The sequence below is a fragment of the Gorillibacterium terrae genome, from assembly GCF_051594785.1.
GTDB lineage: Bacteria > Bacillota > Bacilli > Paenibacillales > NBRC-103111 > Gorillibacterium.
On the sequence record NZ_JBPPGI010000005.1, the window covers coordinates 57,672 to 115,342 of the forward strand.

A 57,671-nucleotide genomic window follows, 5' to 3' on the forward strand; every position below is an offset into this window, starting at 1 on the left:
CTGCGGCTGTTCCTCTTATGGAAGGGCTGACGCTTGTCTCGCAGGTAGTTGCTAATGAAGCAATTGGTAAAGTCCTCCATAAGCTTAGGGAGGATATTATGAGAGGGGAGTCGATGAGCGGACCACTTCGGAGGAACAAACTATTCCCGCCAATGGTGGTAGAGATGATTGCTGTAGGAGAACAGACTGGCGCGCTGGACATCATGTTAGAGAAAATTGCTGATTTCTACGAAGCAGACGTAGATGCAATGGCAGATCGACTAAAGTCTTTGTTAGAGCCTCTAATGATTTTACTCCTTGCGAGTGTCGTAGGAGTCATCGTATTGGCGGTCATGACACCAACGTTTAAATTAATGCAAGAGATGAACTATTAAGTTCGTAAAAAAATAGAATAGAGGAGAATGAACATGAAAGTATTTAAGAAAGCCCAGAACAAAAAGGGACTTACATTGATCGAACTGTTGGCTGTATTGGTTATCATCGGAATTATAGCTGCCATTGCAGTTCCTGCTATCAATCAGACGATTGAACGTTCCAGAATAAAAGCGGATAAGGCTAACCAACAACTAATAAGAGATGCAGCTATTCGTTATGCAACAGAAAACAATCTTGGTGGTGGAACTGGCGCTACTGCTGCCTCTACTGCAACAATTGGAGTAAGCACAGATGTATCCGGTAGAGCTACGGAAAATTTCGTGGAATTGGGATATTTAAATAATGTAATTTCATGGAACAAAACGGCGAATACTATAGATAATGTTGTTATAACTACTGATGCTAATGGCGCCATAACAGTAACTTTTTATAATGGGTCAACTGTAGTTGCACCATTGAACTAATCATCATATAGAAAGGGCAGGCTGCCGTGGAATTCTTCCTCTTCATCCTTTTGTTTCTACTGGGTTTGCTTCTCGGCAGCCTGCTTACGCTTATCTCGGATCGGCTCCTCGATGAGGCGCCGCCCGCTTTTCACCGGTATGTCATCCGGTGTTTGCGGCAGACTGAACGCACCAACGGACGGCAGGGGACTCATCGCGAGCTCCTGCCTCTCCGTTATCCGCTCGGGATCATCGGCTTCGCGGCCATATTTGCTTTAACTTGCTTACAGCTAGGCTGGCAGAGTGAGCTGCCCGCAGGGCTTTTGCTGCTGGGCATTCTCTATGTCATCCTGCAAACGGACCTCGCCGAGATGACCATTCCCAATGAAGCGGTCGTTTGCGGTCTTATTGCGGCTATCGTGTTGCGGCTCCTCCATCATCCGCTGCCCTTTTGGAATTATGCGGCTGCGGCGATTGGGGCAAGCGGCTTTCTTCTGGCGATCGGCCTGCTGTTCGAGAAGGTCCTTGGCAAAGAAGCAATGGGCGGAGGGGACATCAAGTTATACTTGTTCCTCGGTCTCGTTCTCGGCATCAAGCTCACTGCCTTAAGCGTATTCCTGGCGAGCTTCCTTGGATTGCTTGTCCTTTTACCTCTGCAAGTCCTGAACAAAAAAGGCACCGGAGAACCGGTACCTTTCGGGCCTTTTATCGCAGGGGGCGCCTGGATGGCTTTCCTGTGGGGAGATTTCCTGGTTGATGCCTATCTCAATCTCTTGATGTGAGATTTATAAATCGGGGAGATAAGCGACAGTGGTCGCATCGTAAACTTTACTGCCCTTCACCTGAACCGACAGATTGATTGTGATCTTCGATCCTTGAATGGTCACGGAAATGCTGTTCACCTTGTCCGAGAGCATTTGATTGCGGGTCGTGCCCGCGTTTACTTCCGTGTAGCTTAGCTGTTTGGTCGCCGCGTCGTAAGAATAGGTTAGGCTGTGGCCATCCGCTGCGGCTCCGTAAGTGAGAATGAGCGGTTTGCCGGCAGGGACATCTTGAGAGGCTCCGGCCGGTTCCTTGCGGATCGAGTTGACCATATGGTTCAGAATCGTCCGCGAACTCCTAGCAGCGCTCTCCCGAGCCGTGAGCTGCGCGGTTCCGCTATGGGTCTGATTGATCATCAGGAGGATGGTTCCGCCGATCAGAGTCGCAATGACAAGAGTAGCCAACGCCTCGACCAGCGTGATTCCTTTTTTGCTTTGCACCCGATTTTTCATCCGATATTCCCTCACTTGCATTCGACATAGGCTTTCAGAGTATAGATTTTTCCGGTTTGGACCTGCGTGCAGGTGACCTGGATGAGGCGGAAGTAATCTCCTATGGGATATTCGGTTCCTTTAACGGTGACGGACTGTGCGGGCTTGGTTCCATTGACCTCTATTTTGACCGTTTGATCGGTTGTGTAAAAGACGGGCAGCGAGACGGCGGACGTTCCTTTCAGACTCGTGAGCGCGATGGTTTGGCCAAACAGCTGAACTTGAACCGGGTCGGTCTTTTTCAAATTGGCTTTGATCTCTTCCATGACGGTTCTGGCGACTTGAATGTTGGTTTCCTTGGCATGATTCACCTTGGAAAATACAGAGGTTTGCTGCAAAGCAAAGACGGCTGCGAGGACAACGATCGCGAGAATGGTGACGGAAGCGAGGACCTCGATCAAAGTGAAGCCTTTTCGATTGGTCATAGAGTCAGCCTGCCTCTTAAATAGTCTTATGGAACTACTATAGTGGAATTGGGTGAACATGGATAGGGGGATTTTGATGAAATCCGTCAAATCACAGAAAGGCTATACTCTGCTCCTGGTGCTGGGATTTGTCATGCTTCTCGTTCTGCTGATCACCCCTCTTGCCATGAGTCTGAACAATGGACTCCTGCAAGCCCAAACGGACGGCCATTCGGAAGAAGCCTTCTCGGAGGCGGAGTCCGGTGCTTCGGTCTACAAGAGGATTTTTGAGGAAGCAGCCAGAGTAGAAGGGAGCCGGAACAGCAGCTTGACGGATGCGGATGCCCGGGCGCTTGCGGTAAATATGAACAGCCTCGGACTCTTTCCTAGCATGACAGTTGCCCCTGTCGATCAGGCAGGAGTCCTGAAGAGCGTCGAGTTCGCATCGACGAGCGGCGAGGGTCCGCAAAAGCGCGGACGGGTGATGGCGCTTGGCTTCGAGCAGGTGACGACGACAACGACGGAGACGGTGACAATCCCGGGTGGCGATACTTTTTACAATAAGCATGGGGTCGTGATCAATCAGCCGAGGTACAACTACGTGTTTACGCCGCCGGCAGAGACCCTCAGCTATGATTCTCCTTCCAGGTGCACGGTGGACATCTGCAATAACTACACGGGGAACTATGCTCAGGAGTTTAACGATTATTTAAAGAAGTATACCGGGGATAGCTATCCGCTCAATCAAAATGCCATGATGAGGAACTGGCAGAACGCGCCTTTGCTCACTCCACTCGCTCCGCTCGCCGTGCCGGATCAGGTATTAAACTTGCCAAATACGATCATCGATCCAGTAAACATCTATAACCGGGTGAGTGGGCTAAAATGGGGTGGGAATGTAAACCTCGTCACGCAAAATGCCTCTATCGGCGTGCTCCCGAGCGGAAATTCCATGGAGGTGGCGGGGAGTCTGACGTTGCCTCAAAACACAGCGACGACATTTCAAGGCGGTCTGCAGATTGGTGGAGATTTCATCGTTAGTGGCAATGGCAATTTAACCATTAATGGCTCGGTGTTAGTTAAAGGAAATGTGAAATGGACAAGCCAATACAAGACCATCTGGATTAAGGGTAACTTATGGGTGCAAGGCGATATTAATTTTGCAGAAGCGGACTCTCTTATTGTCGATGGTTCGATTATAGCTGGGGGGAAAATAACTTACTCCAAAAAAATTCCCGCAATCAGTATTGGAGGAAGTCTTACTTCGAAAGGGGCCATCACTTTTGATGACCAGGTATCCATCAAGATTGCCGGGGATCTGATTGCGGCTGGAGACCTCTCTTTTCCTAAAACTGTAGAGGATGGGCTTGATGTAAACGGGGCAATCAGTGCCGGTGGGGATATTTTATTTGCCACCATTGAGCGACTGTCGGTTGGTGCTTGGACCACGGAATGGAACGGCGACGTAAACAGTTATGTTCTAGGGAGACCCCGAGATAACAACAGGCAGCCGTTTATAGCCGGAGGTACCGTTTCATTTACCAATCGTATTAATTACTTTCGCGTTTCAGGTGATTTTAGCAGCAAAAAATATAATGCATCTAATCAGCTGGATTATGTAAGAATCGGTGGGTCATGGCTGACAGGAGGCAATGCGACTTTTAATAATACAGTCGTGGACTGGTGGACCGGCGGAAATATTTATGTGGATAACGTCCTTACTATTATGACTACTACCAAACTTGTTGTAGGCGGTAATATTTATGCCAAAATGGGGTTTTCAGTCGGCAATGCAGTTGATGGTCAACTGTCAGTGGGTGGCTCGATCCTGTCTACGGGAAAAGTAGAATTCACCAATACGATTACGAATGCAACCATTATGGGCGACGTTATAGCGAAAGCGAGTATTTATACAAATGGCATTGTAAATATGGTAGTTAAGGGTTCGATGGTAACCGATGGCTCCATTCTGATGAATAACACAATAGTAAATCTCGCTATTGACGGCAGCATGCTCTCTAAGAGCAGTGTTACATTCAATCAGAACGTCGACCGCATGAAGGTCGGTGGCTCTCTTGTGGCCGGTGGGGGTGACCTTTATTTTAAAAATCATATTGGCACTTCGGAAGTATCCATCAGCGGTGATTTGATCACTGCGGGGGATATGAGTTTTACGGAAATCAAGGGGTTGACCGTAACCGGCATGGTAACCGCAAAGCGCAATATGACGATTAGCCTAAACATTGCGAATCCAACGAAGTTAGGCGGATTTTATGCCGGTGGCACTACCACCATGGCCAACTGGTATGGCACAAACAGCAACGAGGCCCGAAAATATATCAAAATCGTCCATGTGCCCACGCCGACGACAACCACCCGCACCGTCACGATCACCAGCACCAAAGCAAGCACCAAATGGACCTCCCGCCTAACGAGCGGCACCCCATGATGACACCCAGGAGGAAGACCCCCATGATCCAGATGCTTTGGAGCCGAATCAAGTCCGGCAAGTCGAGCCTCGGTATGGAGATCACCGAGGAGGAAGTCAAGCTCTGCGAGATCGAGGCGGCCGGCGGCGGGCAGATGCGGATGATCCAGCACGCCTCCGCACCGTTGCCGAAGGGAACGATGAACGACGGGCGTGTGGAAGACGAAGCCGCGCTGGAAAACACCATCCGCTGGCTGCTCGACGATAAACGCTGGGGAACCCGGCGGGTGCATCTGGCGATCCCCAGCCAGACGGTGCTGGTGAAGACGATCCGGCTGCCGGATGTGCCGGACAAGCAGTTGGACAGGCTCGTCCGCTACGAGCTGGCGCACCACTTGACCCTGCCGTTCGAACGGCCGTATTACGCGTACACCCGGCTGGAGCGGGAGCGGCCGAAGAGAGAGGCGGCGGCCCGGAGAAGACCTGCGAAGCCGCGCCAAGAACCGGGAACGGGCAAGCAGCCGGACGCGGTATCCTGGATGAAGAAGGACATCCGTCTGTCCGATCTATTTGGAAGCAAAAGCGCCCGCGAGTCGGCGGCCGCTGCCGAGAACGTCGCCGATGCGTTGGGCGAGGTATTGGTGGTCGCCGCGCCGCTCGATATGCTGGAGGGATACGTTCGCTTGTTGGGCCGTCTGCGCTTGCAGCCGGAGAGCTTCGAGATCAAGGCGTTCTCGTTGATGAGACTGCAGGAGTGGTGCCTGCCGCTCCAAGAGGAGGACTCCTGGATTCTGATCGACGTCAACGCCTCCAATACCGACCTGACCATCGTCGACCACGGCCTGTTCCGGTTGACGCGCAATATGGAGATCCGCTTTCCTGCGGGTCCGGGAGGAGAAGAGGAGGTCGAGACCTTCGGCTATCCGGCTTACGCGGAAGCGAAACCCTCCTTCGAGCATGCTTGCCAGGACCTGCTGTCCGAGTTGGAGAGGCTCTTGAACTTCTATCGGTATTCGCTGGATAACCGCAACCTGGAGTTTCCGGCGATCGTGCTGACGGGAAGTCTGGCGAGGATGGATGCTCTGGAGGATTACCTGTTTACCCGCACCAATCAGCGGATTTACCGGTATGAGTCGGAAGCGGGCCCGAACGGGCCGTTCGGGAAGCCGGTCGACCTTTCGGCGTTCGCGGTGCCCGTCGGCCTCGCGTTAAGGGGGAACCGCGCATGAAGCCGATCAACCTGCTGCCGAAGGCCCCTTACCTGGTTAAACGGCGAGACTTCTTCATCCTGCTGGCGCTGATCGCCGCAGGCACCTTCTTGATCGCCCAGCTCTCTCTGGCGTATGTGTGGAAGGCCAACCGCAGCTCCGACGAAGTTTCGCTGCAGCAGATCACGTCCCGCGTGCAGGAGCTCCAGCGGCGAACGACCCTCGATCCCCAGAGCCAGTTGTACCGGCAGGGCGAGGAGATGTTGAAGCAGTTGACCGACGCCCGCCCCGATTGGATTCCCGTGCTGGATTCGCTGTTTGCGGCATTGCCGTATCAAGGGCAGATGGACCAGTTGTCCGTCACCGACGGCCGGGTGCTGAGCCTGACGGCGATCGTGCTGGGCGAGGCGCAGCTAAACGACACGATCCGGCAATTGGAAGCCGTCCCGTATTTCGACCGGATGAGCCTGACCGTCACCGAGCACAAGCAGTTCCGCTCGGGGGACAAGGCGAGGCTCCTCTTCAAGGATGGTCAGACCCTGGATTTGACCAACCGGGAGTATTACACGCTCAGCATCGACATTCCACTTCCGTCGGTAGTCGACATCCGCAAGGGGGAGGAACCATGAACGAGACGACGGGCGGGCTTTACCGGTCCGCTTACAAGAAAGCCGTCGGCAGCCTGACGGCAGTGATCGCCTTCGCCGTGCTGGTGAACCTGGCGGTCGGCCTGCTGGTGGTCTGGCCCGCCTGGAAGGAGCACCGGTCGACGGCGGAGCAGGTGCGGGCGAAGGAAGCCGAACAGCAGGCATTGGCCGCTAAGCCGGTGGTCGAACAGGCCACCGACCAACAGATTGGTCACCTGCTGACGGCGCTTCCGCTTAAGCTGCAGCTCTCGGCCATCACGGGCGAGCTGATGCAGCTGTCCGATCGGGCCGAGGTGATCTTCGTCAAGCTGTCGCAGGACGCGGGACAGACCCAAGCCGCAGCGACCGGCACAGCCGCGGGTTCCGCCAACTCTGCCGCTTCCGCCGGTTCTGCCGATACCGGCAGTGGCACCGCGGGCGCGGGAACCGATTCCCCGGCGGCGCAAGCGGCCCCGGGAACTCTAGTGCCGCACCGGTTTCAAGCCACGGTTTACGGCGATTTGGCCTCTTTGGAAGGCTTTCTGCAAAGCCTGGCCGATTCCGCCACCCTGTACTCCGTAAGCCAGTTCGCCTTAGCGAAGCTGGAGGTCCAAGAGGGGGAGGGCGATCTCTCTTCCCTGCTAGTCAAGCTTCCCCATTGGCGGGAGGGGCTGCCGGCTTATTCGCTGAATCTCACCCTGGGCGTATTTACGCTGCCGGATTCCTATCAGCAAGCCTTCAAGGATTGGAAGCCGGGGAGAACGACCGCTATGCGGTAACCCCTTGCCCAACCCATAAGCCAGAACAGGCTGCCCCCGACGGTCAATCGACCTGACCGGGGACAGCCTGTTCTCGTTATGCTGACGATAGCATCACTTCGCATACTTGACGATCGTCTGCATCAGGGTCTTGCCGCTGATGCTTTTGTAGCCGGCGTTGATCCGGTAGACCGTCCGGCCATCCGAACCATTCAGTCCCGGCGAGATCGTGACATCCAGCTTGTGCCCGAGGGCGATGGAGGTAGCACGGAGGTCGTGGTTGTTCGCTCCGTACGGATAGCAGAATACGTCGGTCGGAGTAGCCAGCTCATCGTGAATTCGCTTATCCGCGAGAGCCAGGTCGTCCTTGATCCGCTTGCGATAGTGTTCGGCCGTTTCGGCCGGCTTGCCTTTCTCGGCGGGATAGCGGCTCGTGAGCGCCGGCCCGGAACCGGGAATATAGAAATGCTGGTTATACGTATGGCTGTAGAAGCTCATGCCGTTCTTCGCCATTTCCCGCATTTGGTCCCAGGTCAGATGCGGATTGCCGCCGGGGTTTCCCGTGTCCGTGGACCGGACGATGATGAAGTTGGTGGCGGGAATCTTATTCTTCAGCAGATACGGATAAGCCACGGTATAGAAGTCCTCGTAGCCGTCGTCGAAGGTGACGAGCACGGCGTTGGCCGGAACCTGGCCGCGGTTCAGCTTGAACGCCTTGAACTGCTCCATCGAGATGAACTGAAAGCCGTTCGCCTTCAAGGTGCCGAGCTGCTCGGCGAACACCTTGGCCGAAACGGATTTGGCCTTCGGGTCTTCCTTGAAATCGTGGTACATGAGCACGGCGACCTTGTTCGTGTAATGGATGGGGGTTGCGCTTTTGACGGGGCCCGGCTTGCCCGTCCCGGAGGCGAATACGGCGGACGCTGCGGGCGCTGCCGTCATCTGCGGCATGGACACAACGACTTGGGCTTCCTGTTCCCGCGGAGACGCAGCTTGGACCGGCCGGGGCGCGGAGGTCGGGGCAGCCGGACCGGGCTCGGCGTCCCGGGAGGCGGCAGCCGATTTGAGGAGAAAGGCGCCGGCGAAGAGCAGCAGCAGGGCGCACAGACCGGCGACGGCTTTTTTGGTGAATGGACTCATGAGGAACTCCTTCCCGCAAGGCGGTTGCAGTGGGCGGGCCGATTCGCTAGGTGGTAAACCCTTCCTGATCGGCCGCTTCCTTATAGACGCCAAAGCCAAGTCAAAAGTTTCGGGGGCAGGAAGCGGCCGGAGAAAAAAACGAAGAAGAAAATACTCGAAATTTGTCGATTAATTGACACATTCAGGCAGGAATCCATCAAGGAACGGAGAATATTTCGTATTTGAACCTTCGAAAGGGTACGGCCCGGCGCTAACGCGGAACGCGATGGGAACGCGTAACTTGGATAGGGGAATATCGGTTCACGATGGAGGAATGAGCAAATGGGCAAACCGATCAAGCAGATGGCACAAGAGCTTCTGCGCAAATTGTCGCCCGGACGGACCGGAACGGCAACCTCCCTTTTCGACGGCGGCGGGCGCGCCGAGGGAAGCATCGATCCCGGACTCGACGGAGACGTGAAGGAACGGCTCGAGATGATCAAGCTGACGGAGCAGGACATGGCGGTGCTGAGAACCATCAAGCCGCTGATGGAGCCCCACCTGCAAGCGGTGGTCGACGACTATTACGATTCGCTCGTCAAGGTGTCGAAGCTGAAGGCGATCATCTACCTCCACAGCTCCGTCGAACGGCTGAAGGGCACGATGAGGCGGCATCTCATGGAGATCCTGGACGGCCGGATCGACCCTACGTTCATGGAGAAGCGGATTCGCATTGCGGTCATGCACAACAAGATCGGATTGGAACCGAAATGGTACATGGCTGCGTTCGAAAAGCTGCAAGCGTCATTCCTCGAGCATCTGGCACAGGAACTGAGGACCTCGGCGGATCGGGATGTGGCGATGGCGACGATCGCCAAGATGTTCAATTTCGAGCAGCAGGTCGTGCTGGATGCCTATGAGAAGGAGCATATCCAGGAACGCGAATCGCAATACGAGAAGGTCAAGGAAGAATTGAAGCGCAATCTCGCCCTCATCAGCTCCGAGCTCGCCGCTCTCACGGAACAAACCAGCGCCTCCGTCGAAGAGCTCGTCTCCACCAGCAGCGAGGTCAACCGCTCCCTGTCGGCGAGCGTCGACCAATCCCAGGACAGCCGCGGGCTGGCGGCAACCGGCCAAGAGGATTTACAGGCGCTCGGTGCGCGCATCGCCTCCATTCGCAAGAGCGCGGACCATATGGAAGAGACGGTTCAGCAGCTCAACCGGTCCTCCGCCCAGATTCACAACATCGTCCTGATCGTCCGGGACATTGCCGAACAGACCAAGCTGCTGTCGCTGAACGCCTCCATTGAGGCGGCCCGGGCCGGCGAGCACGGCCGCGGCTTTGCCGTGGTGGCCGGCGAGGTGCAGAAGCTGTCCGACGACACGCGGCAGGCGGTTCGGCAGATCGCCGAGCTGGTGGGTCAAGCTTCGACGTTCACCGCAAGCGTGGTGCAGGCGATCGAGGATACCCGCGAGCTCGTGTCCGCCGGGGAAGCCGAAGCCCTTCGCACGGAGCAGGCGTTTGCCGATATCGTCCGCTCGATGGACTCCAGCCTCGTCTCCGCTGCCAGCGTCAAGAAGGACATGAACACGCTTGTCGGCATCATCGAGGAGATCGGCCAAGCCTCCTACCGCGTGGCGACGACGGCCGAGACGCTGAACGCCACGACGCAGGACCTGTGAGCCGGAGGCCGGGAAGCGGCTTTCCGCACCGTTGTCCGGCTTGCTCCTGTAAAATGTGAGGAAGATCATGGAGGGGCCTGACGATCAGGCCTCTCTTTTTAAGCGATTTCAGCACGGATTGGGTTCGGACCGGGTGTGATTTTTGTAATTATGTGATATATTTCACTTCTGCTTCTTGTGTCTCCCCCTATACTTAGAAACGTGATTTATCTAACAAGGGTAGAACGAAAGCGAGGAGACCGCATGAAGGACAACACCAAGCCGAAGCTGCTCATGATCGGTAACGGCATGGCCGGCGTCGGCATGATGGAACAGTTGCTCAAGCTGGCTCCGACGGTATACGACATCACCATCATCGGCCAAGAGCCTTATCCGAACTATAACCGGATTCAGCTTTCCTATGTGCTGGAAGGCAGCAAATCCATTGAAGAGATCGTAACGAACCCGTATGAATGGTATCGGGAAAATGGCATCGCGCTTCACACCGGCACCCGGGTGGAAGCCGTCGATCCGGCGGCCCGCACCGTCCGCACCGACAGCGGACTCACGCTCGGCTACGACAAGCTTGTGTTCGCGACCGGTTCCCTTCCGTTCATGCTGCCGATTCCGGGAGCGGACAAGGAAGGCGTCGTCGGCTTCCGCGACATCGCCGACTGCGAGAAGATGCTGGCCGCCGCGGCGACGCACAAGAAGGCGGCGGTCATCGGCGGTGGCCTGCTCGGCCTGGAGGCCGCGAAGGGCTTGTCCAAGCTCGGCATGGACGTGACCGTCGTCCATCTGGTTCAGGACCTGATGGAACGGCAGCTCGATTCCGTCGCCGCCGGCATGCTGCAGGCGGAGCTCACGGAGCAGGGCCTCAACTTCGCCTGCGGCAAGCAGACGACGGAGATCGTCGGCGACGGCCGCGTCGAAGGCTTGCGCTTCTCGGACGGCACGGAGCTTGCCGCCGACTTCGTCGTCATGGCGGTCGGCATCAAGCCGAACACGGCGCTGGCCAAGGCGAGCGGAATCGCCGTGAACCGGGGCATCGTCGTCGACGACCTGCTGCGCACTTCGGCGCCGGACGTCTACGCCGTCGGCGAATGCAACGAGCACCGCGGCGTCTGCTACGGCCTCGTCGCGCCGCTGTTTGAACAGGGCGCCGTGCTGGCGAAGCACCTGGCCGGCATCGAGACCGAGCCGTACACCGGGTCCACGGTGTCGACGAAGCTGAAGATTTCCGGCGTCGACGTGTTCTCGGCCGGAGAGTTTATGGATGGCCCGGGACTTACGGCGATCAAGCAGCAGGACGACTGGAAGCGCACCTACAAGAAGGTGCTGCTGCGCGGCAACCAAATCGTCGGCGCGGTGCTGTTCGGCGATGTCAGCGACTCGATCAAGCTGCAGAAGTGGATTCGCACCGGCGCCGAGATGACCGACGACATCTACGGCCAGCTGGTCGGCCAGGCAGTGCAGGCAGACAGCGGCGTGGCCGAGATGGCCGACGACGAGATCGTCTGCGGCTGCAAAGGCGTGACCAAGGGCATGATCGTCGGCGCGATCCGCGAGCACGGCCTGAAGACGGCCGATGAGGTCAAGCAGGTGACCGGAGCCTCCAGCTCCTGCGGCGGCTGCCGCCCGGTCGTCGAGCAGATTCTTGCCTACGTGCTCGGCGACGAGTACGACCAGAGCGCCGTCAAGACCGGCATCTGCGGCTGCACCGACCTCAGCCGCGACGAGATCGTGGCCGCGATCGAGGAGAAGGGACTCACCACCAGCCGCGAAGTGATGAACGTGCTGGGCTGGCGGGAGCCGGAAGGCTGCTCCAAGTGCCGCCCGGCCCTCAACTACTACCTCGGCATGCTGCATCCGGTGGAGCACGAGGAAGAGCGGGCTTCCCGGTTCGTCAACGAACGCTACCACGCCAACATTCAGAAGGACGGCACCTACACGGTGGTCCCCCGGATGTACGGCGGCGTGACCACGGCCGAAGACCTGAAGCGGATCGCCGACGTGGCGGTCAAGTACCAGGTGAAGATGGTGAAGATGACCGGCGGTCAGCGGATCGACCTGATCGGTGTGAAGAAGGAAGACCTCCCGGCGGTATGGGAAGAGCTCGACATGCCTTCCGGCTATGCTTACGCGAAGGCGCTGCGCACGGTGAAGACCTGCGTCGGCAACCGCTTTTGCCGGTTCGGTACCCAGGACTCGATCGGCATGGGCGTCGCCCTGGAGAAGAAATTCGAGCGGCTGGATATGCCGGCCAAGCTGAAGATGGCGGTCAACGGCTGCCCGCGCAACTGCGCCGAGTCCTGCACCAAGGACGTCGGCATCGTCGGCAACGACGGCGGCTGGGAGCTCTATGTCGGCGGCAACGGTGGTATCAAAGCGCGGCTTGCCGATCTGCTCTGCAAGGTGAAGACGGACGAGGAGCTCGTCGAGATGACCGGCGCCTTCATCCAGCTCTACCGCGAGACGGCGAAATACCTGGAGCGCACCTCCGATTGGATCGAACGGATGGGGCTCGACTGGGTGCAGAAGAATGTGGTTGAAGACGCGGAGAACCGCAAGCGGCTGTCCGACCGGATCGAGCTGGCCCTGTCCCGCACGGCCGAGCCGTGGTCCAAGGTGACGGCAAGCTCCCAACTTAAGGAGGCCATGTACCTCCCGGGCCAGGCGGAGAAGTCGGCAGTGCCGGTCCGTATCGGAGCGGTGGAAGAATTCCTGCCCCGGATCGGGCGCTCCATCGAGGCCGAAGGCCAAGCGGTGGCCGTCTTCCGGCTCGCCGACGGCAGCTTCCGCGCCGTGGAGGACCGCAATGCGACGAACGGCGGACCGCTGGCCGAGGGAATCGTATCGGGCGACTCTCTGTACGATCCGCTGTACGATACGAAGATCAACCTGACCACGGGCGAAACGTCGATTCCGGGGGGGCGCGTTCGCACCTATCCGGTGAACGTGGAGGAAGGCCAGGTCTGGCTGCTGCTGGAGGCGGCCGGTCAGCCTGCCTGACGAATAGAGCGGCATGTCCGCCAAGAAGATGGAGATGAAGAGATGTATACCGAAGACAACGAACACATCATCGAGTACGCCCTCAAGAAGAAGAAATTTCTCGACAGCCACCCGCTGCGCTATCTGATTTCCTCGGGACTGGCCGGAGCCTACGTTGGAGTAGCCGTCATCCTGATGTTTTCCGTGGCGGCCCCGCTCTATGCGGTGCACTCGCCGTTCACGGCCCTCATCATGGGCTTGTCCTTCGGCGTCGCGCTGACGTTGGTCGTCTTTGCCGGGGCGGAGCTCTTCACCGGCAACAACATGGCGTTTGCCATTAGCACCTATTCCGGCGCGACGTCGGTTTGGGACACGGTGAAGAATTGGGTGTGGTGCTGGCTTGGCAATTTCATCGGAGCGTTCATTTTTGCGGCGCTGGTCTATGGGTCGGGGTTGTTCAAGGGAATCGCCCCGGATCATCAGCTGATGGTGCTTGCCCATAAAAAAATGACGCTGCCCGGCTCCGAGCTGTTCTTCCGCGGCGTCCTCTGTAACTGGCTGGTCTGCCTCGCCATCTGGACCTCGCACAAGGCCAAGAGCGAATCGGCCAAGCTGATCCTGATCTTCTGGTGCCTCTTCGCCTTCATCTCGTCCGGCTTCGAGCACAGCATCGCCAACATGACGACCCTGTCGCTCGCGCTGCTGTTGAACCATCCGGCCGATATTACGCTCGCCGGCATGTTTCACAATTTGTCCTACGTCACCTTGGGCAATATCGTCGGCGGATTCCTGTTCGTCGGTACCGCGTATTGGCTCATCTCGCCGATCCACCGCTACCGCGAGCGGACGGCTGCCGCCTCGGGCAAGACCCTTTCCGGAAAATAATCCGGTTCGCCCGTCCGGTGGGCGCATTGAAAAAAGCCTTCCACGTCCGCCGGTTGGCGGAGGGGGAAGGCTTTTGTTTAAAAGTGTGGGAACCGGTGCCGATCACACACGACAGACGGCATTGGGACAAGATTCACAATGACAGATGGTCTGAAGGAATTCCTCGTTCTTGACGACGATATACCCGTTGTCGTAGTCGACCGCATCCTTCTTGCGCAGATCATTGAGCATTCGGTTGACGCTCTCGCGGGTGGCTCCGATCATATCGGACAGTTCCGAGTGCGTCAGTTTCTTGGTGATCATCAGCCCGCCGTTCTCGGTCTTGCGCCCGTAGGTATGAGCGAGGCGGAGCAGGGTTGAGCAGAGCGCTCCCGGCTTGCCGTACATGACCATGTCGCGGAATTTGGCTTGGGTGACCCGATGGGTGAGGCCCATCCATTTCATGAAGTCGATCGCCAGCTCGCCGTGCTGCCAGATGAGAATCTCCAGATCGCTCTGCTGCAGGAGCCCGACCGTGCATTCCTCCAAGGCGGTCGCGCTGAACGCCTGACGGGAATTGTGGAAGGGATCGATTTGGCCGAGCATGTCGCCGGACTGGTGCATGTAGAGGATGAGTTCCTTGCCCTCGTCCGTGGATTTGGTAATCTTCACGCGCCCGGATTTCAGGTAGAACAGCTTGTCGGCCAAGTCGCCTTCCCAGTAGAGATGGGAGCCGATGGGGAATTTTTGCTCGTACATGATCTCCCGGAGAATCGAGAAGTTCTCTTCGGAAAAGACCGAGGTGTTACCCGGGAGAACCTGATCGAGGTTCGTTTGCGTATCGTTCACGGATTTTTCCCCCCAAGATGAAACGGCGTCGTCTCCTGCCGGACCGCGGAAGGAGCGGGTCATCGAGAAATAAAAGACAAGGAATAATGACGATCAAAGCGGATTGAAGGAACGGCCATTATTCCATAGTATATCCTAAAATATAGGGAATACTGTGTGAGGAAAGTCATTGCTATGAAAGCTTTTTCATCAATTCTACAGCGGGATTTTATTGTGATTTAATTTACAGCCTAATGGGTTTCGATGCTCGATAATGAAACTGACCGCAGCATGGTTGAAGCCCGGATGGAAGGAGGATTTACAGATGCTTACGGGTGTAATCTTGGCCGGCGATACCAGCCGCCAAACCGGCTCTCATGGCAAAGCGCTGCTTCCGTTTTGCGGCGAGATTTTGATTCAGCGCCAAGTGCGGATGCTGAAGAACATTTGCCGAGAAGTCATCATCGTCACCAATGAACCGAAGCTGTACCTGCCGATTCTCGGCAACAGCGTGCGGATCATCACCGATTACTTTCCGGGGAAGGGTCAGCTGGGCGGCATGCACGCCGCGTTGTCCCTCAGCACCTCGAATCACCTGTGGATCGTCGGAAGCGACATGCCCTTTCTGTCGGCGCGGGCGGCGGGACTCATGGACAGCCTGATGGAACCGGAGACCGACGCGGTTATACCGCACTACGGCGGCGAGAGCCATCCGCTGCACGGCATTTATCATAAACGCTGCTTGGCCTCCGTATCCGCCGCCTTGGAGCACGGCCGGCACGAGCTGGCGGATCTGGAACCGCAGCTTCAGGTCAAGCGGGTGGATGAGCTGTTTTTTAGAAGCAACGACGTGGAGCCGCATTTCGTGACCCGCATCAACACCACCGAGGCGTACCATCACGCCATGCAGCTTAATTATTTGCATCAGGATCAGACCGAAGCGGCCCGCTGCGTCTGACGAGGGACCGGATCACAACCGAATCGCAACCGCCGAAGCTTCCCGGGAGAGGGAAGCTTTTTTGTTGCGGTTGGGGAGGGTGACATTTCTCATAGCCGCCTAAAAGGGTGGAGACCGGGCTCTTTCTCCTGAGCGGGCAAACCAGCGGCTGCTATGGACTAACCCGAATCCGCAGAGAGCAGTGGGGTAATTGCGGAACGGAAAGCGGAATGGGGCCGCGAAGGTAACAGCAGATGCCATTGGGGATAAAATAGAGGGTGAAACACGAAGTCAAACTTATCGAACAGGTTTTTTTCGGATCGCTTTAAAAAAAGAGATATTTATCATAATCAACGGGTATCAAGTGGTCGCCGAAGGGGTAAATATAGGAGAGATTATACAGCTGCAACGGGGAGAATATGTGATAAGCACGGAAGAAAAGGGCTTTTGCGGCCGGCGGAAAGGGCTCGATTTTTTTGTGAAAAAGGTGACGAAAGTCACTGTGATTATTTGCACAAAGTTTTAGAATGAAAGCATAGATCAGCAAGGGGAAAACAAATGAAACACGAAGCGGCAATTATAAAACAGGCCGCCAAGCCGGGGAGAGGCCGCCGGAGAGACCGCATGATAAGCGGCGGACGCCGACTGCGACACTTCTTGACAGAACCGCAACCCCTTATGATGGAACCCTAAGACGGATGATCCCGTGCTTTGCTCGCCTTCCTCCGCCTTGGTTGTTTTTTACGCAAGATGCTTCAGCAGTCCCGGTTCCGCCTGCGCCAGCAGGAAATCTTTTTGGAGGTGCAAGATCATGTCGATTCAAGAAAAAGACGTCATGCAAACGGGCAAAGAGCCTTGGAGGAGCTTCCTGAAAGGGAAGTGGATGAACCACATCGATGTGAACGACTTTATCAGCCTGAACATCGCTCCTTACTACGGCGACGACAAGTTCCTGGAAGGCCCGACTGAGAATACAACCGCGCTTTGGAAAGAAATCTCCGAGCTGACGAAGAAGGAACGCGAAGCGGGCGGCGTGCTCGACGTAGACGTCAACCGTCCTTCCACGATCCTCTCCCACGGCCCCGGTTATATCGATAAAGAAAAAGAACAGATCGTCGGCCTGCAAACCGACGAGCCCTTCAAGCGTTCGATTCAGCCGTTCGGCGGCATCCGCATGGTCATCGACTCCTGCAAAGCCTACGGATTCGAACTGCCGCAGGAAATTATCGATACCTTCACGAACATCCGCAAGACGCATAACCAGGGCGTATTCGATGCGTACACTCCGGAAATGCGCGCCGCCCGCAAAGCCGGCGTCATCACCGGTCTGCCGGATGCGTACGGCCGCGGCCGCATCATCGGCGACTACCGCCGCATCGCTCTGTACGGCGTCGACCGCCTGATGGCCGACAAGCAGCGCGAACACGCTCTGCTCGAAGTGGGCACGATGACGGAAGACATCATCCGCCAGCGCGAAGAAATCTCCGAGCAGTTCCGCGCCCTGAACGAGCTGAAGAAGATGGGCAAGCTGCACGGCTTCGATATCTCCCAGCCGGCCCGCACGGCGAAGGAAGCCTTCCAGTGGGTATACTTCGGTTACCTCGCTGCGATCAAGGAACAGAACGGCGCCGCCATGAGCCTCGGCCGCGTGTCCTCCTTCCTCGACATCTACGTTCAGCGCGATCTGGACGAAGGCACGATCACCGAGAAGGAAGCCCAGGAAATCGTTGACCACTTCGTCATGAAGCTGCGGATCGTCAAGTTCCTGCGCACCCCGGACTACAACGAACTGTTCAGCGGCGACCCGACGTGGGTTACGGAATCCATCGGCGGCATGTCCCTCAACGGAGAAACCCGGGTTACGAAGAACTCCTTCCGTTTCCTGCACACCCTGTATAACCTGGGCCCGGCTCCGGAACCGAACCTGACGGTGCTCTGGTCGACCCAGCTGCCGGAAGCCTTCAAGAAGTTCTGCTCGAAGGTGTCCATCGAGACGTCGTCCATCCAGTATGAAAACGACGACCTGATGCGCGGCTTCTACGGCGACGACTACGGCATTGCCTGCTGCGTATCCGCGATGCGCATCGGCAAGCAGATGCAGTTCTTCGGCGCCCGTGCCAACCTGGCCAAATCGCTGCTTTACGCGATCAACGGCGGCGTGGACGAGAAGCTCGGCATCCAAGTGGGACCTCACTACCAGCCGATCACCTCGGAAGTGCTGGACTACGAAGAAGTCATGGCCAAGTACAAGGAAATGCTCGAATGGCTGGCCGGTCTGTACGTGAACACCCTGAACATCATCCACTACATGCATGACAAATACAGCTACGAACGGATCGAATTCGCTCTGCACGACAAGGACATCCTGCGCACGATGGCAACCGGCATCGCCGGCCTCTCCGTCGCCGCCGACTCCCTGTCCGCCATCAAGCATGCCAAGGTCTACCCGATCCGCAACGAGAAGGGCATCGCCGTGGACTTCCGCATCGAAGGCGAATACCCGCAGTACGGCAACAACGACGAACGCGTCGACCAGATCGCCGTCGAGCTAGTGGAAATGTTCATGAACATGATCCGCAAGCACCCGACGTACCGCAATGCGATGCACACGATGTCCGTCCTGACGATCACCTCGAACGTCGTGTACGGCAAGAAGACCGGTACCACGCCGGACGGCCGCAAGGCGGGCGAACCGTTCGCTCCCGGTGCCAACCCGATGCACGGCCGCGACAAGAAGGGCGCGCTCGCTTCGCTCGAATCCGTCGCCAAGCTCCCGTACGAACACAGCATGGACGGTATTTCCAACACCTTCTCCATCGTTCCGAAGGCGCTCGGCAAGGACCTCGACATGCGGATCGACAACCTGGCTTCGCTGCTTGACGGGTACATGTCCAGCCATGGCCACCACCTGAACGTCAACGTGTTCGACCGCGAACAACTGATCGACGCGATGGATCATCCGGAGAACTACCCGCAGCTGACCATCCGGGTATCCGGCTACGCCGTCAACTTCATCAAGCTGACCCGCGAACAACAGCTCGACGTCATCAACCGGACGTTCCACCGCTCGATGTAAGCCGGTCCGGCTGAAGCGAAGCACCACTACCAACAAACCTGCAAGCCCTGGGGCCCCTGAAACGCGGATGCCGACTGTAGGAGGACCGCCGTTTCGAGGCCCCGGCTTTTCGATAACCGCCACCCCTTGCGCAAGCCGCCTGGAAGGAGACGTGATGACGATGCAAGGACGTATACACTCCGTGGAAACCTTCGGTACCGTGGATGGCCCCGGCATTCGCTTTGTGCTGTTCATGCAGGGCTGCGCGCTGCAATGCCAGTACTGCCATAACCCGGACACGTGGGAGATGAAAGGGGGCCGGGGCGTGACCGTCGACGAGATCGCCGACGAAATTGCGCCGTACCTGTCCTACTACCGCCGCTCCAAGGGCGGCCTCACTGTGACCGGCGGCGAACCGACGCTGCAGGCGGGCTTCGTCGAAGCCTTGTTCCGCGAGTGCAAACGGCGTTGGAATCTGCATACGACCCTCGATTCCAACGGCTTCTGCGAGCCGGACCACGTGGCCGGGCTGATGGAAGTCACCGATCTGGTGCTGCTTGACCTGAAGCACATCGACCGGGACAAGCACATCGCCCTGACCGCCCAGCCGAACGACCGGATGCTGCGCTTTGCCCGGTACCTGTCGGATATCGGCAAGAAGGTCTGGATCCGCCACGTGTTCATCCCCGGCGTCAACGACGACGAAGAGGACCTGCTCAACCTCGGCCGGTTCATCGGCACCCTGAACAACGTGGAAAAGCTGGAGCTGCTCCCCTACCACACGATGGGCATCTACAAGTGGGAGCAGATGGGCAAGGCTTACCCCGGCGCCCACTTCCGTTCGCCGACCGACGAAGAGGTCGACCGCGCCAACCGCTTGATCGCGCAGGGCATCGAGGAAGGCAAGAACGGCAAGCAAGCCCCGTCGGCGATTGCCGCCGGAGCCGACCGCAAGGCCGTGCCCGCCGTTCAAACGGAGACGGAAGTCGACACCAACGCCGCGGCCTTTGAAGGCCACCGGGCGACGCACCGGTAAGCTGTTGTCTCGCTTGTTTCCTTATAATAAACGCAGCGCCCGAAGTCCCATTGGACCTCGGGCGCTGCGTTTTTTTAGGCCTGGCCGGCAGCGAGGAAAGGGAATCTCGCCTCGACGAGCGCCCGCACCTCGTCCGGCTCCTCCAGCTCCAGCGCCTCCGCGGCAAGCGCCTCGCATTCGCGCGAGTCGAGCCGGGCGAGCCAGGAGCGGGCGGGCAGGATCGAGGGGGCGGACATACTGAATTCCTGAAGCCCGAGCCCGAGCAGGATCGGCAGGGCGAGCGGGTGACCGGCCATCTCGCCGCACATGCCGGTCCATTTGCCTTCCGCCCGGGCGGCGCGGATGACCCGATCGATAAGCCGCAGGACCGCCGGGTAGAACGGGTCGGTCAGGTAGGCAAGCCGCTCGTTCATCCGGTCGGCCGCCAAGGTGTACTGGACCAGATCGTTGGTGCCGATGCTGAAGAAATCCACTTCCTTTGCAAACCGGTCGGCCATCAGCGCGGCGGCGGGGATCTCGATCATGATGCCGGTCTCCGTCTCCGCGTTGAACGGGAGGCCTTCGCGGGCAAGCTCTTCCTTCGTTGCATCGAGCAAGGCTTTGGCCCGCCGCCATTCGGACAGGGCGGCGATCATCGGGAACAGGATCTTAACGTTCCCGTAGGCGCTGGCGCGCAGAATCGCCCTCAGCTGCGTACGGAAGAGGTCGGTTTGGTCCAGGCACAGCCGGATAGCGCGGTGGCCGAGGAAGGGATTCTCCTCCTGCGGCAGAGGCAGATAAGGCAGCTTCTTATCCCCGCCGATGTCCAGGGTGCGAATGACTACCGGTTGACGCTTGGCGTTAAAAGCCTCGACCGCCTCCCGGTAAGCGGCGAATTGCTCGTCCTCGGAGGGAAGCGCCTCCCGGTCCATATAGAGAAACTCGGTGCGGAACAGGCCGACCCCTTCGGCGCCGGCGGCTGCGGCGGCGCGGGCGTCGCGCGCGCTGCCGATGTTGGCCGCCAGCTCGACCCGGCGTCCGTCCTGCGAGCGCGTCTCCTCGGCAAGCAGCCGTCCGTAAGATCGAGCTCGTTCTTCCGCCTCGCGCTGTCGGCGTTCGTATTCCCCAATCAGGGCGTCGCCGGGATTGATGTGCAGCACCCCGGCGTCGCCGTCCACAATGACGTAACGGGCGTCGGCCATGGCAGCAAGCAGCGCCGGCCCCAACCCGACGACGGCGGGGATGCCGAGCGAGCGGGCCATGATCGCCGAATGCGAGGTGCGCCCTCCGGCGGCCGTGGCGAATCCGGCGGCGGCGCTCTTGTCAAGCTGCGCCGTGTCGGACGGGCTGAGGTCGGCCGCGAGCAGCACCGGCGGTCCGGCGGCCGGCTCGGACTCCTTCCCGGCCGCTTGTTCCTCTGCGCCGCGCAGGACCGCCGCGCTTTCGGAGCCGCCCTCTCCGGCCAGATGCCGGAGGAGGCGCGCCGCGACATCGCGAATGTCGGCCGCGCGGCCGCTCAGGTACTCATCGTCGAGGCTCTCCAAGAGCGCGGCGACTTCGCTGGCCGTCTCCTCGACGGCCAGAGCGGCCGGCTTGCGTTCCCCGCGGATTCGCCGACGGATGCCGCCGTCGAACTCCTCGTCGCCGAACAAGAGGAGATGCGTCTCGAAGATTTCGGCCTCCTCGGCGCCCATTCTCTCCCGCGTCCGCTCCGCGAGCTCCTCCAACTCACGGGCGGCGACTTCGGCTGCCAGTCCGTACCGGAGCAGCTCTTCCTCGGCGGCTTGCGGGGTAAGGGAGACCGAGGCCGCAGCGTCGGCCTGCCTCTGCTCCGGCCGTTGCCCCTTCGCCGCCGCCTTCCCCATGCCGATGCCGGGGGCGGCGGCGATTCCTTTCAATAGCGTATACATGCGCTCACTCCCCGGCCGCTTTCTCGTCCCAGACGGCTTCCAGAATGGCCCCAAGCTCGGCGGCCGCTTGCTCCGCGTCTTCGCCTTCGGCGATGAGGCGAATGCGGTCGCCCTGCTTGCCGCCCAAGGTGAGCACCCCGACCAAGCTCTTGGCGTTCACCCGCTTGCTGTCCTTTTCCAGGAAGACGGAACAGCCGTAACCCGAAGCGGTGGTGACGATCTTGCGGGCAGGGCGGGCGTGAATGCCGTTCGGGTTCAAAATGATATGTTCGCTTTGCATGAGAGGTCCACTCCTGTAGTTGGAATTAGGCCGGCCGGTACCGGCCTTTCTCTGAATAGCTTGGCTGCGGCGCCGACGTTCCCTTAGCGGGTCGTGTCGCTCAGCCTGCCGGTCTCGGCAGTTCCGTCGGCGATGAGCTTCTTGATCGAGTCGCTCAGCGCCTCCGATTGCGTGCCGAAGATGACTTGAACGCTTCCCTGGCCGAGGCGGATGACGCCGGCCGCTCCTTGCCGCTTCAGCGCGGGCTCGTTGATCTCCTTGTCATTCTTGACCACGAGCCGCAGGCGGGTGATGCAGGCATCGACGCTGGCCAGGTTGCCGGCTCCGCCAAGCGCGGTCATGACGGCGGCGGCCTTCTCCTTCAGCGCGCTTGCCGCCGCTTGCCGGCCGGTGCCCGGTCCGTCCTCGTCCAGCAAGTCGTCGTCCTCGCGGCCCGGCGTCTTCAGCTTCAGCTTCACGATCAGGAAGCGGAACAAGACGTAGTACAGAACCAGGTAGGCGAGGCCGACCGGGATCAGCAAGAGCGGCTTCGAGGAGATTTGGAAATTGATCAGGTAGTCGATCAGACCGGCGGAGAAGCCGAAGCCCAGCTTCATATCCAGGATATAGGTGATATACCCAGCTACGCCGGTGAGCACGGCATGCACGCCGTACAGGACCGGTGCAATGAACATGAAGGAGAATTCCAGCGGTTCGGTGATCCCGGTAAGGAAGGAGGCGAGGGCGGTGCCCAGGAAGGCGGAGGCGATCATCTTTCTCTTTTCCGGCTTGGCGGTATGAATGATGGCGAGCGCGAGACCCGGAAGGGCGAACATCATGATCGGGAAGAAGCCGGTCATGAACATGCCTGCCGTCTTGTCGCCGTGGAAGAAGCGGGGCAGGTCGCCGCGCCAAACCTCGCCGGCGGAGTCGGTGAAGGTGCCGATCTGGAACCAGGCGATGTTGTTGAAGATGTGATGCAGGCCGAAGGGCAGGAGCAGGCGGTTGCCGACCCCGAAGGCGGCCGATCCGAACGCGCCGAGGCCGATGACCCAGTTGCCGAACGTATCCAGCCCATGCTGGATCGGACTCCAGACGAGGCCAAGGCCGACGGAGAAGAAGACCATGAAGAACGAGGTGACGATCGGCACGAAGCGCTTGCCGCCGAAGAAGCCGAGCCAGTCGGGCAGCTTGATGTTGTGGTACTTGTTATAGAAGAAAGCGGAGATGATGCCGACGAGGATGCCTCCGAGCGCCCCGGCGTTGAGCACGGTGTCCTTGCCGACGATATCGGCAAAGGCGACGGGGATCTTCAGGAACACATTGGCCAGCACCTGGTAAGCGATCACGGCGGTCAGCGCGGCCACCGCGTCGCCGGCGAGCCCGATGGCGACCCCGACGGCGAAGATGAGGGGAAGCACCGGGCCGCCCAGGATGGCGTCGCCGCCCGCGGCCAGGAAGGGGGCGATGTACTGGTTCAGAAAGCCGCCCACGTCCTTGCCCAGATGAAATTCCTTAACGTAGTCGACGTTGCCGAACCGCATGAGCAGCGAGGCCGCCGGCATGGCGGCGACGGGAAGCATCAGGGACTTCCCGATTTTCTGGAGAAACGCTAACATTTTTCAGCCTCCTCATGATATGGGACTTGGATCAAACCTGCAAAGCCACTTGGAGCAGCCGGGTTTCGCTCCGGACCGTCTCGCCTTCAAAGGCGCTGACCCGCTGCGCCGCCTCCATGTTGGCCACCACGACCGGGGTAATGAGCGGATACCCCGCCCGCCGGATGGCTTCCGGATCGAACTCGATGAGCGGCTGCCCGGATCGAATCCGGTCTCCTGTCTTCACTTGGGCGGTGAAGCCGCTTCCCTTCAATCCGACCGTATTGACGCCGATGTGCAGCAGAAGCTGCAGGCCGCTTGCGTGCTCGACGATTACCGCATGATGCGTGTCGATCAGATGGGCGACGGTTCCGTCGAACGGGGCGACCAAGAGGCCTTCGCTCGGCTCGATGGCGATTCCCTCTCCCATGAAGCCGCCTGAGAAGGCTTCGTCGGGCACCTCCGCGAGCGATACGGCCTTCCCTGTCAACGGGGCGGCGATCTCGATGAGCGGCGGTTGCTTGGTCTTTTTGCCAAGCCATTTTTCCAGCATGTGGATCCTCCTTGTCTGTCCAAAGCGTGATGGGCAACCTCACTTACAAGCTTCCGTTCTGCCGATTCCCGAAGGACCGGAGCTGACCTGCCTTCAGATTGCCGGATAATGCTGAAGGAGCCGGTACAGGTGCATTGCGATGTACCCCACCTCGTCTTCGGGGACGGATGTGCGGAGGTGCCGCTCCATGAGTCCGGCCAGCTTGAGGGCCAGCGCGTATTCGGTCTTGTACTGCTTTTTGATGCCGCGGATGAACGGATTTCTCTCCGTCTTGTTCAGGCTGATCCGGTCGAGGGCGAACCGCAGGTGCGAGATCAGCCGCATGTAATCGCTGCTGTCGCGGGGAAGAGACAGCCCGCATTCCTGCTCCACGAGCTGAACCATCTGCGCGATCAGGTTCGACCATTCCACCAGCACCTTGACGGGAATATGCTTGACGGCGGAATAGACGTGGTACGTCAGGAACCCGATCTCGTCCTCCGGCACCTCCACCTGAAAAGCTTCTCCGATCATCGCGGCGGCCTGCTTGGCGACCTCGTATTCATCGGGGAGGAGCGACTTGGTCTCCTGCAGAAACGGATTGTTGATCTCCATCCCGTTCTGCAGCCGGTAGACGGCGAATTGCAGGTGGCTGGGAAGCGCGGTAAGGATGCCCTCGTTCAGATTGGGCGTGAGCTCGGCCGAGATCAGCCGGATCATCCGGTCGGCGAGCTCTTGAATCTCGGGCTGGATGGTCTCCGTCAGCCGCTGGTACTGCTTCATCTGCTGCTGGTCGTCCAGCCGGAACTTTTTTTCGATACGCGGATCGTTCGCCGCCAGCAGCGCGCCCGCCTTCAGCGAATAGCCGAGCCCTTTGCCCATCACCATCATTTCTTTGCCGGTCTGGGGATGAACCGCCAGAACCACATTGTTGCCGATGATGCGCTCGACTCGGAGGCGAATCCCCTCGCTCATGAACGTCCCCCTTTTTCGCAGGATAGCCCAATACAAACAGAAAAGCCGCAAAGAATGCCGCCCGATAGAGGAAACGGATTCTTTACGGCTCATGCCCGAATACGGTAACATGCCGCGAAACTTAAAGCGTTTTCAATTACAGCTATATCTTAGCCGGAATCCGTCCGAGCGTCAATATGGAATCTTTCCAATAAGCGGCGGGGGCGAACGAAATGATGGAAAAATTCAATACAAAAATGTTCTCACATTCATCAAAAAAAATGATCAAAACGTTACATATATCACATCATGTCAGGTTATTCGGGTGTATGCTGGGGTTGCATTTAAAGAGGAATCGGACTCACTATTACACGTCGCTTGTGGCCGCGAACGGGAAATGCCTGCGGTCATCCGTACGATCTCGGGGGCTAACTGACAATGGACGGGCTGTCGCTAGGTATGCTGATGTTTATCATGGCCGGAGGTTTTTTGGCTGCGTTTGTCGATTCGGTGGTAGGCGGCGGCGGGATGATTTCCTTGCCGGTGCTGATGGCGACCGGTATTCCGCCGCATCTGGTGCTCGGCACCAACAAGCTCGCTTCCTCCATCTCCAGTCTGACCAGCACGCTGTCGTTCGTGAAATCCGGGCGCGTGGACAAAAGCCTGGTGAAGCGCTTGTGCCTCTTCTCCGCGATCGGCGGAGCGATTGGCACGACGATTCTGCACTGGGTTCCCTCCAGCTTTCTTCGGCCGATGATGATCGTCATGCTGCTCGTCGTCACCGTCTTTACCCTCACCCGCAAGCAGATGGGCGACCAGCGGACGTATGCGGGACTCACCGGCAAGAGCGCGATCTGCCTGACGACAACGGCGATTGTCCTCGGCGGATACGACGGTTTCTTCGGCCCGGGAACGGGCTCGTTCCTGATCTTTGCTTTCCTGCTGGTGGGCTTCGATTTTGTCGGAGCGGCCGGGAATGCCAAGGTGCTCAACCTGTGCAGCGGCCTCGCCAGCCTGTCGATGTTCGCGGTATTCCGTTCGATCGACTACCGGATCGGCCTGGCTATGGGGCTGGCGATGGTGTTTGGCTCACTTGTCGGCAGTCAGCTCGCGATCAAGAAGGGAACCCGCTTCGTCCGGCCGCTGTTCCTCAGCATGAGCGCGCTTTTGATCGCCAAGCAGCTTTGGGATTTCCTGCAATAGTCCTCCTATCTGGCTGAACGAACGTAAACCGCCCATCCGGGCGGTTTTTTGGATTTTGCTTTACTTGTCGGACCCGGAGGCGGCCGTTCCGGGAGCTCAGGCGGGGGTCTTACCGGCCTGAAGGGCGTGTACTTGCAACCTCTGTCGATTTCGGGTTAAAAAGAGAAGAGAATCTTATCCAAAGGAGCTGTCGATATGGAAATCCGGTTTCACGGACATGCATGCATTCAGATCACGGGAGGCGGCCGCTCGCTGATCGTGGACCCCTACCTGACGGGCAATCCCTTGGCGGTCGCGCGGGCGGAAGAGATTGAAGCGGACTACGTGCTGCTCACGCACGGCCATGCCGATCATGTGGGCGATGCCGCCGCGATCTCGCTCCGCTGCGAGGCGCCGATCGTGGCGACGCCGGAGCTTGCCCGATATCTCGGCAAGAGCGGAGCTCCGACGGTGGGCATGAACCTCGGCGGCCGCTACCGGACGCCGTTCGCCCACATCAAGATGGTGCAAGCGTTCCATAGCTCCAGCGTTACGGGGCCGGACGGACTTCCCATTTATATGGGAATTCCGGCAGGGTTCCTGATCGAGATGGAAGGGAGGACGATTCTCCACTGCGGAGATACCTCGCTGTTCGGCGACATGAAGCTGATCGGCGAACAGCACAACATTGACGTCGCCTTCCTCCCGATCGGCGACCACTATACGATGGGGCCGGAGGATGCGGCGATCGCGGCGGAATGGCTGAAGGCGAAAATTGTCGTCCCCATTCATTACAACACGTTCCCGCCCATCCGGCAGAATCCGGAGGACTTTCTCGCGCTGCTGGCGGAAAGGGACATCCGCGGCAAAGTGCTCGCGCCGGGAGAAGCTCTGGACCTGTAAATGCGGCCGCTTCGCGGCCCTTCCGACAAAAAAACGCTGCCGGCCCTATTCGGACCAGCAGCGTTTCTGTCATATATCCGGGGCGCCGGAAAGCCGAACCGCGGGTAGGAATCCCGTCGGCCGTCAGGCGACCTCTTGCCTGGCTTCGGCGGCGGTACCGGCCTTCTTGCTGCGGCGAGTCATATTGAACAGGATGTTCAGCAGCACGGCGGTGATGCTGCCGGCAACGATGCCGCTGTCGGCGAGCACCTGCAGGTTCTCCGGCAGCTTGCCGAACAGGCTCGGCATTACCGAGACGCCCATGCCGATACCGACGGAAATGGCGATGATCAGCAGGTTCTCGTGGTTGGAGAGGTCAACGTCGCTCAGCATCTTGATGCCGGAGGACATGACCATGCCGAACAGGGCGATCATCGCGCCTCCCAGCACCGGGCTCGGGATGATGGTGGTAGCCGCGGCTACCTTCGGCAGGAAACCGAGCAGCACGAGCAGGGCGCCGGCCATGACGATCACGTCGCGCGTCTTGACCTTGGTCATCTGCACGAGGCCGACGTTTTGCGAGAAGGTGGTGTACGGGAAGGCGTTGAAGATGCCGCCGAGAACGCTGGCGAGCCCTTCGGCGCGATAGCCGCGGGTCAGGTCGGCGGGGGCGATTTCCTTGTCGCAGATCTTGCCCAGGGCCACGAAGACGCCGGTCGATTCCACGACGCTGACGATGGCGACGAGGGTCATGATGAGGATGGCGGACGGATGGAATTCCGGCGTGCCGAAGTAGAACGGTTTGACGATATGGAAGGCGGAGGCTTCCCGAACCGAGCTGAAATCGACTTTGCCCATCAGGTAAGCGGCGAAGGTGCCGACGACGAGGCCGACCAGCACGGAGATGGAACGAAGGAAGCCTGTCGCGAAGCGGTTCAGCAGCAGGATCAGCACCAGCACGCCGAAGGCGAGGGCCAGGTTGCCCAGGTCGCCGAAGGTCTCGGCGGAGGCGTCGCCGCCGCCCATGTCGGTGATGGCAACCGGAATGAGGCTGATGCCGATGATCGTCACGACGGAGCCGGTGACGACCGGAGGGAAGAAGCGGATGATCTTGCCGAACAGCGGAGCGAGCAGGAATACGATGAGCCCGGACACGATGATTGAGCCGTAGATGGCGCCCATGCCGAACTTGGTGCCGATCGAGATCATCGGGCCGACGGCGGTGAAGGTACAGCCGAGCACGACCGGCAGGCCAATGCCGAACACTTTGTTTTTCCACACCTGCAGCAGGGTAGCCAGGCCGCAGGTAAGCAGGTCGATGGCGACCAGGTAAGCCGTCTGCTGCGGAGTCAGGCCGACGGCTCCGGCGACGATCAGCGGCACGACGACCGCACCGGCGTACATGGCGAGGACATGCTGCAATCCCAGGGAAAACAGTTTGAACCACTTGGACATTCTTGCACTCTCCTATGAGTTATTGAATGTATATAGACGAGACCCTAACTTTTGCGCCTGCGCAGATGGAATATCATTCCGATCGCGGTTGATCCCCGATTCCGGAATGAATTTTTTAGGGGAAATCCGGGATCAAAGGCGAACGCTATGCTTCTTCATGATCTTCCTCTTCTCCGGCTTTCTTTTGTTCCGTCTATATAGCAGGTTTCCGGGCTTTGGCTACGGGCAGTGGCGCGTGTTATTCGGCAAACGTCACGCGGCCTTCTCCGAGCGAAGCGATGCGGGCGAGCGATTCCACCCGGTAGCCGGCCTCCGCCAGCTTGCGGGCGCCGTCCTGGAACGACTTCTCGATGACGATGCCGATCCCGGCTACCTCCGCTCCAACCTTTTCCACAATGCGGGCTAGGCCGGTCGCCGCTTCGCCCCGGGCGAGGAAGTCGTCGATGACCAGCACCCGGTCCCCGGGCAGGAGGAATTTCTTCGACACCGTCACCTCGTTGGTTTCCTGTTTGGTGAAGGAATAGACTTTCTCGACGAGAATGTCCTCGGTCAAGGTGAGCGATTTCCGCTTGCGGGCAAAGATCAGCGGCACGCCGAGCGTGAGCGCCGTCATGACGGCGGGCGCGATGCCGGACGATTCCAGCGTCAGCACCTTGGTGATGCCGGCTTCCGCGAAGCGGCCGGCGAATTCCTTGCCGACGGCGAGCATCAGCTCGGGATCGACCTGGTGATTCAAGAAGGCGTCCACCTTGAGCACCTGATCCGAGAGGACGATGCCTTCTTCGGCGATTTTGTTCATGAGCAATTGCATGTGAATCCCCCTGTGTCTGGTTTTGACTGTACCGGTTGCAGCAAAAAGACCGCCTCTCCTTCGTCGGAGAAGCGGTCTGACAGGTGCGCGGCAAGGCGTCCGCTTGTTGCGGCCGTTCCCCAGGGGGCGCGGTCGGTGGAAGCGGGCGTGCGGGCACTCGTAGTCCGATCATTTCCGGTGATCAGGTAGAGACTTGCGGGCCATATTCCCGCTATTATACGAGCGTATTCGATTGTTCGGCAGGCCCGGCCTCATGGACGGAATGGCCGCCGTTCTCGCTGTCGAAGGAACGCCCGATCGGCGAACCTTCCTTGGCATGGGAGTATTATAGCTTAGCTGGCCGGTTCTGAAAAGGGCTTTTCCGAGAAAGGAAGAAACTGTTCGAAGATTGTCGATTTTTCGTAGGGAACGGGTGGGAAGCAGGGGGACAATAGAGACGCATAGAGAAAGGATTGGGAAGCGCAGGAAAGGGGAAAGGAACTAGGAAAGGTGAGAAGGGAAAGAAGGGAGAGCAGGGGGAGAAGGGGGAGAAGGATACGCCGAACGGAAAAGGGTTGGCAGCCTCTTCTTGGGTAATTACGGTAGGACGACTCCGGATGGAGCGGGAGGTTCCTCTATGCTAGAATGAGAGAAAAGGAAGAACGTGTCGAAGCTCGACTCGGCTCAAGAAATCAATCACGGAATAAAGGAAGGATCGGAATGGCCATCTTGCAAAACGACTGGGCGGAGCCGCTGAACGGCGAATTTGAAAAGCCGTACTACCGCGAGCTGCGCGCGTTCCTGGCCCAGGAATACCGGACGCATACGGTTTATCCGGACATGCACGATATCTTCAACGCCCTACACACTACGCCTCTGCATCAAGTCAAGGCGGTCATCCTCGGGCAGGACCCGTACCACGGCCCCGGTCAGGCGCACGGGCTCAGCTTCTCCGTGAAGCCGGGCGTCCCCGTCCCGCCCTCCTTGCGCAATATGCTGCAGGAGCTGCACGACGACCTGGGCTGTCTCATTCCGAACCACGGCAACCTCACCCATTGGGCCAAGCAGGGCGTGCTCCTGCTCAACACGGTGCTGACCGTGGAAGCGGGCAAAGCCAACTCGCACAAGGGCAAGGGCTGGGAGATCTTCACCGACAAGGTGATTCAGACGGTGAACGCCCTCGACCGGCCCGTGGTCTTCCTCCTCTGGGGAAGCCCGGCGCAGAGCAAGCTGCCGATGATCGACACGGGCCGCCACGGCGTCATCCGCTCGCCGCACCCAAGCCCGTTGTCCGCGCACCGCGGCTTCTTCGGCAGCCGCCCCTTTTCGCGCACCAACCAGTTCCTGCAGGAACACGGCGAGGAGCCGATCGATTGGCAGTTGCCCCGGTTGTGAGGGGCGGCTTACCCTATACTCCTTCAAGCGACTATTCGCTTGGGGGAGTTTTTTTATGGGAGCTAACTCCCATGGGAAAAAAGGTTTGATTTTGTCGAAAAGTGAGCAATTAGTCCTTGATGGAAGCTTGTCCCAATGGTACAATGTGGAATGTTTTCCGTCTATTCACTTGCACGGACGCAAAGGGAGATTCAGCGTTATAGCAGGTTCAATAGAATGGGATATTCGTTCATTAGGGAGGATACGATGAAGAACGCAGTTAGTAGAAAGATACTCACCGGAGCCTTGGCTCTGGCATTGACGGCCGGTTCTTTTGCAGGAACGGCAGGTCGAGCTGCAGCAGCGTCGATTGCTGTGCCGCCGACCGCGACGAATTTCACGGATGTGGAAAAGTCGTACGCGAAGACAGAGATCATGGAACTGGTAAAGCTGGGCATTCTGAGCGGGAACGGGTCAGGAAGTTTTAACCCGACGGCAGGCTCCACCCGTGCCGAAATGGCAAAGGTGTTAACCCTGGCGCTGGGGCTTCCGGAAAATCCGCAAGCGGCGGCTTCTTTTAAGGATATTCCGGCAAACGCCTGGTATAAGGGCTACGTCGGCGCTCTGGTGAAGGCGGGCATCACGACGGGAACCTCGGCGACGAGCTTCTCGCCGAATGAGCAGGTGAGCCGCGAAGCGCTGGCGGTTTTCTATGTCCGGGCGATGGGACTGGAAGAGACGGCAAAGAAGCTGGCCGGTAAGTCCGAGTTCGCCGATGCCGCCCAAATCTCGGCCTGGGCCTTACCGGCGGTATCGCTTGCCGCAGAACTGGGTTTTATTCAAGGCGTGAAGCAGGCGGACGGGAAGGTGTACTTCCAGCCTTCGGCTAAGGCGGAGCGGCAAGCGCTGGCGAAGTTGACGTACAGCTTCTATGTAAACAAGGAGGAGTATGCTCAGCAGGCAGCCAAGCTGGAAGCCGCGGCTGCCTCCTCGACTCCGACTCCATCGGCTTCGACCACGCCGTCTCCGACCCCTTCGCCGGTAGTGGGCGGCGGCGGTTATGTCCCTCCGGTAAGCACGCCGCCCCCGACGGGTACGGCAACGCCTGCGCCAACGGCTGCACCGACATCGACGCCAACGGCTACACCGGCGCCAACGATGGGGCAAGGTGATCCCAATGTGGCTTCACCTTATTTTGCTAACCCCTACACAGCGAATGATGAATATCTTTCCGGACTTGTCGACGGCCATTCTACGGTCAGAATATACTACAAGACCAATTTGGTAGGTCAATGTGAATCGGACTATGCCGGGAACTTTTCTGCTGCCATTTCCAATCATCCGGATCAAATCGTGGAAGGCATGTTGCAGGTGACTTCCCAACGGTCAGGGGAGAGGGAGAGCTTGCCGCTAAACGTTAAAATCAACCCCTCCCTTCCTCGCGAGCGCAGTAATCTTCCTTCGGTTGACCCCATCCACTCGGGGGATTTTATCATTTCGGGAAAAGCCCGAGTCAATTCGTATATTTCCATAAAGGATTCCAATGGTTCCTTCATCGAGAGCGGATTGGCCACGTCCAATGGCAGCTACATCATTCCGATCGGCGAGCGTCGAGAGGGAGAAGTATTGCAGATCACAGCCCAGGACATGGGTAAAGATTCAAGCGAGCCCGTTGTGGTGACGGTAGGTTTGCCAAATACAGAGGAGAAGACCTATCTGGGAACCTACGTACAAGAACTTTCCACCGGGCCTATCCTTCTCTCTGCACAGCTCACACCGGGCTTAACCTGCATGGAAATAACGGTTAATTCCAGCCACTATTATGTCTACCAGCGGACGGATGGAACCTTTTCGTATTTTAATCCCGATATTTTGATTAAGCCGACCGATCGCGTATCTTTGCGTGTTCAGTCCCCGGGGCAAGCTCCGTCGGATGAACAACCCTATTCGGTGACCTCCACTTTTGAAAAGACGCGGAAGCCCGTTGTAGGCCAAGCGAAATACAATGCGCTGCATGTGATAGCGGACGATTACTCTTATCTCTTCTTGCGGGATGACCAGGGTAATTTAGTTTTCCCGGTCTTTGAGCGGGCAATGGGGGCGCGGAAACTTGATGTCCATCTGCTGCCGGGTAAGACCTATCAGCTCTATGCCCAATCCCAATATAGGGAAACGAGCGATCCCGTCTCCATTTCTGTAGCGCCTGTTGTGGATCGAGCTCCGAAACCAACCGTTCTAAGTGCGGTTTATGAAGGAGATGTAAATTTTCTTATCCAATCCGAGCCGAATACTCAATTGCGGGTATATTCGCTTTCGGTGGATAGTGAAATGGAACAATCCGAGGCGTTCACGACCACTTTGAATGGGACGTGTCTGTATTCAATGATTAAGCCTGTTGCGATAGGAGACAAGTTTCTGGTAATTGCCGATCAAGAAGGACGCGAAGCAAGTGCGGCATCGGTTATCACCGTTCAGGCCTTACCCGAATCGGCGTCGATGTCTTCGGAGCCTATTGTTTACGGAACCGTTTACGAAGGAAACTATTTCATAAATAATTTCATTTCAATGGATGGACAGCCTTATTCTTATGTTTCGATAACGGATGAACAAGGGGCTGTATTGGGTTCTGGCTCGGGGATTTCCTATGGTTCTTCTTATTTAGATAACCCCATTCCTATGGGTTCAAAGAAAGTTATCGCAACAGTGCAACAAGTAGGAAGGAAGCGAGTTTCCGTGGAGATTCCAGTCACTCCGGTTAACGGAGTGACAGATTCGGTATCGATTATTGCCAACCAATTTGTTGCAGCTGCAAATAATTCATTTGAATACCAAGGAAAGCCTAGGGATTACATTGTGGTCCGAATTAACGGGGCTGTATCCCGGATAATTACCATACTGGATTCCAGTTATAATCAATTTAATATGAATCTGACCTATGAAAATATTGGCGATCGCATCGATATTATTGCGGTTACCCCAGGCAAGCAAGCGGTCGTCAAGAGCTTCGTTGTCCAGGCCCCTTAAGAACAATTCGTCCCATGTTAACCAATATTTATTCAGCCCTTCGGCCTTCCGAATTAACAGCGGATAGGTGGAAGGGCTGAATTTTGCAATAGAAGGAGTGGGCGCCGCGTGATATAATGACGACAACTTCATGGAAATAACAGGATATTACGCTTGCGGGGAGGCTTATATGAGAACAAAACCATTGAAAGGCATCGTCGGCGGACTCCTGACTTTGCTGCTGGTGCTCGCTCCTTATTCGGGGACGCATGGATTTATGGAAGCTAAATCTGCACCATCCCTCTCCAAGGAGAAGCCGGAGGTTGGCGCTGCTGCGGTCGCTTCAAGAGCGATGCCGCCTGTGGTGGCGGAAGCCGGTTCCACGCCTGCGCCGTTTGTGGAAACGCCAGAATCCCTTAATAGCATCCTCTTTTCACCCTTGCCGACCGGTTCTCCGAATCCCACACAAGCGCCAGGTCCCGTTACCGCCAGTCCTTACAGCGTAAACCACTATTATGCCCAAAGCCGAGGCGTGGAAGGGATGGTCGACGGGCCGGCGACCGTTCGGGTGTACCATGAGGGGCGCAAGATCGGAGAGGGGATCGCCGAACGAGCGGGAGGTTTTTTTGTCAGCTTGGGAACGGCTTCCTACCGTGTTCTCTCCGGCGAGATTTCCATCACCGCCCAGCGGGAAGGGGAACGGGAAAGTGCGCCTCTTACGGTAGCTGTTCTTCATCCGGCGGGAGAGAGCCGTTCTCCCATCGTTAATCCTGCTCATATCGGGGATTTCTTGCTCAGCGGCAAGAGCCAGCCAGGCGCCTACATTCTCGCGATGGACAGCAGTAATCGGTGGGTTGAAGGGGGCTTCAGCGATTCGAACGGGTTTTTCGCTATTGGCTTTTCCAATCCTCTGACAAAAGGAACCGTTCTGCATGTCACCGCCACGGAACCGGGGAAAGCGGCCAGCCCGCAGACGGATGTAAAAGTAGAAGCCGCTTCGGGTCAAACGCCCCAAACGGGAACTCTTGCCGCCGAGCCGCTCTATGCGGGGCCGCTGGTTCTTCATGCTTCATCTCCGCAAGCCGTGCTCCTGAATGTGGAGGGAAAGGGTTATTCCCAATCGGTCACTTACGGCTATGGCGGAGATCATGTGATATTTAGTCCTAGCCTCGTTGTGCAAGCGGGGCAAAAAATGATCCTGACTTCTCAATCACCGGGAAAATCCCCTTCCGGAAAAGTTGAACTGACAACAAAAAAGGCGGCAGGAAGAACGAGAACGCCTTTGGTAAAACGTCTATCGTCGCTGTCGGATCTGCAAGTCTCAACCGAATCAGGGGCATTCTTATACCTTAAAGATGCGAGCGGCCGATTGATGCCAACCGGGCGTTCGGAAGAAATTGGTTCAACGGAGCGCAGTCTCGACTTGTCGGAGTTTCCTGCCGGGGCAACTTATTATGTATACGCGTTTGTTCCGGGGAAGCTGGTCAGTATTCCGGCGAGCGTCGTGATTCCTCCCTTGAAAGAAAGGTTGGCTTCTCCGGAGTCCGCCGACGATCTCATCGAGGGGACCAATACCATAAGAGCCAAGGTTGAGCCGCAAAGCCTGCTAAAGGTCTATCATTGGCGAGCCGCTACCGGAATGTTGGATTTGACCTCCGAACAGTTTTCGGCCGATGGTCAGGCAAGCGTGCAGCTGCTTCATCATGTGGAGCCGGGGGACCGCCTCATCTTAACCGCCAGTAAAAGCGGCTTCGAAACGAGTGTGGCTTTGATTAAAACCGTGAAGGAAGCCTCCGGACCGTCGGTTTCTGCTTTGCAGGTTGATCCTGTCTACAACGGCGACTTTTTAATCGGGCTTCACGGCAGCTTTGACCGCGTCGAGATAACGGATGATCATCAGAACCATTATGTGATCGACAATCGGCTCGGCCCTTATGCTTTCGGCCATCAGATGGGAATGCTGGGCCGTCCCCTTCCGGACAACGTGACGTCTTTGACTCTTTATGTTGTGCAAAACGGCAAGAAACCGATCCATCAACAGGTTCAAGTCGAACCGAACGAAGGACAAACCGAGCCGGTTGTATTACTCAGCTCCACGCTGTACGAAGGAATGAATAGAATTATGCTTTCCGCTAAATACGGGGACCAAGTCATGATAACGTGGAGAAATTGTTCCTGGGTTCAATATGCCGAATCCACTCCGGTTACGTATGACATGTTTGGGTCTGCAATTCGACCTAAAGCGGGAGACTCCATCACCATTACGGTGAAATCGAGAGGAAAAGTCGCCACATCCGCTACCTTTCCCGTTCAAGCCGCTCCCTAACCGCTTCCGCTTGTCAAAGACGCCTTTCCTGGAGATAATCGGGAGAGGCGTCTTTTTGTCGAATGGACAAGCCATATTTCGAAGTCCGCCTTTTGAAGTGAAAGATAAGACAAACCCATAACCGGTTCTATGCAAAAGGAGGGCTTCACCATGAATCGACCCGCTCAACCGACCTACCGCCGCGTCTTCTGGTCGGCCGGCTTCGGCTGGCTGTTTGACGCGCTGGATGTGGGGCTGTTGTCGTTTATCCTCGTCCAGCTTGCCGCCGATTGGGGGCTTACGCCCGCCGACAAGGGGCTGCTCGGTACGGTCACCACCGCCGGAATGGCCATCGGCGCGCCGCTCGGCGGATTTCTGGCGGACCGGCTTGGCCGCCGGCCGATCTTCCTCATCACCCTGGTGCTGTTCGGCGCAGCGAGCCTGACCAGCGCCTTCTCGCCCGGACTCGGCTTCATGATGGTCTGCCGGCTGGTAATGGGCTTAGGCCTCGGGGCTGAATTGCCGGTGGCTTCGACCCTGGTCAACGAGCTTGCCCCCGCCGACAAAAAGGGCCGCACCGTCGTGCTGTTGGAGAGCTTCTGGGCCGGAGGCTGGCTGGCCGCGGCGGTGCTGGCATTTTTTGTCATCCCGGACTACGGCTGGCGTGTCGCCGTACTGGCCGGCTCGCTCCCGGTCGTCTATGCCGTGCTCATCCGCCGCAACATCCCGGAGACCCGCCCGGCCGAGCTGCGCCGTAAGGTGCCGGTCGCAACGCTGTTCCGTCAGCACCGCCGCCGCACGGCCGTGCTGTGGATCGTCTGGTTTGCCGTGGCCTTCAGCTATTACGGCATGTTCCTGTGGATGCCCTCGGTTCTGGTCGGCAAGGGCTTCACGATGATCAACAGCTTCAAATACGTCCTGCTGATGACGCTCGCACAGCTTCCCGGCTATTTTGCCGCCGCTTGGCTGGTGGAGCGGTGGGGTCGCCGCCCCACCCTGGCCGCCTTCCTCGCCATGACGGCGGTTTGCGCCGCGTTCTTCGGCGCGGGGAGCTCGGAGACGGAGCTGCTCGTCTGGGGCGCGCTGCTGTCCTTCTTCAACCTCGGGGCTTGGGGCGCGCTGTATGCGTATACGCCCGAGAATTACCCCGACGAGATTCGCGCCTCGGGAGCGGGCTTTGCCTCAGGCTTCGGCCGCATCGGCAGCGCCATTGCCCCTTACCTGGTCGGCGTTCTGGTGCAAAAGGAATACTCCTACAGTGCCATCTTTGGCCTGTTTGCCGGCGTGATCGCTATCGGCGTGATCGTCCTGGTCGCATTCGGCCGGGAGACGAAGAAGCGCACGTTGGCGTAAGCCCGCGCGCATGGTCTGGAAGGGCCATGGCTTAAGGGAATCTGCCGTTTCTTCCTGCAAGCCCCGTTCATAGAATAGGGTAGCTTGCAGGGAGGAGGGACTACCTTTTGAGAAAGTCGGAAGCCTACGGCAAGCGCCGTCTGCCGGGATTCTGGCGCATCCTGTCGCGCCGCTTCTGGCGAGGCTGGTTCGATTGGCAGGAGCGGATGGAATGGCGGCTGGACGCTGCCGAGCAGAAGCTGCGCCATTTGGGCGGACATATCCGGGTGGTGGAGGAACGGCTTAATAAGCTGGAGGTTGAGGTGGATGGACTGACTTCGGCCGGTCCCTTGTCCGAGCTGTTTCAAGAGGGGATTGGCCGGGAATGGACGATTTTCACGGGAGCGGGCTCGCTGAACGGAGTGGTTCTGGCGGCAGGCACCGATTTCGTTCTGATCCGGGAGGCGGCGGGGGACGAGGTTTACATTCCCTATGCCCAGATTGAGGCGGTTTCCCCTCCCGCCACGGAAGGAGGAGGGCGGCCATGAGACCGGATGCGCCTCGTCTGATCGAAGCCTTGCAGGACCGTCTCGGCAGCGACGTCGAGGTGTTCCTGCAGAATCAGTTCTACAGCGGAACCTTGATGCAGGCGGAGAATGGCGTGCTGACCGTGTATTCGGATATCGGCGGATATGACGCCACCCCGGTCAAGTTCGTCATTCCGCTGAGCGCCGTCCAGTTCGTTCGCGTTTTGCCCGCCTGAGGCGAGCCGTTGACATTCATGGGGGAAAAAAGAACCGCATTCCGGTAGCCGTCGGAATGCGGTTATTCGTGTTCCAGGCGATGGGTCAGCCAATCTCGCCAGGCCGCGTAGCGCGCTTTGTCCCGCTGGCTGACGCTCTCCGGGCGCACGCGTCGATGGTACAGCGGCTTAGGGACGAAAGCGATCGGTTCCCCGGCGCGGAGCAAGCGCGCCAGGAGATGCAAATCCTCGTAGAGACGTCCGCCGCCGGGTTCGTCCGGGAAGACGGGCCAGCCGCCGATTCGGCGAAGCAGGTCCGTCCGGAATAAGCGGGGTGCATAGACCCGCGCATCCCGGAGGAGCGTCCGCCAATTGAGCGGGGCGGAGGGCAGCGAACAGCCGCCGGGCCGCCATCCGCTGCCGGAAGAGAGCCGCCAGACGCGGTGGTCCGCCACAATCGCCTGCAGAGGCGGCCCGTTAGTCCCGACTTCCGAAGCGGCCAGCAGGACTTCAAGCGCTTCCGGCTCCAGCCAGTCGTCCGGGTCGAGCTCGACCAGCCATTTTCCTCGAACGTACGGAAGAGCTTCATTCAAAGCGTGCGCCTTGCCCCGGTTTGGTTGGAAGCGGAAGCGGCGGATTCGTGAATCGGGAGAGAGCCATTCGGGCGGAGGAATCTCTCCCGAAGAGCCGTCGTCCACGAGCAGGAGCTCCCAGCTCGGACAAGTTTGGCGAAGAACGGAGTAGACGGCCCAAGGCAGCGGCGCAAAATCGTCGCAGGTGCAGATCACCACCGAAACGGCCGGACAGCGTTCCTTCGACAAAAGACCTGCTTCACCGGCCCAGTTGGAAGACTCCGCACAGGGCACTTCCACCGAGAGCAGCTCGGACAGGACGCTGGGGAGCCACTCCGGCACCGGCAGCCGGTTCAAAAGCGTCTCTTCCCAAAAGGCAAGCTCGCGAACGCGTTCTTGCGTCAAGACCAACTCAGCAGCATCCGACCCTGCCCGGATAGGCACAGGGGGACGGGTTCCGGCCAATGCCACGGTTATCCCATCACCGGCATCGGCCAGCAGCTGTTGGAGCCGGGAACCGGGAGCATGGGGGCCCAGTCGGACGATCCGGCGGAATCCGCCCTGCCTCCGGGCAGCATGTTCCGTGCCGAAACCGGAGTCCATCCGGGTAGCGACGATAACAAGATCCACGACTGTTCCTCTCCTTCAGTCGACTCGTTCTATCCGGTTGTATACCCATTCGTTCGACTGAAAGCAGGTGTCGAGAGCTTCTCGACACCTGCGCGTTTTCGGGCGATAATTTCCCAGGAAATGTCGGTTTCTCTCCGCTCCGGTCTATTCGCAGCTCGAGCGGGGAGGGTCGTGTCGGCGGTTCAGTTTCTTATCCCACGCCGACCGAGTCCAGCTCCCGGCGCAAGGCGGCGAACGCTTCCTCCGCCTCCTTTTCGGTTTGGCGGATCGCCGGCTCGGCCGCCTGAATCGGCTCGCGGCCCTCCTTCAGCATCCGGCGGATTCCAGCCTCCAACCGGTCCAGTGCCGACTCATCGGTCTCCAGCCTGTCGCGCAGGCCGAATCGGTCCAGCAGACTGGCGACCTTACCCTGCTTGCTGACGCAGAAGAGCGGGACGAGTCCGCGGAGAGCGGCGAGCGCCGGGTGAAGCTTGAAGCTGATGAAATAATCGCAGGCTTGAATGACGCGGTAGACGAGCTCCAACTCGTATTCCGGCTTGAAGATCGAGGCGGAAGCTCCGGGACCGCCCAATTCCAGAATGCGTTCCTTGAGGTGATCGCAGACTCCGTAATCGGAATAGGCGTTGGCGCTGTGATTGACGGCGGGAATCAGCAGAATGTGATAGCCCTCGCGCGAGATGTGGGCGAGCATGGACGCAAGACCGGCGGCGGGAAAACCGGAGTACGCATGAACGCAGACCCCGATGACAGGCCGGGCGGACAGCCCCCGCAGTTTATAATCGGGGGCCCGATAGGCAAAAACCGGATCGGGTACCGTCTGCACGTTGGAATGCAGAGCGATCCGCCGGGCGATCTGGGCCGAACGGTCATCCCGCAGGAACAGGCCGCGGGCATCGCGCAGCCTTTTGCGATACCGCTCGATCTCCCGATCCGGCCAAGTGGACTCGGGATAGGCGTCGACGATGCCGGCGCCGTAAACCCAGGTCGGCTTTCCCTCCAATGCCGGCGGGAAGTAATACGAATTGAACGAGTAAGGTGCAATCAGATCGCCGCCGCCGATCAGCACGGCGTCCGGGACGCTCGGGTCCATGGCCGAATGCCAGGCGAAGACTGAATGGCCGGATAGCTGCTGGCGGAAGGTCAACAGGAACAGCTCGTCGCCGAAGTTGCCCATGCCGTAATAGCCGCATACTGCAATTTTCATCAGTGGACCTCCTTGTCGGATGGGTTTCTCAGCAGAAACGTCAGGCGCGGATGATCCAGACGGAACGGCCGGGAGAGCGGGCTGGACAGCTTGAGCAGCATCCGCCCCGCTTCCTTACGGATCAGCGCGGTCTTATCCACATAAGGCGTTAAGTCAACCGCCAGCGTATCGTCCAAGCTTCGCCGCAGGGGAAGGGACGCAAGCGGCCGGCAAGGGGGCTTGTTGCCGTCCGTCAGGCCCTCGGTCGGCACGTAGCCGTCCGCCGCGGAGATCTCCAGCAGCGGCAGCTCCTCTGCGGCCGTTCCCGCCGGAGGCGCCGCATCGAATTCCAGGTAGATGCGGAGGGGAGAATCGGGAAATGCCTTGGCGTTGAGCGCGAGGAACGTTTCATAGCGGCCGCCGGGCGGCTGGCCCACGTAAGGAGGATCTTGGGTCAGACAATGAGTCGGATAGTAGGAATTCACCGTCCGATGGCGCAAGGGAAGGCGCTGCGTGGAGTACCGGCTCCATTCCTCCACAGGCAAGTCGGTGCGAGCCGCTTTCCACTTCGGCCATCGCCGTTCGAGCTCACGGGCGATCGACCGGTAGCGCTCGTTCCAGGAAAACTTCCGGGCGTACGCCATTCGCTCCGCTTCCTGATCGGACGGTTTGCGGCAGGCCTCCGCCAGCCGGGCGGCGAATTCTTCCGCGCTCGCAGCAATGAAGACATGCGGGCGCATCGGCATGACCTCGGGCAGCGGAGAGGAGACGACGGGTTTGCCCGCCGCCAGGTACTCGTAGACCTTGACCGGGTTGGTGCTCTCCGTAATCCGGTTGATCCGAAACGGGATCATGCACGCGGTGGTAAGCTGCAGCAGAGCGGGAAGCTCGGGATAAGGGCGATGGCCGAGCATGACGACATTCGCACCGAGCGGCCCGGTCTCTTCGCGGAGCGGTGGTCCGGCGATATAGAAGAGAGCATGCGGCAAGGCCTGGGCTGCGGTGCGAATCCAGGCTTCGTCCACCCAAGGAGCCAAGGCTCCGATGTAGCCGATCACCGGGCCCGGGTGGCGGGCCAGCCGCAGCATCGCCTCGTCGCCGTCCAGGCTGCCGGGAAGCACCGCCCCGTCCGGACGACTGCGGCTGCGTCCTCCGGCAAAATGTCGGTCGTCGCAGCCGTTCGGCGCCAGGAAGACCGGCTTGCCCGGCAGCAAACTGCGCATTTTCTTCAGGAGAGGGTCGGCGGTGCAAAAGACGACATCCGCACTCGCCGCGTAAATTCGCTCCTCTTCCTCCCAATCGGGAAAATCATCGACACAGTCGTATATGACGGCGGAAGCGCCGAGGGCGGCTGCATGGGGGAGCTTACGGGCCCAGCTCGCCCAGTACAGCCGGTTATCCGCCGGCAGAAGCGGGAGCAGTTCGTCCTGAAAAGCGAGAGCATGCCGGACGACCGCAATCCCCGGCTCGGGATAATCGACCACCCGGCCGGCCTGACCCGTTTTGTTGTAGAAGAGAACCGAGTGGCCGTCCCGCGCGAATTGCTTCATGATCTGTTGGGGACGCTGAACCATATACGACCAGTCCAGCGTCGGAGGATAAATAACCGTACCCATAGCCACACGCCTGCCTTTCCTGCCTTATCCGGCGGCACGGAGGCGAGCCGGATCTCTGTAGTGTATGTCCGGGTCCGGCCAGGGGGAGCGGCCTTCTTCCCGCGCGTCTTCCATTCTCGCAAAGCGGACCGGATTGTCGGAGAGCGCTTCAAAAAGCTTGGAAAACATGCGTTAAGAAGAGAGTTACGGGGTAAGGTAAGGATACACGGGCATTTTGTTGGGCCCTTAATCCAACACGGGAAAGGGGAGAATTGCATATGTCCAAGAAAATTCAAGCATATTTCCCAACGGAGAACGACGCGCTTTCCGCCAATACCCGCATCCAGACGTATGGAGCCGAGTATCTGGAGGTTTCCGAGCTGCCGGACCCGATCGGTACCGGCACCCGGCTCTTGGTTCCAATCGCGGCAGGGTTGCCCACCTCGGGTACGCCCGGCTCGGCTACCGGATATGCCGGAGGAACGCCGGGATCGACGACGAATACGGGAGGAGCCGCGGCCACTTACGTCGCCTTGAACGACAACGACGGGTTCGGCACTTCCGATAACCTGCGGCGCGGCGATTCGGTCGACAGCGATTACTATGACGGGGACCGGTCTCATCTCCGGTACGTCATGGCCGCAACCGTCAAGGACCAAGTGTATGCCGATGTCGTCGAAGCGATCCGTCGAAACGGCGGCTACGTGGAAGTATTCGATTAATTCCCCGCCAAGAAAGCATGACATTAAAAAGACAGATCGGGTAGCCGAGAGGCGAATCCGGTCTGTCTTTTTGCGTTGCGCGTGATGAAACGGAGTAGCAGGCGCCTCGTCGGCGGTTAATGGCGAGCTTGGGTTTGGTCTTCGTCGGCGACCTTTCCATACAGAGCGAAGCCGTAAATGGCGGCAAGGCCTACAATAACGAAGATAATCCGGGCCACGGTGCTGTCCATGCCGCCGGTCAGGCCGCCGACCAGATCCCATTGGAATAGGCCAACCAGCAGCCAGTTCAAGCCGCCGATAATGAGCAGAGTCAGACTAAGCACGTTCAAGCTTTTCATCGGACGATAACCTCCTCGTGACAGTTTTGCCTTCTTCAGCTTAAGTATGGGTAAAAAGCACATTTCTATACATTGTCAGGCCTTCGGATAATCGAAAAAACGTCGGTATAGGCTTTTGGAAGCATGACGAATGATACGATTTGTATTATTTTCCTTGGTGACAAAAATCCTTATAATCCAACATATTCCGCTTTTTAATAGTGCTTAGTAAACAAAAATTAGCGGACATTTTAGCGAATAGGACTTCAAGTCTACAAAAAGTATCGAAACGGTGTGACTTTTATCCTCTATACTACATTTAGCGATTGTTACAATTGGATAAAGCTGCTAAAGGAATGGAAAACCATGATCGACATACATACGCATATCCTGCCCGCCCTCGACGATGGCGCCGCCGATCTTGCGGAGGCCTTGGGAATGGCCCGAATGGCCGCTGCCGAGGGTATTGATATCGTTATTGCTACACCGCATCACCGCAACAGCCGGTACACCAATGAGGCCGATTCCGTTCAAGAAGCGGTTAGTAAGTTGCAGGAGCAGATAGATGCCCACGACATTCCCTTGAAACTCCGTACGGGACAGGAAATTCACGGCTACTCCGAGCTGCTAAAGGACTGGGATGAGGGCCGCCTGCTAACATTGGCCGATTCCCCCTATCTCCTTCTTGAATTCCCGGCCGGCGAAGTTCCACGGCATGCCAAGGAATGGATCTACGAACTTGGCGTGACCGGTATAACCGCCGTCATCGCTCATCCCGAACGAAACAAGGAGCTTGCCGGCAATATGCACAAGCTGGCCGAACTGATCGAGGCCGGGGCCTTGACCCAGGTCACCAGCCACTCCCTAACGGGAGCGTTTGGCCGCTCGATCCAGAAAATTTCGATGCAAATGGGCCGCAACCGAATGATCCATTTCGTGGCGTCCGACGCCCATAACTTGCAGACAAGACCTTTTGCTCTCCGGGAAGCCTATCGTTTGCTGGCCAAGGAAGCAGGCCAAGAAGCCGCGGACCTTTGTCAGCGCAACGCCTCGCTTTTACTAACCCGTCAGCCCATTTCCCCTCCGGAAATTCGAGTTGCAAAGAAACGGTTTTTCTTCTTCACCTAATCGATACTAATTAACTATAGATAAATAAGGAATATGATCTATTGCTTTTCTCTTCTATAATTCTATTGATCTACACTTTTGAAAGTGGTAACATTTTCTTTACATTGTTTACCGCTTACATAGATTTGCATTAAGTCCTTTAAAACTAAAGTTTGGAAATGGGAGGGTATTAGGAAGAATGAAGAACAGCACCCGTAAGATTGTATCCACGAGTTTGGTTGCCAGCTTGCTTGCGACATCCCTGGCCGGCTTGCCGCTGAGTTCCAAGGGGCTTCTCGAGCATCTGGGAGCAGGCAAGGCTTATGCAGCCGAGTCAACGTCACCTCTGAAGAAACGTTTGAAAGAGATTCACAATGAAATGACAGAGAAAGAGAGACAAAGTATCCGGACTGCTCGTTACAACGTGGATAAATCAAATTTGGATGACACGATTTCGTTTGTCTGGGCCAAAATCACTTCTAAGTATCCGAATGCTGATCCGGCCTTGAGGGATCAGTTGCGCGATCTGACTAAGAGCCTTCTGTTGTATTACGACACGGAAGTGAGTGCGGTCGACAAACTCAAAACCGAGTTTTCGTCCTTGTTTAAAACGCTGGCCAACTATACGAAACAGCCCGTTCCTAGCGTAGAAGATGGAAGTGATTTTGCAACAGAGCTGGAATCGACCTTGCGCAATTCGATCAAAGGGGCGGATACGGCCGACTGGACCGCATACCTGCTGGCGCACAAAGACGCGATCGTTGCAACTGAGAAAGTAGCATTTGAGGGAAGTAAGACTAAAACAGCGGCAGTTCTGAAATCTTATGGCATCGGTTCCAGTGACCTGATGATTACCATTATCATGGCGAATAGCGAAGTCTCGGGTCTCTCTGAAGCAGAACATGCCTTCATCAACGCCTATACCCGACTGCTCGCCAAAGAAAACGCAACGTCGAATCCGGGCACGGTCGTCGTCCCGGCAGCCCCTTCGAACTTTGATTCGTCTTCCGCAAAGGCCGCTTTGGAAAGCTTGACGCCCAAGCTTGCCGACTTGCTAAAGGAAGGCTCGTCGAATCAGGGAGTCAAGTCGGCAGTCGCAGCTCTTCAAGAACTGGTTCGCACCCAGGCCGTCGTCGACTTGTCCTCCAGCGTGAAGGTTAACGGGGATACGGCGAAAGCAACGATCAACGTAGCGGGACTTGATACGCTGTTCGCAAGCATCCAGTCCTTTGTGAAAGACGCGAACGCCGCTCTCCAGAAGGCCGCTCCGGGAACCAAACCGGTAAAGGCCGTCGTAACGCTCGACTTCAAGACGGTTTCGGCCAAGTCGATCGAGCTGCCGATTACCCAGGATCTGCTCAAGAAAGCTTCCAGCTTCGGAATAGACGCCCTGGCGTTCAAGGTAAACGGCGTTTCTCTGGCCGTGGATGTCGACCAACTCAAGTCCGATACGGCGCTGACCATTTCCAAGGCAGACCAAAAAGCCGTTGCCGACGCAACGCCTCTGGTGGCTGTATCCGATGTCTATTCGTTCACCTTCACCGCAGACGGCAAGGAAATCAAGAGCTTTGCCAAGCCGGTGGAAGTGCGGATTCCGGTAAATGTGACTTCCGGCGTAAACGCCGAGCTGCTGTCGCTGACCAAGATCGACGGCAAGAAGCTGGAGTTCAAGGGCGGCAGCTACAACTTGAACACCAAGGAGCAAGTCGCCCCGAACAAATCGTTCTCCACCTATACCGTCCTGGAGAACAAGGTAACCTTCAACGATATCGCCAGCGTGAACGCTTGGGCCGGCAAGCAGATCTCCGTAGCCGCCGCCAAGGGAATCGTGGAAGGCCGGGCCAAAGGCCAATTCGTCCCGAACGGCGACGTAACCCGCGCCGAATTCGCCAAGATGCTCGTGAAGGCGTTGGGGTTGGAGAATGAAGCCGCCAAGGAATCGTTTGCCGACGTCAAGGACAACGACTGGTTCAAGCCTTACGTTGCCGCTGCCGCTGAAGCAGGTCTGGTAACGGGCAAGACGGCCTCTACCTTTGATCCGAATGCCAAGATTACCCGCGCCGAGATGGCTACTATGGCCGCCCGCGCCATGGTGAAGGTCTATGATTACAAGAATGTCGCCGACGTGAAGGGCTCTCTGGCCAAATTCGGCGATGCCGCCAAGATTCACTCCACCTTGCAAGCCGGCGTTGCCCTCGCGGCAGCCGAAGGCATTGTCGTTGGGGATGCCGGCCAATTCAAACCCGAATCCTCCGCGACCCGTGCGGAAGCGGCTGTCATTATCTATCGTTTGATCAACCAGTAAGACCGAAGATCTGACAGGTAACTTCTCTCGGGCTTTCGGAGAGAAGTTACCTTTCCTTTCAATTTATGCGGACGACTGTGTTCGAACTACACAGCTAGAGTGGGGGTTACTAATGGAGTTGGAAATCATGGATTATGTGAGGATCCTGCGCAAGCGGCTTGTTCTCATCGTATCCGTTACCCTGGTATGTACGTTGGCGGCCGGCCTGATTAGCTACTTTGTTTTGTCACCGGTGTACGAGGCATCCACCAAGATCATCGTCAAGTCCAACGAACAGACCGGCATCACCCAATTGGACTTGAATGCCATCAACAGCAATTTAAAGCTCATCGACACCTACAAAGAAGTAATCAAGACACCGGCGATCATGGACGTCGTGGTAGCTCAGCATCCGGAATTCAACTTAACCTCAGAGCAACTGATCCGGAAGGTAAAAGTGAGCTCGGTCAACAATACCCAAGTCATGACGCTGGTCGTTCAAGACGGCGACTACAATCAGGCAGCCAAGGTCGTAAACGCGATTTCCGACGTGTTCAAGCAGGAAATTCCGCAGATCATGAAGGTCGACAACATCACCATTCTCAATCAGGCCAAGCTTAAGGACAATCCGGTTCCGGTTAAGCCGAACAAGCTGATGAACACCGCTATCGCCTTTTTGCTGGGGCTGTTCGTGTCCGTAGGGATTTCGTTCCTGTTGGAGTTCCTGGACGATTCGGTTAAGACCGAGGCGGATATCGAAGCCCTGTTAGGGCTGCCCACACTGGCGACCATCGCCCGGTTAAAGCCGGATGACTATAAAACGCAAGCAAATGAACAACAAGTAAAGGCGGGTGTTTCCAAGCATGCCTCCGTCAACCAGTAAACGTCCCGTCATTACGCTGGAAAATCCGAAATCGCCGATCTCCGAGTCTTATCGAATGCTGCGGAGCAACCTGGACTTCACCTCGTTCGACAACAACGAGAAGGTGCTAATGATAACCTCGGCAGGCCCGTCAGAAGGAAAATCCACCACGACGACTAACCTGGCGATCGTCTACGCCCAATCCGATAAGCGGGTGCTGCTCGTGGATGCGGACCTGCGCAAGCCAACCGTGCATCAAACGTTCAGCCGGTCCAACCGCAGCGGCCTGACCAATGTTCTGGTGGGTCAGGCGGAGTGGAAAGAATGCCTTCAGCCGAGCGGTGTGGACAACCTGGCCCTGCTGACCTCGGGTCCGATTCCTCCCAATCCGTCGGAGCTGCTCTCCTCCAAACGGATGCAGCTTTTCATCGATCAAGTGAAAGCCGAGTATGACTTGGTGTTGTTCGATACGCCGCCGTCCCTCGCTGTAACGGATTCGCAAGTGGTAGCCGCCTACTGCAGCGGTGTCATCCTGGTCGTGGATTCCGGCAAGACCAAGAAGGACGCGATCGTGAAAGCCAAAGCCAACCTGGAACGCGCCAACGCTCGCATTCTGGGTGTCGTGCTGAACAATGTGAGCCGAGGTAAGGGCGATTCCTATTACTACTATTATTATGGCGATAAAGTCTAAGGCATATTAAGCCGCTTTCCATCACATTCAAAGGAGGCACAAAACACTACTACCGGGTTCCTATCATAATGTCGTTAGGAGTGAAAGATTTCAATGGGGATTAGTGAGGCTCTAAATGACCCCACCACTCCATCTGAAGTGACTGTAAATGCAGCAAGTCATGTAAAAAGAGGATTTTACCAAACAATAAAAAGACCTCTTGATGTGGTTGGGGGATTAATTGGAATCATCGTTGTTTTTCCATTACTTGCCTTAATCGCGCTCCTCATCAAGCTGGAGGACCCGAAGGGAAGTATCTTTTTCTCTCAGACCCGGGTTGGTAAGAATGGTCGAGAGTTTCAAATGTACAAATTTCGTTCCATGGTGACCGACGCGGAAAAACAGATTGCCGAACTGATCAAGCAGAACGAAATCGAAGGTCATATGTTCAAGATGAAGAATGACCCGCGTGTGACCTATATAGGCCGAATCATCCGTAAGATGAGTCTGGATGAACTTCCTCAGCTATGGAATGTCGTGAAGGGTGACATGAGTTTAATCGGACCCCGCCCGCCACTACCGGACGAGGTCAAGAATTACACCGATTACCACTTCCAGCGGCTGCGAGTAACGCCAGGTTGTACGGGCCTATGGCAGGTAAGTGGTCGAAATAGTCTGAATTTTGAGCAGATGGTTAAACTTGACCTGAAATACATTCAGAATCAAGGCTTCCGGCTGGATGCCATTATTTTGTTGAAAACGGTGAAGGAAATATTTGCATCGAAGGACGCGTACTAACACTTTTATGTATTAATATGTATGGTTTTAACAGTTTCTAACAAGGACAAATGATAGATGGAGATTGACGCGATAGAGATTCCGTCGGTAATTAACCGAAACCGACCCTGCTTACGAAGAAGCTGTCGGAGAAGTGGAGGATCAAGTGCGCCAATCTCCTAATTTGCAACTATTCGTAATCGAGAAATTTCGTTTAACTGTATTAAATCATTTAGGTCTCTTCTTGTGTAGATGTCCTTGAGTAATTGCACTCGAACTCTTGATGCTTTGCCTTTGGATCAATTGATTTCTTTGCAAACAATTTGACTATTAAAATAATTAGTAAATATTGTATAAGGATACCGAGAATATCATTAATGCTGGATGGGCGAAAGTACCGATGCCGAAGTTACAGCTTTTGAGACGGAGAGACCATTGATTCAAGAACGTATTTAGTCTTCAGTATTTTATAGTAGTTTGGGTGGGGATATGGTCTGTGGAAAAGGTTAAATTACTTAATACCTACGTAAATAATGTAACAATAAATGAAACCCTGGATATTATTGAACAGATGATTCAAAGAGGTAAAAAATCATATATTGTCACAGTAAACGTAGATATAATCATGAAGATTGAAAATGACGAATATCTTAAGAAAATTGCAGATAATGCGGATATGGTTTTGGTCGATGGAAAACCACTGATTTGGATTTCGAAGATGTATAAAAGACCTATTAAAGAAAAAGTGTCTGGTTCTGATCTTGTTCCGAAACTTTGTGACTTGGCTGCCGAAAAGGGATATACAATGTTTATCCTTGGCGGAAAAGATGGTATTGCGGAACAAGCGAAACAAAACATCGAAAGGGACTATCCAGGGGTTAAAGTAGTCGGAACCTATGCTCCGCCGTTTGGATTTGATAAAGATTATACAGAGTTAGCTTATATAAATAGTATGATTTCTGCCTTACATCCAGATTTATTAATTACTTGTTTCGGATGTCCTAAACAGGAAAAATGGATTTATGATAATATTCAAAATTACGATGCAAAGGTTTCTGTTTGCGCAGGTGCTACAGTGGATTTCCTTGCTGGAAATATAAAACGCGCACCTAGATGGATGAGTGAACATGGATTAGAGTGGTTTTATAGATTTCTACAAGAGCCGAGGCGGTTGTTCAAAAGATATTTTATTGACGATGTGAAAATACCCAGATTAATTTGGAAATATAAATAAAAATAGTCAGAAGAGGGAACTTGATGAAGCTAGAGAACCAAAATGTTCTATTTCTAACGAGATCAATGAAACTTGGCGGAACAGAAAATGTCATACTACAGCTATGTGAGATCCTTAAACCAAGGGTAAATAAAATTGTGGTTTGCTCGTGTGGAGGAGTAAATGTTGAGAGATTAACTGCAATGGGCGTAAAGCACTTTGAGATACCTGACATTGCAGAAAAGAAACTGTCATCAATTTTACGTATCATAAAAGTAATAAAAAAAAACTGAAAGATGAGAATATTACCATCGTTCATTCTCATCACAGAATGGCCGCTTTTTACGCAAGACTACTCACTGGTAAAAATGTCATTAGGATTGCAAATGCACACAATACATTTCAAGATAAAAAATGGATGACAGAAATCGCTTACTCTGGAACCAAGATAATCGCTGTTGGAGAGCAGGTTAAGAGAAACTTAGTAGAATATTTTAAACTAAAGGAATCACAAGTCTCAGTCATTCATAATACCGTTAAACCTTTTGAAGGTACTATCCAATTGGTTCAGGAATTTGAAGAAGCAAGAAAAGAAGGGTGCGTATTGATTGGTAATATCGGTCGCCTTTCTGAACAAAAGGGAATGGAATACTTCATTAAAGCTATTTCAAAAATATACTTAAAGTATCCGACTATGAGATTTTATATCATTGGTGACGGAGAAGATGCAAAAAAACTTAAGACGGAGGCGTCAAAGACATTTCCAGATGGCATCCTAACATTATTAGGATATCGCTCGGATATTCAGAATGTAATGAGTCAGCTTGATTTTATCGTATTAAGCTCTCTCTGGGAGGGATTTCCCTTAACGCCAATAGAGGCTTTTTCTGTTGGTAAGACAATCGTAGCGACTAATGTTGATGGAACACCAGAAATTGTGAAAGACGAAGTAAATGGACTATTGGTTGAAAGTAAAAATGTTGATGAGCTTAGCAATTCCATTATAAGAATGTGTCGCGATGTTAACTTAAGGAATAAATTAGAGCATAAGGCATTAGAAACGTATAATTCGGAGTTTTCATTTGAAATTTTAACAGACCAATATATCCAATTCTATATTAATTTAGTGGAGAGCGAAGAAATGAGACATTCGTTCGGAGCTAAGCATCCAGCGGATAATTAGGTATAGGAAATATATGGAATATAGGGTTTTCATAAAACCCTAAATCATATTTGCCTCAATAAGCTTGACTTTTTGGAGGTAGAACAAGAATTTGCTAATGCTCGGATGCATATAGTGTTTTGCAATGAAGTTACTTTCTTAAATTGACAGTCAGCTATGGATTATATGACTTAAATGGCGCACTCCTCTTTGGGTAATGTTTTCCCGACAAAAGCATTCTACCAAGGGTTAGTAGCCCTATAGAAAGTGGTACTAGAGCTTCAGGCTTGTATATCGTAGACTTAATTTTGAGGCAAGGAGGTGTGTTTGATGTTATGTTAGATAGATCAAAATATACTGCTAATGCTAAGGATGGAAATAATGTAAATACATCATTGATTGAAAAAGTAACTAAATTATACAAATGGACAAAGAGTTTTTTTCGAATTATTAAATATAAAATAATTTATCGAAGTCGGCTTCAATGTAAATTATTTTGTAATCCACCAATTTACATCGGAAAACATTGTAAGATTAGAATTGGTAGGTCTGATGTAATTAACATTTCACCGGGTGTGTATTTGGATGATTATTGCTGTTTGGAAACATTAGGCGGAAAAATTAAAATTTCCAAGAGTGTTTATTTCAATACTTTTTCAAGAGTTGTATCAAAAAGTAATATTGAAATCGGCGAAAATAGTATGTTTGGTACTAATGTCTCAATATACGATCATGACCATGATATAAGTGAAGGGGTATTATTTTCAAGAAAAAAATTTGTTTTAGCTCCAGTAATAATTAAAAATGAAGTATGGTGTGGGACAAATGTTGTTATTATTAAAGGGAGTGTAATTGGAAGCAACTGTACGGTTGGTGCAAATAGTTTGGTTAAAGGAACACTAGAAAGTAATAGTGTATATGTTGGTAATCCAGTAAAAAAAATACGAGACTGTGATAAGAGAAAGTGAAAATATATGATACCGAAAAAAATTCATTATTGCTGGTTTGGTGGAAAACCATTGCCTAAAAATGTTCTTCAGTGTATTGAATCCTGGAAAAAATTTTGCCCGGATTATGAAATCATAAGATGGGATGAATCAAACTTTGATATTACATGTTCAAAGTTTGTAGAAGAAGCATATGAAGAAAAGGCGTGGGCATTTGTATCGGATTATGCTCGATTGAAGGTAATATATGAAAGTGGAGGTATATATCTCGATACAGATGTTGAACTTATAAAAAATCTAGACGAATTGCTTAATAATCAGTTTTACATTGGCATTCAGCAAGTCCAAACCTTATGTAATACAGGATTGGGCTTTGGGGCAACAAGGTCAAACCCTGTGGTAAAAGAAATGTTAAGCGAATATGATAATCTTAATTTTGAAAATAGCAAAAAGGAATCACTTGCTTGTCCATATTTGAATTCAAAAGTTTTGACAAAAAGAGGATATAAGTTTACAGGAAGAGTACAGTATATCACAGGGGGTACGATTTATCCACCTATGTATTTTGATCCCATGGCACCTGGAGATGGAACGAAAAATTTACTATGCGAAGAGACGGTATCGATACATCATTATAGTGCATCTTGGCTCGACAAAAAAATCCAATTGAAGAGAAAAATAATACGTATGATAGGACAGGATAAAGTGAGTAAATTTAAGATGGTATTTAAGAATGGAAAATAATCTCTCTATTTCAAAATATGGTTCTACCGGAATTATATTTTATTTTGTGTTGATTCCGTTTTTATTTCCCAGAGGTTACGCGGAAATTAATACCACATATAAGTTGTTTTTTACAATATGGATTTGGGTAGCTGTTGTAATCATTTGGCTACAATTTGTTCTTCGTGCAAAAATTATGCGTTCGAAAATTAATAGAAAAGGGTTGGCGTTAGCACTTTATTTTGTCCTATCTATATTACTCACAATAGTAATTAGAGGTAATTTATCTAGTGGTTTGCAACAAATGCTTGCAGCACCTTCGTTATGCGTGTTTATTATTTTTAATTTTGAAAAGCATTGGCACAAAATACTGGGTGTCCTATTAAATATTTTCATCGTATTATTTTTCTTGAACGGAATTGTTTTTAAAGGATACTTTGTACAGTTTGCACACATTATTTTTTTAGGTCATGTGCAGGTCGTTTCGCAGATCGGTATGACTGCAATTTTTGTTGCTCTTTTAAATTATATGCTTATCAAAAAGAGAAAATTCAAATCGGCATTATTGATTATAATGTCGATTTTTACAATGATTAGTACTGATGCAACATCAGCAGTTTTAGTATGTCTAATATTGATTGTAATAGGGGTAGTTTATAAATGGAAGCTTTATCATATATTCTGTTTAAAATCTAAATGGTATGTAGCGATTGGTTTTTTAATGAGTATTTCTATTATTTATTTTGGAACTGTTAACAATCATTATAATGCAATCATATCTGATCCCACATTTTCTGGAAGGCGTTTTGTATGGTTAAATGCACTGTCACATATTGCTACCCGTCCTATATTTGGTTTTGGAATAGATGGTGTGCTTATAACGACCTTCTGGACGGATTGGTCAGGAGGTGGATTTAACTATGCACATAATCAAATCATTCAAAATTTACTTGATGGAGGAATTGTGTTATGTGTAGCATTCTGGATAATGATGTTTACATATGCCTCTTATATAGATAATTTGGAACATATTAAATATAAGGTGTTATCCAATGCAATTTTAATAGCTTTACTAACAGTTATGATATTTGATAGTACAACGCTTTATTGCTACATGTTCATTTTTCTTGCAATCCTGGTAAAACTACCGAAAGTTGCAAATAATAGGGGATGATTGTCGTGATTTTTGTTAAAAAGATTATATTTGAAATAATAAAACTGTATTATCCACAACGAATAAAAAGACAAGCAAAATCGTATGCTGGGAAAATTTATGTAGGTGGAAAGTCATTTGTGAATTCCAATACTGAACTAGGAAATAACGTTTCCTTTAATGGGATGGGGATTACAGGACAAGGAAGAGTCGTTATCGGTGATAACTTTCATTCTGGACCGGGATGCCAGATAATCACATCCTTTCATAATTATGAAGGAGAAGCAATACCATATGATAATACCTTTATAGATAAGGCCGTTATTATTGGTGATAACGTTTGGATTGGAAATAGTGTAATTATTCTGGGGGGCGTAACAATAGGAGAAGGAGTTATTATTCAAGCTGGGAGCGTCGTTTGCAAAGATATTCCTCCTTATGCGATTGCAGGTGGGCACCCAGCAATACCATTTAAGTATAGGGATATGGATCATTATGAGAAGTTAAAAAAAGAAGGAAGGTTTCACTAGATTATATTTATATATTTTTGATTGATAATAAAGTAGATTGGATGAAGAGAAAATGCAAAGTATGAGCAAGTATATAAGGGAAAAGGGAATGAAACAACTCATTCTTGTTATTTATCATTACAAATTAGATTTAATACTACAAAAATTGCTGTTGCTTTTTCTGAAAAAAAAATCATTAAGGGATATTATTATTATTGAAAGTCATAATGATTTTGATTCAAACGGTGGAGCGTTTTATGACTATTTAATTAACAATCGGTATAATAAAAAGTATAAGATAGTTTGGCTGGTTAAAAATAATTTGCCAAAAATACTTCCTGAAAACGTCAAGGCCTATAGTCTATTTAAGCCTAATCTAAAAAAAAATTATTATATTTGTAGTGCAAAATATTTAACTGCAGATTGTGAAGTAACGGGAAAAGTTAGAAATGGACAAGTGTCTCTTTATCTTACACACGGTGCATTTTCGCTGAAAAATTCCCATGGTAGAATTAATATTCCAGAAAACGTTGATTATATTTTGATTCCGTCGGAATATACGCGTAATTTCCAAGAGAAACAATATAGTCCATTTATGAGTACGAAGATGATAGTGTTGGGGTTTCCTGTACATGATATATTTTTTTCTGAAGTGGCTAACGAGATGAAAAAAATTACAAGTAAAGAGTATCGCAAGGTTATAATATGGATGCCAACCTTCAGAAAAGGTGGCGGATATAAGAGGAATGACAGCAATATTGAATTACCACTGGGTGTACCTATTTTGGAAAATGAAAAGCAATACGATGAATTAAACAAATATTTGAAGCAATTAGATATACTGCTCATCATAAAAATACATCCAATGCAGGAGAAGTCTAGTATAAAAATATCTGACCAATCCAACATATTGGTTCTTAGAGGTAAAGATGTAAAAAGATTTGAAGTCAATACGTATCAACTATTAAAAGAAACAGATGCACTAATAAGTGACTATTCTTCTATTTCTTTTGACTATTTATTATTAAATAGACCAATTGCGTATGTTTTTTCGGATTTAGATGATTATAAAAATGGATTAATAAGTGATACTCCAGAAGAACTTATGGCAGGACATATAATAAATAATTTTACGGAATTGTTAGGTTTTATTGATGAAATTTCGAGTTCTACTGATGAATACAAAGAGAAGCGTGTTGAATTACGAAATCGTATTTTTGAATTTTGTGATGGCAACAGTGCAAAGAGGCTGGCAGACTTTATGGGCTTATGATAGTGAAAATAACAAATAGATATAAATCTTTATCAGAACCTGTTAAGGCATCTTTGTGGTTCGCAATAAGTAACATATTGCAAAAAGGAATTGTGCTATTTTCAACTCCAATTTTTACAAGACTACTTACTGCTGATGAATATGGAAGTTATTCTGTATTTCAGTCATGGTATGGAGTGCTTACAATTCTAGCCACTATGAATTTATTTTTAGGTGGTTATGGAAGAGGTTTAATAGAGCATGAAAAGGATAAAAATCGCCTAACTTCATCACTATTGGAACTATCAACTTTATTAACAACAGTGGTTTTAGCAATTTATTTATCTGATATTAAATTATGGACTACTACTCTGAACCTATCCCCAATGTTAATGGTAGCTATGTTTATTGAATTGTATACTTTGCCTGCTTACGAATTCTGGGCGACAAGTCAAAGATACGAATTTAAATATCGTAAACTTGTTTGTATTAGCATATTGATGTCTATTGGCAGTATAGTGTTAGGGATAATTGCAGTAATGATCTTTCCGCAAAAATTGGAGGCAAGGATTTATTCAGATGCGGTTTTTAAAGTGGTAGTTGGCTTAAGTTTATATATTCATATTATAAAAAATGGAGATTATAGAATTGAGAAAAAATATTGGATATATGGGCTTAGGTTTAATATACCTCTGATTCCACATTATTTATCATCAATGATTCTAAATCTATCAGATAGAATAATGATTAATAATATGGTGGGTAGTTCTGCAGCAGCAAAGTATAGTGTTTCTTATACAATTGGTATGATGATGCAACTAATTACGAATGCTATTAATAATTCTTTTACCCCATACACATTTACTGCAATTCGTGATAAATCTTACGAAAAACTACGGAAAAATGCAAACGTATTATATATCTTTGTTGGTACAATTACAATTGCTTCTATGGCCTTTGCTCCGGAGCTTATAATGGTTTTTGCAGGCAAACAGTATTATGAAGCAATATGGGTGATTCCTCCAATCGCTACTTCAGTCTATTTCATATTTCTATACTCGTTGTTCAACAATGTTGAATACTATTTCAAAAAAACGAAGTTTATAGCGATTGCGTCTACTATATGTGCAATATTAAACTTGATTTTAAACTATATATTAATTCCTTATTATGGGTACTATGCGGCTGGTTATACAACATTAGTATGCTATATTCTATATACAATTATGCATTACATATTTATGAAGATAATATGTGTTAAAGAAAACATAGATGTCAAATTGCTATATGATGTAAAAGGAATGGTATTAAGTTCGTCAATTGTCGTAGGTATTATGTTGCTAATGATATTTACATATAAAGTGGTTATTGTGAGGTATTCTTTCATTGTTTGTTTGTTGGCTTTGGTTGTATTAAGTAGGAAAAAGCTAATTATGATAATTAAAATGTTTAAAAAGTAGTCTTATAGTAAAATCCGTGCTTGACATTAGGTCCAAGGGGCTTGTTGTGATTAGAAGAATATTCCATTCGTTGTTAAAATCCAAATTATTATCCAAATGAAGACGTTTCTGGCGGGAATCAGTTCTTTAGAGGTGACCACTATCAGTTCTCCAGAGTCTCTTTGTCCCTCCGTTAGCCCTTTTGTAAGT

51 protein-coding genes and 1 riboswitch (1 of these 52 only partly in view) are annotated in these 57,671 nt (G+C 54.0%); of the genes, 36 read left to right on the plus strand and 15 right to left on the minus strand.

The features are described from left to right. The 3 genes in view from ACSEXS_RS17195 to ACSEXS_RS17205 are tightly spaced (at most 33 nt apart) and all read left to right on the plus strand, a layout consistent with a single transcriptional unit that may run on beyond the window. Positions 1-374: the 3' end of a type II secretion system F family protein gene (locus ACSEXS_RS17195; protein WP_438434478.1), read on the plus strand. The gene continues 847 nt to the left of window position 1, outside the view; 374 of the gene's 1,221 nt are visible here — the last part of the coding sequence; its start codon lies beyond the left edge, outside the window; the stop codon is at positions 372-374. A 33-nt stretch (positions 375-407) separates the two neighbouring features. Beyond that, positions 408-839 carry a type II secretion system protein gene (locus ACSEXS_RS17200; RefSeq protein WP_438434479.1) on the plus strand — a complete coding sequence of 144 codons (432 nt, stop codon included), beginning with the start codon at positions 408-410 and terminating at the stop codon, positions 837-839. A 26-nt stretch (positions 840-865) separates the two neighbouring features. Next, positions 866-1,600 carry a prepilin peptidase gene (locus ACSEXS_RS17205; protein ID WP_438434480.1) on the plus strand — a complete coding sequence of 245 codons (735 nt, stop codon included), beginning with the start codon at positions 866-868 and terminating at the stop codon, positions 1,598-1,600. 3 nt (positions 1,601-1,603) lie between these two features. Here ACSEXS_RS17205 and ACSEXS_RS17210 read toward each other — a convergent pair whose 3' ends face one another. Both ACSEXS_RS17210 and ACSEXS_RS17215 read right to left on the minus strand, forming a co-directional pair. Beyond that, positions 1,604-2,092, minus strand: coding sequence for a hypothetical protein (locus ACSEXS_RS17210; RefSeq protein WP_438434481.1), 489 nt, complete (start codon positions 2,090-2,092; stop codon positions 1,604-1,606). A gap of 11 nt (positions 2,093-2,103) precedes the next feature. After that, the gene (locus ACSEXS_RS17215) at positions 2,104-2,556 is read right to left on the minus strand and encodes a type II secretion system protein (protein WP_438434482.1); all 453 of its coding nucleotides are present in this window, start codon (positions 2,554-2,556) and stop codon (positions 2,104-2,106) included. A gap of 76 nt (positions 2,557-2,632) precedes the next feature. On the opposite strand from ACSEXS_RS17215, the gene ACSEXS_RS17220 reads away from it, so the two are divergent. From ACSEXS_RS17220 to ACSEXS_RS17235, 4 genes are read left to right on the plus strand one after another with little or no spacing between them, the layout of a single operon-like run. Further along, positions 2,633-4,984, plus strand: a complete 2,352-nt coding sequence (locus tag ACSEXS_RS17220; protein ID WP_438434483.1) for a hypothetical protein — start codon at positions 2,633-2,635, stop codon at positions 4,982-4,984. A gap of 23 nt (positions 4,985-5,007) precedes the next feature. After that, a complete protein-coding gene (pilM, locus tag ACSEXS_RS17225) occupies positions 5,008-6,192 on the plus strand; it encodes a type IV pilus biogenesis protein PilM (protein WP_438434484.1) in 1,185 nt (394 codons plus the stop codon). Next, positions 6,189-6,800, plus strand: a complete 612-nt coding sequence (locus ACSEXS_RS17230) for a PilN domain-containing protein (RefSeq protein ID WP_438434485.1) — start codon at positions 6,189-6,191, stop codon at positions 6,798-6,800. Before pilM ends, ACSEXS_RS17230 begins: the two co-directional genes overlap by 4 nt. Next, positions 6,797-7,576, plus strand: a complete 780-nt coding sequence (locus ACSEXS_RS17235; protein WP_438434486.1) for a hypothetical protein — start codon at positions 6,797-6,799, stop codon at positions 7,574-7,576. The genes ACSEXS_RS17230 and ACSEXS_RS17235 overlap by 4 nt, the downstream gene beginning before the upstream one ends. Positions 7,577-7,669: 93 nt before the next feature. Here ACSEXS_RS17235 and ACSEXS_RS17240 read toward each other — a convergent pair whose 3' ends face one another. After that, positions 7,670-8,695 (minus strand): polysaccharide deacetylase family protein, encoded by a 1,026-nt coding sequence (locus ACSEXS_RS17240; protein WP_438434487.1) that lies wholly within the window; start codon positions 8,693-8,695, stop codon positions 7,670-7,672. 321 nt (positions 8,696-9,016) lie between these two features. Here ACSEXS_RS17240 and ACSEXS_RS17245 point away from each other — a divergent pair, with 321 nt between their 5' ends. The 3 genes from ACSEXS_RS17245 to ACSEXS_RS17255 all read left to right on the plus strand — a co-directional run bounded on the left by ACSEXS_RS17245 (position 9,017) and on the right by ACSEXS_RS17255 (position 14,212). After that, positions 9,017-10,357 carry a protoglobin domain-containing protein gene (locus ACSEXS_RS17245; protein ID WP_438434488.1) on the plus strand — a complete coding sequence of 447 codons (1,341 nt, stop codon included), beginning with the start codon at positions 9,017-9,019 and terminating at the stop codon, positions 10,355-10,357. A 243-nt stretch (positions 10,358-10,600) separates the two neighbouring features. Further along, a complete protein-coding gene (nirB, locus tag ACSEXS_RS17250; protein ID WP_438434489.1) occupies positions 10,601-13,348 on the plus strand; it encodes a nitrite reductase large subunit NirB in 2,748 nt (915 codons plus the stop codon). Positions 13,349-13,390: 42 nt separating this feature from the next. Beyond that, the gene (locus tag ACSEXS_RS17255; protein WP_438434490.1) at positions 13,391-14,212 is read left to right on the plus strand and encodes a formate/nitrite transporter family protein; all 822 of its coding nucleotides are present in this window, start codon (positions 13,391-13,393) and stop codon (positions 14,210-14,212) included. Positions 14,213-14,314: 102 nt separating this feature from the next. On the opposite strand, the gene ACSEXS_RS17260 is transcribed toward ACSEXS_RS17255, so the two are convergent. After that, positions 14,315-15,040 carry a Crp/Fnr family transcriptional regulator gene (locus ACSEXS_RS17260; protein WP_438434491.1) on the minus strand — a complete coding sequence of 242 codons (726 nt, stop codon included), beginning with the start codon at positions 15,038-15,040 and terminating at the stop codon, positions 14,315-14,317. A 304-nt stretch (positions 15,041-15,344) separates the two neighbouring features. Between ACSEXS_RS17260 and mobA the strand changes: the two genes are divergently transcribed. The 3 genes from mobA (at position 15,345) to pflA (ending at position 20,047) form a co-directional block, all read left to right on the plus strand. Then, entirely contained in the window at positions 15,345-15,977 is a 633-nt protein-coding gene (mobA, locus tag ACSEXS_RS17265) for a molybdenum cofactor guanylyltransferase (protein WP_438434492.1), read from the plus strand. Between the two features lie 790 nt (positions 15,978-16,767). After that, on the plus strand, positions 16,768-19,032 hold the full coding sequence (pflB, locus tag ACSEXS_RS17270) for a formate C-acetyltransferase (RefSeq protein WP_438434493.1): 2,265 nt from the start codon (positions 16,768-16,770) through the stop codon (positions 19,030-19,032). Positions 19,033-19,186: 154 nt separating this feature from the next. After that, complete coding sequence (gene pflA, locus ACSEXS_RS17275; protein ID WP_438434494.1) at positions 19,187-20,047, plus strand: pyruvate formate-lyase-activating protein; 861 nt, start codon at positions 19,187-19,189, stop codon at positions 20,045-20,047. A gap of 74 nt (positions 20,048-20,121) precedes the next feature. On the opposite strand, the gene ptsP is transcribed toward pflA, so the two are convergent. The 5 genes from ptsP to ACSEXS_RS17300 form a co-directional block, all read right to left on the minus strand. After that, entirely contained in the window at positions 20,122-21,936 is a 1,815-nt protein-coding gene (ptsP, locus tag ACSEXS_RS17280) for a phosphoenolpyruvate--protein phosphotransferase (protein ID WP_438434495.1), read from the minus strand. 4 nt (positions 21,937-21,940) lie between these two features. Then, the gene (locus tag ACSEXS_RS17285; RefSeq protein WP_438434496.1) at positions 21,941-22,216 is read right to left on the minus strand and encodes an HPr family phosphocarrier protein; all 276 of its coding nucleotides are present in this window, start codon (positions 22,214-22,216) and stop codon (positions 21,941-21,943) included. An 83-nt stretch (positions 22,217-22,299) separates the two neighbouring features. After that, a complete protein-coding gene (locus ACSEXS_RS17290; protein ID WP_438434497.1) occupies positions 22,300-23,814 on the minus strand; it encodes a PTS transporter subunit EIIC in 1,515 nt (504 codons plus the stop codon). Between the two features lie 31 nt (positions 23,815-23,845). After that, positions 23,846-24,346 (minus strand): PTS sugar transporter subunit IIA, encoded by a 501-nt coding sequence (locus ACSEXS_RS17295; RefSeq protein WP_438434498.1) that lies wholly within the window; start codon positions 24,344-24,346, stop codon positions 23,846-23,848. A 93-nt stretch (positions 24,347-24,439) separates the two neighbouring features. Next, positions 24,440-25,300: a PRD domain-containing protein gene (locus tag ACSEXS_RS17300; protein WP_438434499.1), complete on the minus strand. Its 861-nt coding sequence runs from the start codon at positions 25,298-25,300 to the stop codon at positions 24,440-24,442. Positions 25,301-25,738: 438 nt separating this feature from the next. Between ACSEXS_RS17300 and ACSEXS_RS17305 the strand changes: the two genes are divergently transcribed. Further along, the gene (locus ACSEXS_RS17305; protein ID WP_438434500.1) at positions 25,739-26,482 is read left to right on the plus strand and encodes a sulfite exporter TauE/SafE family protein; all 744 of its coding nucleotides are present in this window, start codon (positions 25,739-25,741) and stop codon (positions 26,480-26,482) included. Between the two features lie 195 nt (positions 26,483-26,677). Continuing rightward, entirely contained in the window at positions 26,678-27,364 is a 687-nt protein-coding gene (locus tag ACSEXS_RS17310; protein WP_438434501.1) for a metal-dependent hydrolase, read from the plus strand. A gap of 123 nt (positions 27,365-27,487) precedes the next feature. Here ACSEXS_RS17310 and ACSEXS_RS17315 read toward each other — a convergent pair whose 3' ends face one another. Both ACSEXS_RS17315 and ACSEXS_RS17320 read right to left on the minus strand, forming a co-directional pair. Then, positions 27,488-28,798, minus strand: a complete 1,311-nt coding sequence (locus ACSEXS_RS17315; protein ID WP_438434502.1) for a nucleobase:cation symporter-2 family protein — start codon at positions 28,796-28,798, stop codon at positions 27,488-27,490. 238 nt (positions 28,799-29,036) lie between these two features. Beyond that, positions 29,037-29,609 (minus strand): xanthine phosphoribosyltransferase, encoded by a 573-nt coding sequence (locus tag ACSEXS_RS17320; RefSeq protein WP_438434503.1) that lies wholly within the window; start codon positions 29,607-29,609, stop codon positions 29,037-29,039. 140 nt (positions 29,610-29,749) lie between these two features. After that, positions 29,750-29,851: riboswitch (purine riboswitch) on the minus strand. A 457-nt stretch (positions 29,852-30,308) separates the two neighbouring features. Between ACSEXS_RS17320 and ACSEXS_RS17325 the strand changes: the two genes are divergently transcribed. The 6 genes from ACSEXS_RS17325 (at position 30,309) to ACSEXS_RS17350 (ending at position 38,365) form a co-directional block, all read left to right on the plus strand. After that, entirely contained in the window at positions 30,309-30,983 is a 675-nt protein-coding gene (locus ACSEXS_RS17325; RefSeq protein WP_438434504.1) for a uracil-DNA glycosylase, read from the plus strand. A gap of 246 nt (positions 30,984-31,229) precedes the next feature. Continuing rightward, on the plus strand, positions 31,230-33,986 hold the full coding sequence (locus ACSEXS_RS17330; RefSeq protein WP_438434505.1) for an S-layer homology domain-containing protein: 2,757 nt from the start codon (positions 31,230-31,232) through the stop codon (positions 33,984-33,986). A gap of 169 nt (positions 33,987-34,155) precedes the next feature. Then, positions 34,156-36,291: an Ig-like domain-containing protein gene (locus ACSEXS_RS17335; RefSeq protein WP_438434506.1), complete on the plus strand. Its 2,136-nt coding sequence runs from the start codon at positions 34,156-34,158 to the stop codon at positions 36,289-36,291. Between the two features lie 150 nt (positions 36,292-36,441). After that, positions 36,442-37,623 (plus strand): MFS transporter, encoded by a 1,182-nt coding sequence (locus ACSEXS_RS17340; RefSeq protein ID WP_438434507.1) that lies wholly within the window; start codon positions 36,442-36,444, stop codon positions 37,621-37,623. 107 nt (positions 37,624-37,730) lie between these two features. After that, positions 37,731-38,150 carry a hypothetical protein gene (locus tag ACSEXS_RS17345; protein ID WP_438434508.1) on the plus strand — a complete coding sequence of 140 codons (420 nt, stop codon included), beginning with the start codon at positions 37,731-37,733 and terminating at the stop codon, positions 38,148-38,150. Beyond that, on the plus strand, positions 38,147-38,365 hold the full coding sequence (locus ACSEXS_RS17350) for a hypothetical protein (RefSeq protein WP_438434509.1): 219 nt from the start codon (positions 38,147-38,149) through the stop codon (positions 38,363-38,365). Before ACSEXS_RS17345 ends, ACSEXS_RS17350 begins: the two co-directional genes overlap by 4 nt. 62 nt (positions 38,366-38,427) lie before the next feature. On the opposite strand, the gene ACSEXS_RS17355 is transcribed toward ACSEXS_RS17350, so the two are convergent. From ACSEXS_RS17355 to ACSEXS_RS17365, 3 genes are all read right to left on the minus strand, one after another. Further along, positions 38,428-39,546: a glycosyltransferase family 2 protein gene (locus ACSEXS_RS17355; RefSeq protein ID WP_438434510.1), complete on the minus strand. Its 1,119-nt coding sequence runs from the start codon at positions 39,544-39,546 to the stop codon at positions 38,428-38,430. A gap of 190 nt (positions 39,547-39,736) precedes the next feature. Then, a complete protein-coding gene (locus tag ACSEXS_RS17360; RefSeq protein WP_438434511.1) occupies positions 39,737-40,750 on the minus strand; it encodes a polysaccharide pyruvyl transferase family protein in 1,014 nt (337 codons plus the stop codon). Beyond that, entirely contained in the window at positions 40,750-42,345 is a 1,596-nt protein-coding gene (locus ACSEXS_RS17365) for a glycosyltransferase (RefSeq protein ID WP_438434512.1), read from the minus strand. The genes ACSEXS_RS17360 and ACSEXS_RS17365 overlap by 1 nt, the downstream gene beginning before the upstream one ends. Positions 42,346-42,602: 257 nt before the next feature. On the opposite strand from ACSEXS_RS17365, the gene ACSEXS_RS17370 reads away from it, so the two are divergent. Next, complete coding sequence (locus ACSEXS_RS17370) at positions 42,603-43,046, plus strand: hypothetical protein (RefSeq protein ID WP_438434513.1); 444 nt, start codon at positions 42,603-42,605, stop codon at positions 43,044-43,046. Positions 43,047-43,162: 116 nt separating this feature from the next. Here the strand turns inward: ACSEXS_RS17370 and ACSEXS_RS17375 are convergent, their stop codons facing one another. After that, a complete protein-coding gene (locus ACSEXS_RS17375; RefSeq protein WP_438434514.1) occupies positions 43,163-43,384 on the minus strand; it encodes a DUF378 domain-containing protein in 222 nt (73 codons plus the stop codon). Between the two features lie 345 nt (positions 43,385-43,729). On the opposite strand from ACSEXS_RS17375, the gene ACSEXS_RS17380 reads away from it, so the two are divergent. The 14 genes from ACSEXS_RS17380 to ACSEXS_RS17445 all read left to right on the plus strand — a co-directional run bounded on the left by ACSEXS_RS17380 (position 43,730) and on the right by ACSEXS_RS17445 (position 57,482). Continuing rightward, positions 43,730-44,491 carry a tyrosine-protein phosphatase gene (locus tag ACSEXS_RS17380; protein WP_438434515.1) on the plus strand — a complete coding sequence of 254 codons (762 nt, stop codon included), beginning with the start codon at positions 43,730-43,732 and terminating at the stop codon, positions 44,489-44,491. Between the two features lie 178 nt (positions 44,492-44,669). Further along, the gene (locus tag ACSEXS_RS17385; RefSeq protein WP_438434516.1) at positions 44,670-46,775 is read left to right on the plus strand and encodes an S-layer homology domain-containing protein; all 2,106 of its coding nucleotides are present in this window, start codon (positions 44,670-44,672) and stop codon (positions 46,773-46,775) included. Positions 46,776-46,902: 127 nt separating this feature from the next. Then, on the plus strand, positions 46,903-47,637 hold the full coding sequence (locus ACSEXS_RS17390; RefSeq protein ID WP_438434517.1) for a YveK family protein: 735 nt from the start codon (positions 46,903-46,905) through the stop codon (positions 47,635-47,637). Then, positions 47,618-48,307 carry a CpsD/CapB family tyrosine-protein kinase gene (locus tag ACSEXS_RS17395; RefSeq protein ID WP_438434518.1) on the plus strand — a complete coding sequence of 230 codons (690 nt, stop codon included), beginning with the start codon at positions 47,618-47,620 and terminating at the stop codon, positions 48,305-48,307. The genes ACSEXS_RS17390 and ACSEXS_RS17395 overlap by 20 nt, the downstream gene beginning before the upstream one ends. A 93-nt stretch (positions 48,308-48,400) precedes the next feature. Beyond that, complete coding sequence (locus ACSEXS_RS17400; protein ID WP_438434519.1) at positions 48,401-49,084, plus strand: sugar transferase; 684 nt, start codon at positions 48,401-48,403, stop codon at positions 49,082-49,084. A 475-nt stretch (positions 49,085-49,559) separates the two neighbouring features. After that, the gene (locus ACSEXS_RS17405) at positions 49,560-50,297 is read left to right on the plus strand and encodes a WecB/TagA/CpsF family glycosyltransferase (protein ID WP_438434520.1); all 738 of its coding nucleotides are present in this window, start codon (positions 49,560-49,562) and stop codon (positions 50,295-50,297) included. 23 nt (positions 50,298-50,320) lie between these two features. Further along, positions 50,321-50,569: a glycosyltransferase family protein gene (locus ACSEXS_RS17410; RefSeq protein ID WP_438434521.1), complete on the plus strand. Its 249-nt coding sequence runs from the start codon at positions 50,321-50,323 to the stop codon at positions 50,567-50,569. Between the two features lie 17 nt (positions 50,570-50,586). Then, a complete protein-coding gene (locus ACSEXS_RS17415; protein ID WP_438434744.1) occupies positions 50,587-51,459 on the plus strand; it encodes a glycosyltransferase family 4 protein in 873 nt (290 codons plus the stop codon). Positions 51,460-51,773: 314 nt separating this feature from the next. Further along, entirely contained in the window at positions 51,774-52,406 is a 633-nt protein-coding gene (locus ACSEXS_RS17420) for an acyltransferase (protein ID WP_438434522.1), read from the plus strand. Between the two features lie 6 nt (positions 52,407-52,412). Beyond that, positions 52,413-53,129 carry a glycosyltransferase family 32 protein gene (locus tag ACSEXS_RS17425; protein ID WP_438434523.1) on the plus strand — a complete coding sequence of 239 codons (717 nt, stop codon included), beginning with the start codon at positions 52,413-52,415 and terminating at the stop codon, positions 53,127-53,129. After that, entirely contained in the window at positions 53,119-54,282 is a 1,164-nt protein-coding gene (locus tag ACSEXS_RS17430) for an O-antigen ligase family protein (protein WP_438434524.1), read from the plus strand. Before ACSEXS_RS17425 ends, ACSEXS_RS17430 begins: the two co-directional genes overlap by 11 nt. Next, a complete protein-coding gene (locus tag ACSEXS_RS17435; protein WP_438434525.1) occupies positions 54,279-54,791 on the plus strand; it encodes an acyltransferase in 513 nt (170 codons plus the stop codon). Before ACSEXS_RS17430 ends, ACSEXS_RS17435 begins: the two co-directional genes overlap by 4 nt. 88 nt (positions 54,792-54,879) lie before the next feature. Then, a complete protein-coding gene (locus ACSEXS_RS17440; RefSeq protein ID WP_438434526.1) occupies positions 54,880-56,043 on the plus strand; it encodes a CDP-glycerol glycerophosphotransferase family protein in 1,164 nt (387 codons plus the stop codon). 2 nt (positions 56,044-56,045) lie between these two features. Beyond that, complete coding sequence (locus ACSEXS_RS17445) at positions 56,046-57,482, plus strand: lipopolysaccharide biosynthesis protein (protein ID WP_438434527.1); 1,437 nt, start codon at positions 56,046-56,048, stop codon at positions 57,480-57,482. The last annotated feature ends 189 nt before the right edge of the window (positions 57,483-57,671 follow it).

Bases quoted from the DNA above. Each gene is read 5' to 3' on its own strand.
- ACSEXS_RS17245 (WP_438434488.1), top strand. From the start codon at position 9,017: ATGGGCAAACCGATCAAGCAGATGGCACAAGAGCTTCTGCGCAAATTG.
- ACSEXS_RS17440 (WP_438434526.1), top strand. From the start codon at position 54,880: ATGAAACAACTCATTCTTGTTATTTATCATTACAAATTAGATTTAATA.
- ACSEXS_RS17300 (WP_438434499.1), bottom strand. From the start codon at position 25,300: ATGAGCGAGGGGATTCGCCTCCGAGTCGAGCGCATCATCGGCAACAAT.
- ACSEXS_RS17420 (WP_438434522.1), top strand. From the start codon at position 51,774: ATGTTAGATAGATCAAAATATACTGCTAATGCTAAGGATGGAAATAAT.
- ACSEXS_RS17230 (WP_438434485.1), top strand. From the start codon at position 6,189: ATGAAGCCGATCAACCTGCTGCCGAAGGCCCCTTACCTGGTTAAACGG.
- ACSEXS_RS17435 (WP_438434525.1), top strand. From the start codon at position 54,279: ATGATTGTCGTGATTTTTGTTAAAAAGATTATATTTGAAATAATAAAA.
- ACSEXS_RS17285 (WP_438434496.1), bottom strand. From the start codon at position 22,216: ATGCAAAGCGAACATATCATTTTGAACCCGAACGGCATTCACGCCCGC.
- ACSEXS_RS17215 (WP_438434482.1), bottom strand. From the start codon at position 2,556: ATGACCAATCGAAAAGGCTTCACTTTGATCGAGGTCCTCGCTTCCGTC.
- ACSEXS_RS17375 (WP_438434514.1), bottom strand. From the start codon at position 43,384: ATGAAAAGCTTGAACGTGCTTAGTCTGACTCTGCTCATTATCGGCGGC.
- ACSEXS_RS17255 (WP_438434490.1), top strand. From the start codon at position 13,391: ATGTATACCGAAGACAACGAACACATCATCGAGTACGCCCTCAAGAAG.
- ACSEXS_RS17410 (WP_438434521.1), top strand. From the start codon at position 50,321: ATGAAGCTAGAGAACCAAAATGTTCTATTTCTAACGAGATCAATGAAA.
- ACSEXS_RS17220 (WP_438434483.1), top strand. From the start codon at position 2,633: ATGAAATCCGTCAAATCACAGAAAGGCTATACTCTGCTCCTGGTGCTG.
- pilM (WP_438434484.1), top strand. From the start codon at position 5,008: ATGATCCAGATGCTTTGGAGCCGAATCAAGTCCGGCAAGTCGAGCCTC.
- nirB (WP_438434489.1), top strand. From the start codon at position 10,601: ATGAAGGACAACACCAAGCCGAAGCTGCTCATGATCGGTAACGGCATG.
- ACSEXS_RS17350 (WP_438434509.1), top strand. From the start codon at position 38,147: ATGAGACCGGATGCGCCTCGTCTGATCGAAGCCTTGCAGGACCGTCTC.
- pflB (WP_438434493.1), top strand. From the start codon at position 16,768: ATGTCGATTCAAGAAAAAGACGTCATGCAAACGGGCAAAGAGCCTTGG.
- ACSEXS_RS17295 (WP_438434498.1), bottom strand. From the start codon at position 24,346: ATGCTGGAAAAATGGCTTGGCAAAAAGACCAAGCAACCGCCGCTCATC.
- mobA (WP_438434492.1), top strand. From the start codon at position 15,345: ATGCTTACGGGTGTAATCTTGGCCGGCGATACCAGCCGCCAAACCGGC.
- ACSEXS_RS17385 (WP_438434516.1), top strand. From the start codon at position 44,670: ATGAAGAACAGCACCCGTAAGATTGTATCCACGAGTTTGGTTGCCAGC.
- ptsP (WP_438434495.1), bottom strand. From the start codon at position 21,936: ATGTATACGCTATTGAAAGGAATCGCCGCCGCCCCCGGCATCGGCATG.
- ACSEXS_RS17400 (WP_438434519.1), top strand. From the start codon at position 48,401: ATGGGGATTAGTGAGGCTCTAAATGACCCCACCACTCCATCTGAAGTG.
- ACSEXS_RS17200 (WP_438434479.1), top strand. From the start codon at position 408: ATGAAAGTATTTAAGAAAGCCCAGAACAAAAAGGGACTTACATTGATC.
- ACSEXS_RS17310 (WP_438434501.1), top strand. From the start codon at position 26,678: ATGGAAATCCGGTTTCACGGACATGCATGCATTCAGATCACGGGAGGC.
- ACSEXS_RS17370 (WP_438434513.1), top strand. From the start codon at position 42,603: ATGTCCAAGAAAATTCAAGCATATTTCCCAACGGAGAACGACGCGCTT.
- ACSEXS_RS17425 (WP_438434523.1), top strand. From the start codon at position 52,413: ATGATACCGAAAAAAATTCATTATTGCTGGTTTGGTGGAAAACCATTG.
- ACSEXS_RS17335 (WP_438434506.1), top strand. From the start codon at position 34,156: ATGAGAACAAAACCATTGAAAGGCATCGTCGGCGGACTCCTGACTTTG.
- ACSEXS_RS17395 (WP_438434518.1), top strand. From the start codon at position 47,618: ATGCCTCCGTCAACCAGTAAACGTCCCGTCATTACGCTGGAAAATCCG.
- ACSEXS_RS17210 (WP_438434481.1), bottom strand. From the start codon at position 2,092: ATGAAAAATCGGGTGCAAAGCAAAAAAGGAATCACGCTGGTCGAGGCG.
- ACSEXS_RS17380 (WP_438434515.1), top strand. From the start codon at position 43,730: ATGATCGACATACATACGCATATCCTGCCCGCCCTCGACGATGGCGCC.
- ACSEXS_RS17305 (WP_438434500.1), top strand. From the start codon at position 25,739: ATGCTGATGTTTATCATGGCCGGAGGTTTTTTGGCTGCGTTTGTCGAT.
- ACSEXS_RS17325 (WP_438434504.1), top strand. From the start codon at position 30,309: ATGGCCATCTTGCAAAACGACTGGGCGGAGCCGCTGAACGGCGAATTT.
- ACSEXS_RS17320 (WP_438434503.1), bottom strand. From the start codon at position 29,609: ATGCAATTGCTCATGAACAAAATCGCCGAAGAAGGCATCGTCCTCTCG.
- ACSEXS_RS17235 (WP_438434486.1), top strand. From the start codon at position 6,797: ATGAACGAGACGACGGGCGGGCTTTACCGGTCCGCTTACAAGAAAGCC.
- ACSEXS_RS17315 (WP_438434502.1), bottom strand. From the start codon at position 28,798: ATGTCCAAGTGGTTCAAACTGTTTTCCCTGGGATTGCAGCATGTCCTC.
- ACSEXS_RS17360 (WP_438434511.1), bottom strand. From the start codon at position 40,750: ATGAAAATTGCAGTATGCGGCTATTACGGCATGGGCAACTTCGGCGAC.
- ACSEXS_RS17365 (WP_438434512.1), bottom strand. From the start codon at position 42,345: ATGGGTACGGTTATTTATCCTCCGACGCTGGACTGGTCGTATATGGTT.
- ACSEXS_RS17290 (WP_438434497.1), bottom strand. From the start codon at position 23,814: ATGTTAGCGTTTCTCCAGAAAATCGGGAAGTCCCTGATGCTTCCCGTC.
- pflA (WP_438434494.1), top strand. From the start codon at position 19,187: ATGACGATGCAAGGACGTATACACTCCGTGGAAACCTTCGGTACCGTG.
- ACSEXS_RS17430 (WP_438434524.1), top strand. From the start codon at position 53,119: ATGGAAAATAATCTCTCTATTTCAAAATATGGTTCTACCGGAATTATA.
- ACSEXS_RS17390 (WP_438434517.1), top strand. From the start codon at position 46,903: ATGGATTATGTGAGGATCCTGCGCAAGCGGCTTGTTCTCATCGTATCC.
- ACSEXS_RS17240 (WP_438434487.1), bottom strand. From the start codon at position 8,695: ATGAGTCCATTCACCAAAAAAGCCGTCGCCGGTCTGTGCGCCCTGCTG.
- ACSEXS_RS17340 (WP_438434507.1), top strand. From the start codon at position 36,442: ATGAATCGACCCGCTCAACCGACCTACCGCCGCGTCTTCTGGTCGGCC.
- ACSEXS_RS17330 (WP_438434505.1), top strand. From the start codon at position 31,230: ATGAAGAACGCAGTTAGTAGAAAGATACTCACCGGAGCCTTGGCTCTG.